55 protein-coding genes and 4 tRNA genes (1 of these 59 only partly in view) are annotated in these 56,397 nt (G+C 71.9%); 40 read left to right on the top strand and 19 right to left on the bottom strand.

The genetic code is table 11. The features are described from left to right. The 8 genes from EUA94_RS14205 to EUA94_RS14170 all read left to right on the top strand — a co-directional run. Positions 1-832: the 3' portion of a long-chain-fatty-acid--CoA ligase gene (locus tag EUA94_RS14205; protein ID WP_129427539.1), read on the top strand. Its footprint begins 731 nt before the window's first position; 832 of the gene's 1,563 nt are visible here — the last part of the coding sequence; the start codon falls outside the window, past its left edge; the stop codon is at positions 830-832. Further along, complete coding sequence (locus EUA94_RS14200; RefSeq protein WP_129427538.1) at positions 832-1,017, top strand: hypothetical protein; 186 nt, start codon at positions 832-834, stop codon at positions 1,015-1,017. The genes EUA94_RS14205 and EUA94_RS14200 overlap by 1 nt, the downstream gene beginning before the upstream one ends. A gap of 164 nt (positions 1,018-1,181) precedes the next feature. Next, on the top strand, positions 1,182-1,514 hold the full coding sequence (locus tag EUA94_RS14195; RefSeq protein WP_129427537.1) for a hypothetical protein: 333 nt from the start codon (positions 1,182-1,184) through the stop codon (positions 1,512-1,514). After that, the gene (locus EUA94_RS14190; protein WP_129427536.1) at positions 1,511-3,268 is read left to right on the top strand and encodes a M91 family zinc metallopeptidase; all 1,758 of its coding nucleotides are present in this window, start codon (positions 1,511-1,513) and stop codon (positions 3,266-3,268) included. Before EUA94_RS14195 ends, EUA94_RS14190 begins: the two co-directional genes overlap by 4 nt. Continuing rightward, positions 3,249-3,944: a hypothetical protein gene (locus EUA94_RS14185; protein ID WP_129427535.1), complete on the top strand. Its 696-nt coding sequence runs from the start codon at positions 3,249-3,251 to the stop codon at positions 3,942-3,944. The genes EUA94_RS14190 and EUA94_RS14185 overlap by 20 nt, the downstream gene beginning before the upstream one ends. Positions 3,945-3,999: 55 nt before the next feature. Then, positions 4,000-4,242: a phosphoribosylformylglycinamidine synthase subunit PurS gene (purS, locus tag EUA94_RS14180; protein ID WP_129427534.1), complete on the top strand. Its 243-nt coding sequence runs from the start codon at positions 4,000-4,002 to the stop codon at positions 4,240-4,242. Continuing rightward, entirely contained in the window at positions 4,239-4,907 is a 669-nt protein-coding gene (gene purQ / locus EUA94_RS14175) for a phosphoribosylformylglycinamidine synthase subunit PurQ (RefSeq protein ID WP_129427533.1), read from the top strand. Before purS ends, purQ begins: the two co-directional genes overlap by 4 nt. After that, positions 4,904-5,365: a DUF3817 domain-containing protein gene (locus EUA94_RS14170; RefSeq protein ID WP_242494874.1), complete on the top strand. Its 462-nt coding sequence runs from the start codon at positions 4,904-4,906 to the stop codon at positions 5,363-5,365. Before purQ ends, EUA94_RS14170 begins: the two co-directional genes overlap by 4 nt. Positions 5,366-5,375: 10 nt before the next feature. Here the strand turns inward: EUA94_RS14170 and EUA94_RS14165 are convergent, their stop codons facing one another. From EUA94_RS14165 to EUA94_RS14155, 3 genes are all read right to left on the bottom strand, one after another. Then, positions 5,376-6,731 (bottom strand): glycoside hydrolase domain-containing protein, encoded by a 1,356-nt coding sequence (locus EUA94_RS14165; RefSeq protein WP_129427532.1) that lies wholly within the window; start codon positions 6,729-6,731, stop codon positions 5,376-5,378. Between the two features lie 115 nt (positions 6,732-6,846). Beyond that, positions 6,847-7,248 (bottom strand): hypothetical protein, encoded by a 402-nt coding sequence (locus tag EUA94_RS14160; RefSeq protein WP_129427531.1) that lies wholly within the window; start codon positions 7,246-7,248, stop codon positions 6,847-6,849. Continuing rightward, positions 7,245-8,339, bottom strand: coding sequence for a hypothetical protein (locus tag EUA94_RS14155; RefSeq protein ID WP_129427530.1), 1,095 nt, complete (start codon positions 8,337-8,339; stop codon positions 7,245-7,247). Before EUA94_RS14155 ends, EUA94_RS14160 begins: the two co-directional genes overlap by 4 nt. A gap of 161 nt (positions 8,340-8,500) precedes the next feature. Here EUA94_RS14155 and EUA94_RS14150 point away from each other — a divergent pair, with 161 nt between their 5' ends. Both EUA94_RS14150 and EUA94_RS14145 read left to right on the top strand, forming a co-directional pair. Then, entirely contained in the window at positions 8,501-8,881 is a 381-nt protein-coding gene (locus EUA94_RS14150) for a hypothetical protein (protein WP_129427529.1), read from the top strand. Between the two features lie 2 nt (positions 8,882-8,883). Continuing rightward, on the top strand, positions 8,884-10,074 hold the full coding sequence (locus EUA94_RS14145) for a hypothetical protein (RefSeq protein WP_129427528.1): 1,191 nt from the start codon (positions 8,884-8,886) through the stop codon (positions 10,072-10,074). Between the two features lie 82 nt (positions 10,075-10,156). Here the strand turns inward: EUA94_RS14145 and EUA94_RS14140 are convergent, their stop codons facing one another. After that, positions 10,157-11,629, bottom strand: coding sequence for an MFS transporter (locus tag EUA94_RS14140; RefSeq protein ID WP_129427527.1), 1,473 nt, complete (start codon positions 11,627-11,629; stop codon positions 10,157-10,159). Between the two features lie 121 nt (positions 11,630-11,750). Between EUA94_RS14140 and EUA94_RS14135 the strand changes: the two genes are divergently transcribed. Together EUA94_RS14135 and purL are read left to right on the top strand one after the other, a co-directional pair. Continuing rightward, positions 11,751-12,299 carry a TetR/AcrR family transcriptional regulator gene (locus tag EUA94_RS14135; protein WP_129427526.1) on the top strand — a complete coding sequence of 183 codons (549 nt, stop codon included), beginning with the start codon at positions 11,751-11,753 and terminating at the stop codon, positions 12,297-12,299. A 29-nt stretch (positions 12,300-12,328) separates the two neighbouring features. Further along, positions 12,329-14,641, top strand: a complete 2,313-nt coding sequence (gene purL / locus EUA94_RS14130) for a phosphoribosylformylglycinamidine synthase subunit PurL (protein ID WP_129427525.1) — start codon at positions 12,329-12,331, stop codon at positions 14,639-14,641. Between the two features lie 112 nt (positions 14,642-14,753). Here the strand turns inward: purL and EUA94_RS14125 are convergent, their stop codons facing one another. Together EUA94_RS14125 and EUA94_RS14120 are read right to left on the bottom strand one after the other, a co-directional pair. Next, positions 14,754-15,503 carry an ABC transporter permease gene (locus tag EUA94_RS14125; RefSeq protein ID WP_129427524.1) on the bottom strand — a complete coding sequence of 250 codons (750 nt, stop codon included), beginning with the start codon at positions 15,501-15,503 and terminating at the stop codon, positions 14,754-14,756. Then, the gene (locus EUA94_RS14120) at positions 15,500-16,543 is read right to left on the bottom strand and encodes an ATP-binding cassette domain-containing protein (protein ID WP_129427523.1); all 1,044 of its coding nucleotides are present in this window, start codon (positions 16,541-16,543) and stop codon (positions 15,500-15,502) included. Before EUA94_RS14120 ends, EUA94_RS14125 begins: the two co-directional genes overlap by 4 nt. Positions 16,544-16,605: 62 nt before the next feature. Here EUA94_RS14120 and EUA94_RS14115 point away from each other — a divergent pair, with 62 nt between their 5' ends. Beyond that, positions 16,606-17,571, top strand: a complete 966-nt coding sequence (locus tag EUA94_RS14115; protein ID WP_207210559.1) for a helix-turn-helix transcriptional regulator — start codon at positions 16,606-16,608, stop codon at positions 17,569-17,571. Here EUA94_RS14115 and EUA94_RS14110 read toward each other — a convergent pair. After that, positions 17,550-18,800 (bottom strand): MFS transporter, encoded by a 1,251-nt coding sequence (locus EUA94_RS14110; protein ID WP_129427522.1) that lies wholly within the window; start codon positions 18,798-18,800, stop codon positions 17,550-17,552. The genes EUA94_RS14115 and EUA94_RS14110 overlap by 22 nt on opposite strands. A gap of 68 nt (positions 18,801-18,868) precedes the next feature. Between EUA94_RS14110 and EUA94_RS14105 the strand changes: the two genes are divergently transcribed. The 12 genes from EUA94_RS14105 (at position 18,869) to EUA94_RS14050 (ending at position 30,681) form a co-directional block, all read left to right on the top strand. Continuing rightward, a complete protein-coding gene (locus EUA94_RS14105) occupies positions 18,869-19,441 on the top strand; it encodes a winged helix-turn-helix domain-containing protein (protein WP_129427521.1) in 573 nt (190 codons plus the stop codon). After that, complete coding sequence (locus EUA94_RS14100) at positions 19,438-20,331, top strand: alpha/beta hydrolase (protein ID WP_242494873.1); 894 nt, start codon at positions 19,438-19,440, stop codon at positions 20,329-20,331. The genes EUA94_RS14105 and EUA94_RS14100 overlap by 4 nt, the downstream gene beginning before the upstream one ends. Before the next feature lie 35 nt (positions 20,332-20,366). Beyond that, positions 20,367-20,696, top strand: coding sequence for a sterol carrier family protein (locus tag EUA94_RS14095; protein WP_207210558.1), 330 nt, complete (start codon positions 20,367-20,369; stop codon positions 20,694-20,696). A 10-nt stretch (positions 20,697-20,706) separates the two neighbouring features. Then, the gene (locus EUA94_RS14090) at positions 20,707-21,513 is read left to right on the top strand and encodes a GNAT family N-acetyltransferase (protein ID WP_129427520.1); all 807 of its coding nucleotides are present in this window, start codon (positions 20,707-20,709) and stop codon (positions 21,511-21,513) included. 24 nt (positions 21,514-21,537) lie between these two features. After that, positions 21,538-22,884 (top strand): dipeptidase, encoded by a 1,347-nt coding sequence (locus EUA94_RS14085; RefSeq protein WP_129427519.1) that lies wholly within the window; start codon positions 21,538-21,540, stop codon positions 22,882-22,884. A gap of 43 nt (positions 22,885-22,927) precedes the next feature. After that, a complete protein-coding gene (locus tag EUA94_RS14080) occupies positions 22,928-23,401 on the top strand; it encodes an SRPBCC family protein (RefSeq protein ID WP_129427518.1) in 474 nt (157 codons plus the stop codon). Between the two features lie 151 nt (positions 23,402-23,552). Continuing rightward, entirely contained in the window at positions 23,553-24,593 is a 1,041-nt protein-coding gene (locus EUA94_RS14075) for an NAD-dependent epimerase/dehydratase family protein (RefSeq protein WP_165356901.1), read from the top strand. A 171-nt stretch (positions 24,594-24,764) separates the two neighbouring features. Then, entirely contained in the window at positions 24,765-27,119 is a 2,355-nt protein-coding gene (locus EUA94_RS14070) for a molybdopterin cofactor-binding domain-containing protein (RefSeq protein ID WP_129427516.1), read from the top strand. An 11-nt stretch (positions 27,120-27,130) separates the two neighbouring features. Continuing rightward, positions 27,131-27,625 (top strand): (2Fe-2S)-binding protein, encoded by a 495-nt coding sequence (locus EUA94_RS14065; RefSeq protein WP_129427515.1) that lies wholly within the window; start codon positions 27,131-27,133, stop codon positions 27,623-27,625. Between the two features lie 48 nt (positions 27,626-27,673). Next, positions 27,674-29,194, top strand: a complete 1,521-nt coding sequence (purF, locus tag EUA94_RS14060) for an amidophosphoribosyltransferase (protein WP_129427592.1) — start codon at positions 27,674-27,676, stop codon at positions 29,192-29,194. A 26-nt stretch (positions 29,195-29,220) separates the two neighbouring features. Continuing rightward, positions 29,221-30,318 (top strand): phosphoribosylformylglycinamidine cyclo-ligase, encoded by a 1,098-nt coding sequence (purM, locus tag EUA94_RS14055; protein ID WP_129427514.1) that lies wholly within the window; start codon positions 29,221-29,223, stop codon positions 30,316-30,318. A gap of 168 nt (positions 30,319-30,486) precedes the next feature. Beyond that, on the top strand, positions 30,487-30,681 hold the full coding sequence (locus EUA94_RS14050) for a DUF3073 domain-containing protein (protein WP_129427513.1): 195 nt from the start codon (positions 30,487-30,489) through the stop codon (positions 30,679-30,681). Positions 30,682-30,756: 75 nt separating this feature from the next. Here the strand turns inward: EUA94_RS14050 and EUA94_RS14045 are convergent, their stop codons facing one another. The 6 genes from EUA94_RS14045 to EUA94_RS14020 form a co-directional block, all read right to left on the bottom strand. After that, positions 30,757-31,845: a Glu/Leu/Phe/Val family dehydrogenase gene (locus EUA94_RS14045; RefSeq protein WP_129427512.1), complete on the bottom strand. Its 1,089-nt coding sequence runs from the start codon at positions 31,843-31,845 to the stop codon at positions 30,757-30,759. Between the two features lie 103 nt (positions 31,846-31,948). Then, entirely contained in the window at positions 31,949-33,292 is a 1,344-nt protein-coding gene (locus EUA94_RS14040) for a hypothetical protein (RefSeq protein ID WP_129427511.1), read from the bottom strand. Between the two features lie 77 nt (positions 33,293-33,369). Then, positions 33,370-33,443 (bottom strand) — tRNA-Phe (locus EUA94_RS14035). Positions 33,444-33,490: 47 nt separating this feature from the next. Further along, positions 33,491-34,837, bottom strand: coding sequence for a sensor histidine kinase (locus EUA94_RS14030; protein WP_129427510.1), 1,347 nt, complete (start codon positions 34,835-34,837; stop codon positions 33,491-33,493). After that, complete coding sequence (locus EUA94_RS22950) at positions 34,834-35,934, bottom strand: cytochrome P450 (RefSeq protein WP_165356900.1); 1,101 nt, start codon at positions 35,932-35,934, stop codon at positions 34,834-34,836. Before EUA94_RS22950 ends, EUA94_RS14030 begins: the two co-directional genes overlap by 4 nt. A gap of 241 nt (positions 35,935-36,175) precedes the next feature. Beyond that, entirely contained in the window at positions 36,176-36,568 is a 393-nt protein-coding gene (locus EUA94_RS14020) for a response regulator (RefSeq protein WP_129427508.1), read from the bottom strand. A gap of 160 nt (positions 36,569-36,728) precedes the next feature. Here EUA94_RS14020 and EUA94_RS14015 point away from each other — a divergent pair. From EUA94_RS14015 to EUA94_RS14005, 3 genes are all read left to right on the top strand, one after another. Further along, positions 36,729-36,801: transfer RNA gene (locus EUA94_RS14015), tRNA-Glu, on the top strand. Between the two features lie 91 nt (positions 36,802-36,892). Further along, a tRNA-Asp gene (locus EUA94_RS14010) sits at positions 36,893-36,969 on the top strand. Positions 36,970-37,059: 90 nt separating this feature from the next. Further along, entirely contained in the window at positions 37,060-37,413 is a 354-nt protein-coding gene (locus tag EUA94_RS14005) for a metallopeptidase family protein (RefSeq protein WP_129427507.1), read from the top strand. Between the two features lie 45 nt (positions 37,414-37,458). Here EUA94_RS14005 and EUA94_RS14000 read toward each other — a convergent pair whose 3' ends face one another. From EUA94_RS14000 to EUA94_RS13990, 3 genes are read right to left on the bottom strand one after another with little or no spacing between them, the layout of a single operon-like run. Further along, positions 37,459-37,794, bottom strand: a complete 336-nt coding sequence (locus EUA94_RS14000) for a fluoride efflux transporter FluC (protein WP_129427506.1) — start codon at positions 37,792-37,794, stop codon at positions 37,459-37,461. Next, entirely contained in the window at positions 37,791-38,192 is a 402-nt protein-coding gene (locus tag EUA94_RS13995; RefSeq protein ID WP_165356899.1) for a FluC/FEX family fluoride channel, read from the bottom strand. The genes EUA94_RS14000 and EUA94_RS13995 overlap by 4 nt, the downstream gene beginning before the upstream one ends. Next, positions 38,189-39,121, bottom strand: a complete 933-nt coding sequence (locus tag EUA94_RS13990) for an ATP-binding protein (RefSeq protein ID WP_129427504.1) — start codon at positions 39,119-39,121, stop codon at positions 38,189-38,191. The genes EUA94_RS13995 and EUA94_RS13990 overlap by 4 nt, the downstream gene beginning before the upstream one ends. A gap of 217 nt (positions 39,122-39,338) precedes the next feature. Between EUA94_RS13990 and EUA94_RS13985 the strand changes: the two genes are divergently transcribed. From EUA94_RS13985 to EUA94_RS13970, 4 genes are all read left to right on the top strand, one after another. After that, positions 39,339-40,808, top strand: a complete 1,470-nt coding sequence (locus EUA94_RS13985; RefSeq protein ID WP_129427503.1) for an NAD(P)/FAD-dependent oxidoreductase — start codon at positions 39,339-39,341, stop codon at positions 40,806-40,808. A gap of 71 nt (positions 40,809-40,879) precedes the next feature. Continuing rightward, positions 40,880-42,238 carry a DUF4832 domain-containing protein gene (locus tag EUA94_RS13980; RefSeq protein ID WP_129427502.1) on the top strand — a complete coding sequence of 453 codons (1,359 nt, stop codon included), beginning with the start codon at positions 40,880-40,882 and terminating at the stop codon, positions 42,236-42,238. A gap of 84 nt (positions 42,239-42,322) precedes the next feature. Then, on the top strand, positions 42,323-43,345 hold the full coding sequence (locus EUA94_RS13975; protein WP_129427501.1) for an NADPH:quinone reductase: 1,023 nt from the start codon (positions 42,323-42,325) through the stop codon (positions 43,343-43,345). 199 nt (positions 43,346-43,544) lie between these two features. Continuing rightward, the gene (locus EUA94_RS13970) at positions 43,545-46,751 is read left to right on the top strand and encodes a DHA2 family efflux MFS transporter permease subunit (RefSeq protein WP_129427500.1); all 3,207 of its coding nucleotides are present in this window, start codon (positions 43,545-43,547) and stop codon (positions 46,749-46,751) included. On the opposite strand, the gene EUA94_RS13965 is transcribed toward EUA94_RS13970, so the two are convergent. Continuing rightward, a tRNA-Lys gene (locus EUA94_RS13965) sits at positions 46,723-46,798 on the bottom strand. The two genes, EUA94_RS13970 and EUA94_RS13965, sit on opposite strands and share 29 nt — an antisense overlap. A gap of 69 nt (positions 46,799-46,867) precedes the next feature. Here EUA94_RS13965 and ddaH point away from each other — a divergent pair. Further along, the gene (gene ddaH / locus EUA94_RS13960; RefSeq protein ID WP_129427499.1) at positions 46,868-47,650 is read left to right on the top strand and encodes a dimethylargininase; all 783 of its coding nucleotides are present in this window, start codon (positions 46,868-46,870) and stop codon (positions 47,648-47,650) included. Positions 47,651-47,666: 16 nt separating this feature from the next. Here ddaH and EUA94_RS13955 read toward each other — a convergent pair whose 3' ends face one another. Then, positions 47,667-49,181, bottom strand: coding sequence for a M81 family metallopeptidase (locus tag EUA94_RS13955; protein WP_129427498.1), 1,515 nt, complete (start codon positions 49,179-49,181; stop codon positions 47,667-47,669). A gap of 271 nt (positions 49,182-49,452) precedes the next feature. Between EUA94_RS13955 and EUA94_RS13950 the strand changes: the two genes are divergently transcribed. Both EUA94_RS13950 and EUA94_RS22160 read left to right on the top strand, forming a co-directional pair. After that, a complete protein-coding gene (locus EUA94_RS13950) occupies positions 49,453-49,656 on the top strand; it encodes a cold-shock protein (RefSeq protein ID WP_056598399.1) in 204 nt (67 codons plus the stop codon). A gap of 197 nt (positions 49,657-49,853) precedes the next feature. Beyond that, complete coding sequence (locus EUA94_RS22160; protein ID WP_165356898.1) at positions 49,854-50,024, top strand: hypothetical protein; 171 nt, start codon at positions 49,854-49,856, stop codon at positions 50,022-50,024. Between the two features lie 24 nt (positions 50,025-50,048). On the opposite strand, the gene EUA94_RS13945 is transcribed toward EUA94_RS22160, so the two are convergent. Beyond that, positions 50,049-51,098 (bottom strand): hypothetical protein, encoded by a 1,050-nt coding sequence (locus EUA94_RS13945; protein ID WP_129427497.1) that lies wholly within the window; start codon positions 51,096-51,098, stop codon positions 50,049-50,051. 45 nt (positions 51,099-51,143) lie between these two features. Here EUA94_RS13945 and EUA94_RS13940 point away from each other — a divergent pair, with 45 nt between their 5' ends. The 5 genes from EUA94_RS13940 (at position 51,144) to pstB (ending at position 56,304) form a co-directional block, all read left to right on the top strand. Then, the gene (locus EUA94_RS13940) at positions 51,144-52,022 is read left to right on the top strand and encodes an NUDIX hydrolase (RefSeq protein WP_129427496.1); all 879 of its coding nucleotides are present in this window, start codon (positions 51,144-51,146) and stop codon (positions 52,020-52,022) included. A gap of 204 nt (positions 52,023-52,226) precedes the next feature. Continuing rightward, complete coding sequence (pstS, locus tag EUA94_RS13935) at positions 52,227-53,348, top strand: phosphate ABC transporter substrate-binding protein PstS (RefSeq protein WP_207210556.1); 1,122 nt, start codon at positions 52,227-52,229, stop codon at positions 53,346-53,348. A 106-nt stretch (positions 53,349-53,454) separates the two neighbouring features. After that, entirely contained in the window at positions 53,455-54,396 is a 942-nt protein-coding gene (gene pstC, locus EUA94_RS13930; RefSeq protein ID WP_242494872.1) for a phosphate ABC transporter permease subunit PstC, read from the top strand. Next, complete coding sequence (gene pstA / locus EUA94_RS13925) at positions 54,393-55,481, top strand: phosphate ABC transporter permease PstA (RefSeq protein WP_129427495.1); 1,089 nt, start codon at positions 54,393-54,395, stop codon at positions 55,479-55,481. Before pstC ends, pstA begins: the two co-directional genes overlap by 4 nt. Before the next feature lie 43 nt (positions 55,482-55,524). Then, complete coding sequence (gene pstB / locus EUA94_RS13920; RefSeq protein ID WP_129427494.1) at positions 55,525-56,304, top strand: phosphate ABC transporter ATP-binding protein PstB; 780 nt, start codon at positions 55,525-55,527, stop codon at positions 56,302-56,304. The last annotated feature ends 93 nt before the right edge of the window (positions 56,305-56,397 follow it).

Raw genomic sequence — 56,397 nt, 5'->3', positions numbered from 1 at the left:
GCCGCGCTTCGAGGCCGGACCGGCGCTGGCACTGATGGACCAGGAGGACGTCACCTTCTTCGCCGGCGTCCCGACGATGTACTGGGGACTGCTCGGCGCCCTCGACGACTCCGGCGTCGACGTGAAGAAGCTCGCCGGGACGCTGCGCGTGGCCGCCGCCGGCGGGTCCGCGCTTCCGGTCGAGGTGCACAAGAACTTCGAGCGCCGCTTCGGCGTGACGATCCTCGAGGGCTACGGCCTGTCCGAGACCTCGCCCGTGTCGAGCTTCTCGGTGTGGGGCGAGCCCGCCCGCGTCGGCTCCATCGGCCGGCCGATCCCGGGCGTCGAGATGAAGCTCATCAACCCCGAGCCCGGCGTACGCGAGGACCTCGAGGGCGACGACGTGGTCGGCGAGATCGCGATCAAGGGCCCCAACATCATGAAGGGCTACTACGGCCGGCCCGACGCCACCGACGAGGCGATCGTCGACGGCTGGTTCCGCTCGGGTGACCTCGGCCGCAAGGACGCCGACGGCTGGTACTACATCGTCGACCGCTCCAAGGACATGATCATCCGCGGCGGCTACAACGTGTACCCGCGCGAGATCGAGGAGGTCCTGCTGACCCACCCCGACGTGTCACTCGCCGCCGTCATCGGCGTGCCGCACGAGAGCCACGGCGAGGAGATCAAGGCCGTCGTCATCCGCAACGACGGTGCCACCGTGACCGAGGACGAGCTGGTCGCGTGGGGCAAGGAGCAGATGGCGGGCTACAAGTACCCCCGCATCGTGCAGTTCGTCGACGCGCTGCCGATGACCGCGACCGGCAAGATCCTCAAGCGCGAGCTCAGCTGATGCGTCCACTGTCGACCGCGCTCGGCGCGGTCATGATCGTGGTGGGCGCGATCTGGACCTTCCAGGGCCTCGGCTACCTCGAGGGCAGCCCGATGACCGACCAGACGCTCTGGGCGATCCTTGGCCCGATCCTCGCCGGGTTCGGCGTCGGGGTCATCGTGGTCGCGGCGCGTCGGCGGGAGTGACGCGTACGCCCTGACCTGACGCGGTGTGGCGGCTGGCCCTTGAGCGGTGGTGGAGCCACATTCGTAGGCGGTGGAACGTGGCTGGACCACCGCTGGGGTGGCGCCGGGTTTCGGCGCGCGTGCCCGGGGGTATCCCCCTCTCACCACGTCGAGAGGACCTGCCGATGTATACCGTGCCCGAACAGCTCTCGGAGCTCGCCGGCACCTGCCTGAGCTCCTCGCAGGCGGTCGCCGATGCCTGGACGGGCGCCCTCGGCGCCTTCGGCTCGGTCGCGGGCGCTGCCGGCAACACCGCCGGCGGGGGCAGCTTCGTCAGCGCCCACACCACCGCGTCGGAGTCGGCCGACCTCGCCTTCGGCCGCTTCATGAGCGTGCTCGAGCAGGACATGGACGACCTCTACGCCGTGGCGTTCGACATGACCACGACCGACGAGTCCACGGCCGCCACCTACGGCGCCGGTACTCCCAGCACCTCGCGCCCCGGCGGCCCGCGATGAGCGGCGCAGGGGTCTGGGACCTCGCGGCGAGGCCCGACGCCCTCGACGCCGCTGCGCACGCCTGGCTGAGCATGGGCGAGCGCGTCGACGAGGCGGCGACCGCGGTCAACAACAAGGCCAGCGGGGTGCTCGGCACGTGGGAGGGCGAGAGCGCGACGTCGTACGACGCCCACCGCCGCAAGCTGGTGACGTCGATCGACGAGGCGACCAACTCCGCGGCGCGGGTGTCGACCGCGCTGCAGCGGGCCGCCGGGTCCGTGCGCAAGGCGCAGGCCGAGCTCGACGCGTCGTGGTCGAGCGTCTCCGACATCCCGTCCTCCGGCGGCGGTGGCGCGGTCACCTTCCAGCCGCGCGACGAGGCGGAGGCGACGCGCGTACGGACGGCCATCGACCGCGCCAACGAGGTGCGCAGCCGGCTCGACGCCGAGCTCGCCCAGGACGCAGCCGACCTCACCACGGCGACCACCTTCTGGAACCAGACCGCCGGCGAGTGGGCATCGATCGCCGACGGCACCACGGACGGGTTCACCGTCCCGGCCGGCGCGACCCAGGTCGGCGTCATCGTCATCGGCGACCAGGTCATCGTGAACGGCACTGACGGCGACGACGACATCTCCGTCTCGGTCGACCCGGCCACCGGCGTCCAGACCGTCACCGTCAACGGCGTCTCCTACACGGTCCCGGCCGGCCAGCACGTCGTGCTCCGCGGCGGCGACGGCAACGACACGATCACCGTTCCGCAGGGCGGCGGCATCGACTTCACGCTGGTCGGCAGCGGCGGCAAGGACAACATCACCGGCGGCGACGGCAACGACACGCTCCTCGGTCTCGACGGTGACGACAACGTCGACGCCGGCACCGGCAACGACCGCGTGTCCGGCGGCGCCGGGCAGGACTACCTCAACGGGCAGGGCGGCGACGACCGCGTCCACGGCGGCGAGGGCCGCGACACCCTCTACGGCCTCAGCGGCGACGACACCCTGAGCGGCGGCGCCGAGCAGGACTACCTCGAGGGCGGCACCGGCAACGACACCCTCGACGGCGGCCACGGCAACGACGTCGTCTCCGGCGGCGACGGCGACGACACCCTCCGGGGCGGCAGCGGCGACGACGTGTCGTACGCCGGGCGCGGCAACGACACGACGTACGGCGGCACGGGCGCCGACACCGCCAACGGCGAGGCCGGCGACACCAACGACGGCGTGGAGTCGACGGTCACCATCGAGATCCCCGACGGCCTGGCCGGCATCACCATCGAGGGCAGCCCGGAGTTCGTCGAGCGCGTGCAGGCCGACCTCCAGATGCTGGCGAGCTCGCCCGAGGGCCAGCAGATGATCGCCAACCTGCAGGGGCACATCGCCGACGGTCCCGACACGCTGACCATCCGCGAGTACAACAACCCCGCCGACCCCGACAACAGCACCGCGTCGACCGACGGCACCAACTCGACGATCAACTACAACACCCGCCTCGATGACTTCCGCGGGGCGTCGCCGGTCGTGGTGCTCTACCACGAGTTCGCGCACGTCTACGACTACATGAACGACACCTTCGACTCGACGCCCTACAGCGGCGACGACACCACCGACCACGGGATCCGGCAGGGCGAGCGGCAGGCGAGCGGCCTGCCGATCGACCACGACCACGACCCGTCCACGCCCGAGGTCATCGACCCGGACCACGACTTCGGGCTCACCGAGAACGGGATCCGCGACGAGATGGGCCTGCCCAACCGTGACCACTACGGTCGCTGACGACGTACGTCGCCGGGTCGCACGCCTCGCGGCCGCGACGCTGGTGGCACTGCTCGCGGTGAGCGGATGCTCGGACACCCAGGAGGAGCCGGTGGAGACCTCGACCGAGGGCGGACCGGCCGCGCCACCCCAGGAGGCGCCGCGCCCCGACGTGGACTTCGACGTCGAGGTGAATCCGGGACCCGACGCGATCTCCGTCTCCTGGTCGCTCACCAACACCGGCGCCGCGCCGCTGCTGGTGGTCGACCGCGTTCCCCGTGCGTCGGGCGCGTCCGTCGCGTACGACCCGGAGGTGACGTACGTCGTGGGCGCGGACGACGGGACCGTGCAGGTCGCACAGCGCCTGTACGACCTCCCCGAGGGCGACCGGATCTCGTACGCGCAGCTGCCGCGGGCCGGCGCCACCGAGCTCGCGCCCGGCGACAGCCTCGAGCGCGACCTCGAGGTCCCGCTCCCGCTCGTCCGCGCGTCGCCGTGGGGCGACGACATCGGCTTCGGCTCGATCGAGCTGCCCGATCCGGTGACCTCGGTGCAGTACTGCCTCGGCGTCGTCGCCGGCGACCCGGAGCCCGCATGGGGCCTGGACCGCACCGACGACGGGATCCTCCTCAACCACGGCGGCGGCGCCGTGGCCGCCCAGCACGTCCTGTGCTCGGACCCGATCCCGCTCGACTGAGCGTGGCTCCCTAGGATGGGTCCTGCATCCGTCCAGCCAAGTGCAGGAGCGCCCCGTGGCTCGTTACGTCGTCGATGTCATGCCCAAGCCCGAGATCCTCGACCCGCAGGGCAAGGCGGTGCACGGCGCCCTGCCGCGGCTCGGCTTCGCGGGCGTGAGCGACGTCCGCCAGGGCAAGCGCTTCGAGATCGAGCTCGAGGGCGAGGCCAGCGACGCCCACCTCGAACAGGTGCGCCAGATGGCGGAGAAGCTGCTCTCCAACCCCGTCATCGAGGACTTCGAGGTGCACGCCCAGTGAAGGTCGGCGTCGTCACCTTCCCCGGCTCGCTCGACGACGCCGACGCCCGCCGTGCCGTACGCATCGGCGGCCACGAGGCCGTTGCGCTCTGGCACGGCGACGACGACCTCAAGGGCGTCGACGCGGTCGTGCTCCCGGGCGGCTTCTCCTACGGCGACTACCTGCGCTGCGGCGCGATCTCGCGCTTCGCCCCGGTGATGACCTCGGTCGTCGAGGCCGCCGGCAAGGGGATGCCCGTGCTCGGCATCTGCAACGGCTTCCAGATCCTGTGCGAGTCGCACCTGCTGCCCGGCGCCCTGATCCGCAACGACCACCGCAAGTTCGTCTGCCGTGACCAGCGGCTGCGCATCGAGCGGGTCGACACCCCGTGGACGTCGGCGTACGCCGCCGGCGCCGAGGTGACGATCGTGCTGAAGAACGGCGAGGGCGGCTTCGTCGCCGACGAGCCCACCCTCGACAGGCTCGAGGGCGAGGGCCTGGTCATCGCGCGCTACCTCGACGACAACCCCAACGGCTCGCTCCGCGACATCGCCGGGATCTCCAACGAGCGCGGCAACGTCGTCGGGCTGATGCCGCACCCCGAGCACGCCGTCGAGGACCTCACCGGTCCCGGCACGGACGGGCTCGGATTCTTCACCTCGCTCGCCGCCACCATTTTCGCATGAGCGTCCGGCTCGGCAACCTGACTCCCCGCAGCCTCTTCCGCGGGCTGGCCGTCGCCGAGGCGATCACCTGGGCGCTGCTGCTGACGGGCATGTTCCTCAAGTACGTCACCGAGACGACCGAGCTCGGCGTCCAGGTCTTCGGGATGGTGCACGGCGTCGTCTTCATCGCCTACTGCCTCGTCACGCTGCTGGTCGCGATCGACCAGAGGTGGTCGCTCGGCCGTCTCGTCATCGGCCTCGTTGCGGCCGTCCCGCCGTTTGCGACGCTGCTCTTCGAGTGGTACGCCGACCGGCGCGGGCTGCTCGGCGACGAGTGGCTCTCGCGCCACGACAGCCCGACGGCGCCCCAGCGCGCGGCGTGCTGGCTGCTGCGTCACCACCGGCTCACGGCCGGTCTGTTCGTGGTCGCCGTTGCCGGGCTGACGGGCGCGGCGCTGCTCGCCGGGCCGCCTGCCTGAGCAATCGGGACTAGAGCCCGCGCTGCAGCTTGTTCCAGGTCTGCGGCGTCGCGACGCCGGAGACGGCGATGCGCAGCCGGGACTGGTAGGCGCGGAGCGCGGCCTCGGTCTTGGCGTCGAAGACCCCGCTGGCCCGGAACCGGCCGGCGCCGGCGGCGTTGAGTGCCCGCTGCAGGCGGTGGACCGACTCGTCCGCCGAGCCGCGCTTGACCGTCGTACGGGCTCCGGCGGAGAGCAGCGCGGTCCAGTGCCGGGTCTCGAAGGTGTCGGTCGGGGTGAACTTCCGGCTCGCCTGCCACGCGCGCGCCGCGGCGACGGTGGCGGCGTCGTAAGTGCCGTTCAGCGGACCGGAGTAGGTGCCCTGCTCGGTGAGGAAGCACTGCAGCACCTTCACCCGCGTCGGCTGCGCGGCGGCGGGGGTGAGCGTCGGGTACTTCCAGTAGCCGAGCCGCGTGCCGGGGCACCTGCCCTCGGGCGCGGCGACGGAGCCGGCGCCGAGGTCGATGTAGTTGCTGTCGATGTTGATCGTGACCCCGCCCCACGTCTCGTTGTGGCCTCCGAGGTACTGCTTCATCCGGCCACCCGGACGCCAGCCGTCCTCGGGGATGTACGTCGTGGAGGTGTTGGCGGCGCCGTCCCAGCGGGCGATCCAGATCCGGTCCGGCAGCGCGAACTGGCCGGGCCGCTGGACGCGCGCGTCGTCGAGCATCTTGATGCCGGAGCTCGCGCTGGAGTAGAAGCCGGCGACGTAGCCGAGCGCCTTGGTGCGCGCCACCCAGTTCGACACGAAGACCAGCGCGGACTCGCGGCAGGCAGTGTTCGTGAGGTCGAAGCCCTCGAGGTCGTACCAGATCGTGCTGCCCGGCCCGATGCCGTACGCCATCGCGTCGGCGGCGTTCTTGTCGGCCTCGGCGGTGCCCTGCGCCGCCGCCTTGGCGTAACCGCCGGTCGGGGAGGGGGAGATCGTGAAGTCGTCCTTGTAGCGCGGGAAGCGCGGCTGGCACGACGCCTGCGGTCCCAGCGCGATCGGCAGCAACCGCCAACCGCGGGAGACCTGGGTGGCGACCCACGTCGTGCTCAGGTTGGGCTGCGAGCGGCACGCGCGCGAGTCGCCGGAGATGTAGATCCCGACGGCCGAGAACGGCGACTTCGTCCACCACGTGTCCATCGCGGACTGGGTAGGAGCCAGGCACTGGTCGAAGCCGTAGCCGGTGAAGTCGCCGGGCGTCGCGAGGGCGATCTGGCGCTGGGAGGCGAGCCGGGGTGTGTTCGTGCTGTCAGCGCTCGCCGGGGCCGACGCCACGGTCGGCGCGACAGTCGCGACAGGCAGGAGCAGCGCGAGGGCAGCGAGGGCGAGGCGACGCATGGGTGACTCCGGCGGGACGCGGGGGAAGGGCAGGCCGACGACAGGTTGCCACACCAGTCACACGCGTCACAGTCGATCGACCGAACTACAGAGGGGTAGTTCGACCGGGCGACGATCAGGGCTCGCTGGTGGGGACCTCGTCGAAGATGAAGTTGCCCTTGGCCTCCTCGGCCTCGATGAGCTCCTCGAAGGCGAGCGCGAGGTCCTCCTTGTGCTCCTCGAACATCTTCGTGAGGTGGCCCTGGAGGAGCGTGGCGTGGGGCGAGTCGCCGGAGAAGACCTGCTCCCAGGTGTCCTCGCCACCCTTGATCTTCTCGACGAGCGTCTTCATGTCCTCACCCAGCTCGCCGGACTCGCCCTGCGCCTCGAGGGCCTCCCGCTCCTCGGGCGTGAGGAGCGGCCGCGCGTTCATCGCGTCGACCGTCTCCTTGAGGTCGGCCAGGCTGGTCGTCAGGTCCTCGCGGGCCTCGGCGATGGCGGCCAGGATCTCGGCCTGGCTGCGGAGGTCGTCACTCATGCCGAGATGGGCGTCGGCGCGATCGGTGCCACCGGTGTCGGGTGCTGGCCGATCGTCGGCGTGGTGATCGAGCCGGGGTCGCGCGTCACGCTGCTCGGCGCGCCGGTCGCGATCGGGGCGGTCGGCGTGGAGACCGGCGCCTTGTCGCCGTCGAAGAAGTTCTTCACCGTCTCGATGAACGACTTGACCTGCTTGAGGATGCTGATCAGCTTCATGATCGCCTTGTAGGCCTTCATCACGGCCTGGAACGCCTGCCACACGGCCTGCACGACGCGGGCCCAGCCGACGCCGGGGATGCTCATCGTGGCCAGGGCGGAGGAGACGGTCTGCACGGCCGACTTCACGCACTGCACGACCGAGAGGGCGGTCTGCCACGCGTCGCGGCAGATCTGGACGACGTTCTGGCCCATCTGCACGAGCTGGCCGGCCTGGGTGTTGAGCGAGCCGACCCACGTGCCGATCTGCGTGATCGCGGCGTCGGAGGCCCCGCCCTGCCAGCTGTTCGCGATAGTCTGGCCACCGCTCTGCAGGTTGCCCGCGACGCCCTTCATCGACTGGCCGAGGGCGCCGAAGGACGAGCCCTGCGAGGAGGCCCCGACCACGTCGCCGCCGATCTTCTCGGCGAGCTCGGCGCGGATGTCGAAGCCGGTGAGCATCCGGACGAGGTCGCACACGGTGTCGTAGGGGAAGCCGAAGCTGATCTGCGGCAGGCTCGTCTCGGTCGCCCCCGCGCGGCGGATCGTAGTGTCGGCGACGTCGAAGAAGCTGCTCGACCCGTCGCGTCCGTCGGTGCCCTGCGCGTTGTGGCGGCGTACGACGCCGTCCTCGGTCAGCGTGAAGTCGCGGGCGGTCGCCTGGAGCGCCTCGGCGTGGTCGCGCATCCCGGTGCCGTTGTCCTCCAGCGACTGGTGCACCGACGGGAGCAGGGCGTTGTACGCGCCCATCATCGTCTCGAGGATCGGCCCGAAGTCGGTCTGGACGAGCGCGTTGCCGCCGTTGCGGGCGATCCCGGTGAGGTCGTCGCTCGCGCGCTGCACCTGGGCGGACCAGGCGTCCAGCTCGGAGAGGTCGACGGTCATCACGGCGTTCATCGCGGCTCCTGGGGGTCCGAGGGGTGCATCCGATGTGGCGGGGTGCTGTGCCCCTCGACGTTCCCCGAACGGCGGCGAGCGAAACCGGCGGTCGCCATTTGTTTACCCACAGCGCACGACGGCGGGTGTTTGGGCCACGCGTGCGCGGGTATCCCGCTCAGGTGACCGAAGGCGGCAAGCGAGCCCTGATGCAGGTCGAGCCCACGCGGCTCGTCGAGCTTGCCGCGTCCTCGGAGAGCATCCTGACCGCGATGGCGCAGGACTGGCAGGCGGCCGTCGACGACCTCGCCGAGGCGTGCACCGCGCTCGGAGACGCCACCGGCATGCTCAACGTCTCGGCGTCGTACGCCGACTCGCTCGCCGACGCCGGCGAGGTCGTGACCGGCCTCGTCCAGGCGCTGGGACTGGGGGTCGCGGGCCTCGTCGACGCTGCGCAGGACGCCGTACGCGCCGACGACAACGTGGCCGGCGAGCTGGCGCGCACCGCCCACCAGATGGCGGAGGGCGGCTTTGGCCGACTGCCCGGGCGCGGAGGTCGCTGACCGTGCCGGCCAACCCGTGGGAGCTGCGCGCCGACGTGCGTCCGCTCGAGGCCGCCGCCGTGCGGTGGACCGAGGTCGCGACCGTGATGGCGCGTCGTGGCGACGAGATCGTCGACGCGGCCCGCCGGGCCACCGAGGGTTGGGACGCCGCTGCTGCCGAGAGCTACGAGCAGCACCGCCGCCAGGTGCTGGTCAACCTCGACCGCTTCACCACTCTCGCCACCCAGGTCGCCGGCTCGCTGCGCGCGATCAGCGCCGTGATCACGTCCTCGCAGGGGGAGCTCGACCGGGCCTGGACGAAGGTCGCGCTGGTGCCGCACGAGTTCGTCGGCGAGTCGCGCTATCTCGTCTTCCGGCCGTCCGAGGACGACGACAAGGGCAAGGTGACCCAGGGTCAGTCGGAGACCGAGGAGATCCGGCGCCAGCTGACGATGTCGCTGGACCAGGAGAGCACCCGGCTGCGCACCGCGCGCGCCGAGTTCGTGATGGTGCGCACCGAGCTGACGACGCTGACCGGCGGCACGTTCGGGGCCGGCGGTGTGCCGGGACTCCGGCTGCCGGGGCTCGGCCCGGGCGGCCAGGAGTCCGGCGTCGGCACGATCATGCCTCCGTCGACCTCGGTGCTCGGCTCGGGGCAGTCGGGCGTGGCGCTGTCGTCGCTGCCGCCCGTGGCGCCGATCTCGGTGTCGATGCCCCACCTGACCGGCCTGTCCGCCGCCGCGCTCGCGCCGTTCGCCGCCACCGCGGCGGGTGGCCTGGCCGGGCGCAGCGGAGCACGACGTACGACGAATGCCGCCGCGCCGCCGATGGGAGGCATGGGGGTCGGGGCGATGGGTGCCCGTGCGGGCACGATGTCGCGCGGCATGGCGAGCGGCCGCTCCGGACCGGCGCGGCTGGCGACCCCCCAGCTCCCCGGCACCTCGGACGAGGAGGCCGCCCGGATCGCACGCGAGAAGCAGGCGGCGAAGGAGGCCAAGCAGGCAGCCCTCGCCGACAAGCGGGCCGAGCGGGCGGCGCGCAAGGCCGAGCGCGAGAAGGACAGGGACAACGACGAGAAGGACGACACGTCCGACGAGACCGCCGAGCCGGACGAGACCGAGGCCCAGGTCGACGGTGTCGACGCCCCGGGCGAGCGACCGGCCGCCATCACGGTCGTCCACTACTCGCCCGGCGAGGCGCCCCGCGAGCGCTGACCGGGCGCTTCCTCACGCTCCAGAGCGCTGACCGGGCACTTCCTCGCGTACGCAGCGCGAGGAAGGGGGGAGGTCAGCTGTGTCAGGCGGCCTCGGCGACGACCGGAGGCTCGATGGCGGCCGGCTCGACCTCGGCCCGCGGCGTACGGAGCACCGTCGCCGTGACCAGCAGCGCCAGCGCCGCGAAGCCGGCGGAGGTGAGCAGGGCGGGCTGGAGGCCGGGCACGAACTGGCCCGGCGCCGCGCCGGCGGCGTACACCGAGACGATCACCGCGACGCCGATCGCGCTGCCCAGCTGCTGCGTGGTCTGGAGCAGGCCCGACGCCGACCCGGCGTGCTCGGGCTCGACGCCCGCGAGGATCGTGACGGTGAGCGGCATGAACGCGAGCCCGGTCGCGAGCCCGGCGATCAGCATCGGACCGAACACGGTGCCGGCGTACGTGCCGTCCGTGCCCGCGCCGCTGAGCCAGGCGTAGCCGACGACGAGGGCGGAGGTGGCGGTCAGCAGCATCGCGCGCGGACCGACCCGGGTGATCAGCCACGGCGTGATGCGTGACATCCCGAAGATGCCGAGGCTGAACGGGAGGAACGCGATCCCGGTGGCGAGCGGGCCGAAGCCGAGCACGAGCTGGATGTACTGCACGACGAGGAAGAACATCGACAGGTTCGCGCCGATGATCAGCGCCATCGCGGCGAGCGCGCCGACCCGGCGGCGGCTTCGCACGAGGTGCGGCTGGACCATCGGGTGGGGGTGCCGGGTCTCGGTGCGGGCGAGCAGGAGCAGCAGTGCCGCTCCGAGGACGAACCCACCGATGGTCGTCGGCGAGCCCCATCCGTGCTCGGGTGCGCCGATGAGCGCCCAGACGAGGGAGACGGCGCCGACCGTCGCGCTCGCCGCGCCGACCAGGTCGAAACGTCCGGTGCGGCGAGGGGTCTCGTCGACGAACCGGCCGACGAGGAGCAGGACGACCAGGCCCAGTGGGACGTTGATGAACAGCGTCCAGCGCCACGACCCGACGTCGGTGAGCAGTCCGCCGAGGATGAGGCCGATGGAGGCACCGCCCGACGAGACGGCGCCGAAGAGGGCGAAGGCGCGGTTGCGGGCGGCCTCGTCGGGGGCGCTCGTGGTGAGCAGCGCCAGGACGCTGGGGGCGGCGAGCGCGGCACCGACGCCCTGGAGGGCGCGGGTGAGGACGAGCTCGCCGGGGGTCTGCGCGAATCCGCCGAGCGCGGAGGCGACGGTGAAGATCGCGAGGCCGACCTGGAAGGCGCGCAGCCGACCGAAGACGTCGCCGAGCCGACCGCCGAGGAGCAGCAGGCCGCCGAACGCGAGCGTGTATGCGTTGAGCACCCACGACAGGGCGGCGGGGCCGAAGGAGAGGTCGGCGTCGATGCGGGGGAGCGCGACGTTCACGACGGTGGCGTCGAGGACGATCATCAGCTGGGCGACCAGCACGATCGCGATGCCGGCGGCGGCGCGGCCGGCGCGTGGGGGGAGCTCGGTGGGGAGCTCGCGGGTGGTTCCCGAGGAGCGGGAGGTGGTGAGGGGTGACATGAGAGTGAGGTCCTGTTCTGGCCTCGTGGGCCGAGGTACAGTAGATCCGGAGGATGGCTCCGCTTCCTCCAGCAACCATACGGAGACAGTCTCCGTTTAGCAAGGCCAGGTGAGAATTTCCGTGCGAGCCGATGCCCAGCGCAACTACGACCGCATCGTCGAAGCAGCGCGGATGGCCTTCCGCGAGCGGGGCTACGACACCTCGCTGGACCAGATCGCCAAGGACGCCGGCGTGGGCCCGGGCACGCTCTACCGGCACTTCGCGACCCGGGACGACCTGATCGATGCGGTGATGAAGAGCTGGGTCGACCACGTCGAGGAGACCGCCGACAAGGTGCTCACGCACGAGGGCGGCCCGCGCGACCTGCTGCTCGCCTGGTTCGAGGAGTACGTCCGGCTGATCAGCGTGCACAAGGGCGGCCCCGCCAAGATCACCGGCGCGATGGGCGACGAGCAGTCGCCGATCCGCACCAAGTGCCAGGTCCTGCAGGCCGCCGGCGGCCGGGTGCTCGACCGGCTGCACGACGAGGACGCCATCCGCGACGACGTCACGCCGATCCAGGTGGCGCGCCTCGTGGGCGGGATCGCCACGGTCGCCGACCAGTCCGGGCTCGACGCGGCGGCCGTACGTCCCATGCTCGAGGTCGTCGCCGACGGACTGCTGACGTAGCCGCGCGCCGGCGCCGGTAGATTGGCGCCGTGCCCGAGACGAGCGTCCACCGGTCCGCATCCACCACCTCAGGCGCCTCCGGCACCCTCGACACGGTCGCGGGTGCCGCGACCGACGCGGAGCGCGAGCAGCCGTGGGCCGAGCTGGGCCTGAAGGCGGACGAGTACGCCCGGATCCGCGAGATCCTCGGCCGCCGCCCGACCAGCTCGGAGCTGGCGATGTACTCGGTGATGTGGAGCGAGCACTGCTCCTACAAGTCGACCAAGGTGCACCTCAAGCAGTTCAGCGAGATCCCGCAGGAGACGCCGATCGGCAAGACGCTGGCCGGCATCGGCGAGAACGCCGGCGTCCTCGACATCGGTCAGGGCTACGCCGTCACGTTCAAGGTCGAGAGCCACAACCACCCGTCGTTCGTCGAGCCCTACCAGGGCGCGGCCACCGGGGTCGGCGGCATCGTCCGCGACATCCTCGCGATGGGCGCCCGGCCAGTGGCGGTGATGGACCCGCTGCGCTTCGGCCCGCTCGATGCCCTGGACACCGCTCGCGTGCTGCCGGGGATCGTGGCCGGCGTCGGCGGCTACGGCAACTGCCTCGGCCTGCCCAACATCGGCGGCGAGGTGGTCTTCGACGAGACCTATGCCGGCAACCCGTTGGTCAACGCGCTGTGCGTCGGCGTGCTGCGTCACGAGGACCTGCACCTCGCCAACGCGACCGGCACCGGCAACCAGGTCGTGCTCTACGGCGCGCGCACCGGTGGCGACGGCATCGGCGGGGTCTCGGTCCTGGCGAGCGAGACCTTCGACGCGGGTGGCCCGGCCAAGCGACCGAGCGTCCAGGTCGGCGACCCCTTCATGGAGAAGCTGCTCATCGAGTGCACGCTCGAGCTGTTCGCGGCGCGCGTGGTCGCCGGCATCCAGGACCTCGGCGGTGCCGGGCTCTCGTGTGCGACCTCCGAGCTCGCCTCGGCCGGCGACGGCGGCATGCACGTCGACCTCGACCGGGTGCCTCTCCGCGACTCCACGCTCCGCCCGGAGGAGATCCTCATGAGCGAGTCGCAGGAGCGGATGATGGCGGTCGTCGAGCCCGCCGACATCGACGCATTCATGGCGATCTGCGAGAAGTGGGACGTCGAGGCGGTCGTCGTCGGCGAGGTCACCGACACCGGGCGGCTGCACATCGACTGGCACGGTGAGCGCGTCGTCGACGTACCCCCGCGCTCCGTGGCGCACGACGGCCCGACCTACCACCGCCCGTACGCCCGACCCGACTGGCAGGACGCGCTCCAGGCCGACGGTGCCGAGGTGCTGCCGCGGCCGGCGTCGGGTCCCGAGCTGCGCGACACCCTGCTGCAGCTCGTCGCCTCGCCGAACCTGTGCGACAAGTCATGGGTCACGGACCAGTACGACCGCTACGTGCAGGGCAACACCGTCCTCGCCCAGCCGGCCGACTCCGGGATGGTGCGCGTCGACGCGGAGACCAACCTCGGCGTCTCGGTCTCGACCGACTGCAACGGCCGCTTCGCCAAGCTCGACCCGTACGCCGGCGCCCAGCTCGCGCTGGCCGAGTCGTTCCGCAACGTCGCCACCGGCGGCGCCCGACCGCTCGCGGTGTCCGACTGCCTCAACTTCGGCTCGCCCGAGGACCCCGACGTGATGTGGCAGTTCGCCGAGGCCTGCCGCGGCCTCAAGGACGCCTGCCTCGAGCTCGGCATCCCGGTCACGGGCGGCAACGTCAGCCTCTACAACCAGACCGGCGAGACCGCGATCCTGCCGACCCCGGTGGTGGCCGTGCTCGGCGTCATCGAGGACGTCACCCGGCGTACGCCGACCGGGTTCGGCGACGAGGGCGAGCGGGTCTTCCTCCTCGGCGAGACCCGCGAGGAGCTGTCCGGGTCGGAGTGGGCGCACGTCGTGCACGGCCACCTCGGCGGACTCCCGCCGAAGGTGGACCTCGCGGCCGAGCAGGCCCTCGCCTCGCTGCTGCAGGACGCCTCCCGCGACGGCGTCGTGACGAGTGCCCACGACCTGTCCGACGGCGGGCTGGCCCAGGCGCTGGCCGAGTCGACCTTCGGCCGCGGCATCGGCGTCTCGGTCTCGCTGGCCTCGGTGGCTGACGACGCCTTCATCGCGCTGTTCTCGGAGTCGACCGCCCGCGCGATCGTGACGGTGACCGACGACCGGGCCGACGCCCTCGTCGCACTCGCCGAGCGCTACGGCGTACCCCTCACCCCGCTCGGCCGCACCGGCGGCGACTCGATCTCCGTCGAGGGCGTCTTCGACCTCCCGGTCGCCGAGGCGAAGGCCGCCTGGCAGGCGACCCTCCCGGCGGTCCTCGGAGCCTGAGCTTGGGCGGTCCGCCCCTCCCTCGTTGCGATCCCCGGGTACCCGGGGAAACTGGAGCCTCCACCCCGAAACTTCGCGGTGGAGGCTCCAGTTTGGCTATGGAAGTCCGGCCTCAGCTCGAGCGGCGCATCGCGCGTACGCCGACCAGGAGCCCGAGCGCGGCGGTGAGGGCCGCGCCGGCGACACTCTGCGCCACGACGTCGGCCGGGTAGGTGCCGGCGAACAGCGCGCGCGTCGCGTCGACGACGTACGTCATCGGGTTGAGCATCGAGACGACCTCGAGCCAGCGGGGCGCGCCGTCCATCGGCAGCAGCACGCCGGCGGTGAGAAGCGCGGGGAACAGCAGCGTCTGCTGGACTGTCCAGAACATCCAGTCCTGGCCCTTCGACGCCAGCGCGAGCGCGAACGACAGCGCACCCACGCCGATGCTGAAGAGCGAGAGCACCAGCGCCGCGGCCAGCACGCCGCCGAGGTGCAGGTCGAAGCTGAACGGCGTCACGACCGCGACGATGATCGCGACCTGCATGAGCATCGGCACGACCTCCTTGAGGGCGCGACCGACCAGCAGCGCGGGCCGGCCCAGCGGCGAGACGAGCTGGCGCTCGTGCGAGCCCGACTGCATCTCCTCCATCAGGTTGGAGCCGGTGAACGACGCGCCCATCAGGGCGGTCATCGCCACGATGCCGGGCACGAACCACTGCAGCGCCGACCCACCCGTCGCCATCTCCGGGAGGAGGGGCGCGAAGAGGCCGAGGAAGACCAGCGGCTGGATCATCGCGAAGATCACGGCCATCGGCTCGCGCCAGACCGGCTTGAGCTCGCGGTTCATCACGTTGACGGTGTCGGAAACGAATGTGCTCATGCTGCGACCTCGCTCTGGGTCTGGTTGGTGGCGGCCTCGGTGTCGGTGGATGCCGTCTGCTGCGTCTCGCGCAGGCTGCGGCCGGTCAGGTCGAGGAAGACGTCGTCGAGGGTCGGCCGGGCGACCTCGATCCGCGCCGGGGGTACGCCGTCCGCGGCCAGGTCGGCGAGCAGCTCGCCGATCATCGCGGAGCCGTCCTTGACCCGCAGGTCGACGGTGTCGTCGGAGACCTCGACGCGGGCGTCGGGCACCCGCTCCAGCCGGGCCGCGGCGCGCGCGAGCGGTGCCGGGTCGTCGTACGACAGCCGCACGAGGTCGCCGAGGCCGCTCTTCAGCCGGGCTGCCGAGTCGTCCGCGATGACGCGGCCGTGGTCGACCACGATCACGCGGCCGGCGAGGGCGTCGGCCTCCTCGAGGTAGTGGGTCGTGAGCACGACCGTGCTGCCGCTCTCGGCGTGCAGCCGCTGGATGAGCTCCTGGAGGTTGATCCGGTTCTGCGGGTCGAGGCCGGTCGACGGCTCGTCGAGGAAGAGCACCCGAGGCAGGTGCACGAGCCCCATCGCGATGTCGAGCCGGCGCCGCTGCCCGCCCGACAGCGAGGAGACCTTGCGGTCGGCCACGGCGCCGAGGTCGAGGTCGTCGATCAGCTCGCCGGCGCGACGGTGGGCATCGGCCCGGGACAGCCCGTGCGCCCGTCCCTGGCTGATCAGCTCGTCGCGGCCGAGCTGGCGGTGCCCGGCGCCGTTGCCCTGGCCGACGAAGCCGATCGCCTGGCGTACGTCGCGCTGGCCGGTCACCACGTCGTGCCCGGCGACGCTCGCCGAGCCGGACGTGGGCGGGATGAGGGTGGTGAGCATGCGCAGCGTGGTCGACTTGCCGGCCCCGTTGGGGCCGAGGAAGGCGACCAGCTCGCCCTGCCCGATCTCGAGGTCGAGGCCCTGGACGGCCTCGACGGTCTGCTTGCGCGAGGTGAAGTGGCGGGTCAGGCCACGGGTCACGATCGCCGGTCCGGTGGTGTTCTGGCGGTGGTTGATGGTCATGACAGCCATGCTAGGAACCCATGCGGTCACTTTCTGACCGCATTGCGAATATTCTTGGAGACATGAGCACGAGCGAGCGGATGCTGCGGCTGCTGTCCCTGCTCCAGACCCACCGCTACTGGCCGGGTCCGGAGCTGTCCGACCGGCTGGACGTCAGCCCGCGCACGCTGCGCCGCGACGTCGACCGGCTGCGCGAGCTCGGCTACACCGTCGACGCGGTGCGCGGCTCCGCCGGCGGCTACCAGCTGCGAGCCGGTGGCTCGCTGCCGCCGATCCTGCTCGAGGACGAGGAGGCGGTCGCGATCGCCGTCGGCCTGCGTACGGCGGCCGCCGGGGCGGTCGCCGGGATGGACGACTGGTCCGTGCGGGCCCTCTCCAAGGTGCTGTCGCTTATGCCGCCGCGGCTGCGCCGGCAGATGGACGCGGTCGCCAGCCAGACCGAGTCGCCCGGGCCGTGGGAGGGCGCGCCGGTCTTCGACGCCGCCGTGCTGACCACGCTCGCCCAGGCCTGCCGCGACAGCGAGCTGCTCCGGTTCGACTACACCGCGCGCGAGGCCGACGTCACTCACCGCCGGGTCGAGCCGCTCCGCCTGGTGAGCCTCGGGCGCCGGTGGTACCTCGTCGCCTGGGACCGCGACCGGATGGACTGGCGCAGCTTCCGCCTCGACCGGATCTCCGCGCCGGAGCCGACCGGCCAGCGGTTCCGGGCCCGCGAGCTGCCCGCCGCCGACGCCCTCGCCTTCGTGCAGCAGGGCATCCGCCGGATGCCCCAGCGCTACGCCGTACGCGCACGGTTGGCGATGGCGGCCGACGACCTCGCCGCCCAGGTCGGCCGGTGGGGGACCGTGACCGCGGACGGCGACGGGTGCGTGCTCGAGATGAACGTCGACGATCTCGACTGGCCGGTGATGGTGCTGGCCGGGTCGGGCGCAGAGTTCGTGGTCGAGTCGCCCCCCGAGCTGGCCGAGCGAGTGGCCGAGGTGGGCGCGCGCTTCGGCCGCGTCGGTCAGGCCGCGAGCGCAGGCTGAGCCGCGTCGTCGAGCACCCACTCCGAGGGCCGCGGCACCGACCGGATCGACCGGCTCGAGGTGAGCAGGACGGCCAGCAGGGCCGTGGCGACGACCAGCACGGAGACTGCGGTGGTCCCGCCCTGGTGCTCGAGGAGGTAGCCGCCGAGAAGCGGCGAGAGCGGCATCACCGACATCGAGACGAACTGGCTGGTCGAGCCGACCCGGCCCTGGAGGTGGTCGGGAGTGACCGCCATCCGGTAGGAGCTGATGCCGGCGTTGCCGACCGGGTTGAGCAGCAGCAGGAAGAACGTGCTCGCGCAGGCGGTCCACACGCTCGACGAGAAGGCGAGCGGCACGAGCGGCAGGCAGCACATCCAGCCGATGAGCACGGTCAGTCGACCGGTCGGCATGCGGTGGATCAGGCTCGGTGCGAGCATCGCGCCGGTGATCCCGCCGACGCCGGCAGCGGTCGAGACGAGACCGATCTGGGCGGCCGGCACGCCCTCCTGCACCATCCGGAGCACCACCACGAAGAAGATCGCGTTGGTCACCAGGTTGGTGAGCGAGGCCCAGAGCAGCAGGGTGCGGAAGAACGGGCGCCCCCACATGAATCGGAACCCCTCGGCGAGCTGGTCGCGCAGCGGTTCGTGCCGCCGCTGCGGGGCGCTGAGGTCGGTGCGCACCCGGCTCACGGTGAGGCAGGCGATCGCGAAGGAGATCGCGTCGACGGCGAACGGCAGCCAGCGCGTGACGGCGTACAACGCACCGCCGAGCGGGCCGCCGAGCAGCGACGCGACGTGCTGGCGGGCCTGGTTCTGGCTCAGCGCGGTCGGCAGGTCCTCGGTCGCCACGACCGAGCGGATCGCTGAGGTCTGCGCAGGGTTGAACGCGCCCGCCGCGACGCCGGCGACCAGCGCCACGCCGACCAGGTGGGGGAGCGTGAGGTGGCCGGTGGCGCCCGCGACGGCCAGCGAGGTGTACGCCGCGCAGCCGGTGGCGCTCGAGACGAGCATGATCCGCTTGCGGTCGACGCGATCGGCGAGCACGCCCGCCGGCAGCAGCGTCGCGCACAGGCCGCCGAGGTACGCCGCCTCGACGACGGCCGCGGTGAGGGCCGAGCCGCTCAGTGCGTAGGCGATCAGCGGGAAGACGAACATCGACAGCGCGCTGCCGAGCTCGCTGACAGTGTCCCCGAGCCAGAGGACGGTGAAGTCGCGGTTGCGGGAGAGCTGGCGGTATCCGGGCATGTCCGCACCATATGTTGCGCACGTAGTGTTGCGCAATAGAACGTGCGCAATTCGGGTACGATGGCGCCATGCCTGAACCGCAACCGCTCAGCGACCCCCGAGTGCTGCGGGCGATCGCGCACCCGGTGCGTACGCGCATCCTCGAGGAGCTGTCCGCGTCGGGCCCGATCCGGGCCGCCGACGTGGCTCGCGAGCTCGGCATCCCGGCCAACCAGGCGAGCTTCCACCTGCGCCAGCTCGCGAAGTACGGCCTGGTCGAGGAGGCGCCCGAGGAGGCGCGCGACAAGCGCGACCGGGTGTGGAAGGCGACGGCGGCGCAGGGCTTCACCGTGAACCTCCGCCAGCTCAAGGACGCACCCGGTGGCCGGGCTGCCGTCGACGTCTTCCGCACCACCCAGCTCGCCCGGCTCCACGAGGTGGTCGACCGCACGTTCGTCCTCGACCGGGCAGAGGGGAGTGGCGTCTTCACCGCGTCCGACCACGCGATCAAGCTGACCGACGACGAGGCCCACCAGCTGCGCCAGGAGATCGACGACCTCGTCGAGGCGTGGTCGGACCGCACGCGCGGCCGCGCCGAGAAGCGCCGCACCTACCACCTCGTCCAGATCCTCCAGCCGCTCCCGGAGGCGGTCGTCGAGTGACGCCGGTCGTGCGCGCCGAGCGATCCGCGGCTCGGCTCCGAACCCCCGTCATGCGCCGTCGTACGCTGCTCGCCCTGCCCGCACTCGGGCTGATGTCGTCCGCCCTGATGAGCGCCTGCTCCGAGGAGTCCGCCGTGCCCGATGCGCCCACCGCCAGCGATCCCGGCGGTGGCGGCGTCGAGCGCATCACCTACGGCGACGACCCGAGCCAGTGGGTCGACCGCCACACCCCCGAGGGCACGAGTCGAGGCCTGGTCGTCGTCATCCACGGCGGCTTCTGGAAGGCGGAGTACGGCGCGGAGTACGGCGCCCCACTGGCCGAGGACCTCGTCGGGCGCGGCTGGACCGCGGCCAACGTGGAGTACCGCCGGGTCGGCAACGGCGGCGGCTTCCCCGAGACCCTCGACGACATCCACGCGGCCATCGGAGCGGTCGCGACCGACGCCACCGGCCCCGTCATCACACTGGGGCACTCGGCGGGCGGCCACCTCGCCACGTGGGCGGGCGCCCGCGCGCGCTTCGACCGCTGGGCCGACGGCCCGGCCCTCACCCACGTGATCAGCCAGGCGGGCGTGCTCGACCTCCAGACTGCCGTCGCGGAGGGCCTCGGCGCCGATGCCGCCAAGGCGTTCCTCGGCGGCGAGGCCCCGGCGGCGTACGAACAGGCAGATCCGCTCGCGCAGGTCCCGCTCGACGTGCCGATGTGGGCGGTGCACGCGACCGACGACGACATCGTCCCGTTCGCGCAGGCCACGGCATACGTCGATGCCGCGACCGCCGCGGGCGCGGAAGCCACCCTCGTCGAGGTCACCGGCGGGCACTTCGGCGTGATCGACCCGACCAGCGAGGCCTGGGCCGCCTGCATCGCCGTCCTCGACGCCATCGCCTGACCGCAGCCGGGGGCACCGCCGGATAGGTTCGAGGGGTGCCGGCCCGCCTCAAGATCCTGAGCCCTGAGGCACTGGCGACCGCCGACACGAAGGCCTTGGTCAAGCACTACCTCGCGGTCCTCGAGGAGCGTGCGCCCGGTCGGTCGGTCGAGGTCCGCGTGCCGCCGTACGCCGCCGTGCAGGTGGTGCCGGGCGTACGCCACACCCGCGGCACGCCGCCCGCGGTGATCGAGACCGACGGCGAGACGTGGCTCGCCGTGGCGACCGGACGGACGACCTGGGCGGAGGCGCTGGCCTCGGGCGCGGTCCTCGCGAGCGGCGAGCGCACCGACCTCTCGGCATACCTCCCGCTCTCGACGGACTAGCCTCCGCACCATGCACGTGAGCTCCCTCGGATTCCGCACCGACCTCGCCCTCCTGACCTCCTCGGGCAGCGTGGTCGAGGATCGCGGCACGCACCTCGTCGTCCGCTCGCCGGACAACCCGTCCTACTTCTGGGGCAACTTCCTGCTCCTCGCCCGGCCGCCGGTGCCCGGAGGTGAGCGCGAGGTCGTCGGCGCGTTCCACACCGAGTTCCCGCTCGCCGAGCACGTCAGCATCGGCATCGACACCGCCGACCTCACCGACGAGGCACGGGCCGCCTTCGAGGCCGCCGGCCTGACCGTCGACGTCGCGACGGTGCTCACGGCGTCGTCACTCGAGCCCGCCCGCGAGGTCGAGGCGGAGGTCCGGGCGCTCGACGGCGACGACGACTGGGAGGCGCGCGCCCGGCTGAGCCAGCAGCTCTACCCGCAGACGTCCGAGGACGCCTTCATGACCTTCGCCCGGCAGAAGAACGCCCAGGAACGCCGCCTCGTCGACGCCGGTCGCGGCACCCGCTTCGGCGCGTACGTCGACGGGACGCTCGTGTCGACGGCCGGGATCTTCGTGACCGAGGAGGGCGTGGCGCGCTACCAGAGCGTCGAGACGCACCCCGACCACCGCCGCCGGGGCCTGGCTGCTGCGGTCGTCCACGCCGCGGGTGAGCACGGCCTCGACCGGCTCGGCGTACGCACCCTCGTGATCGTCGCCGACACCGACGGCGAGGCCATCGGGATCTACCGCAAGCTCGGGTTCGCCGACGTCGAGCGGCAGCTGATGATGGAGCAGCGCAGCGGCGAATGGGCGACGCTCGACGGCTGAGCACGTCGCTCTAGGGTGGGCCGTATGACTGTCGACATCCCCGCTCGTCTCGCCGAGGTCATGCCCGGCATCCGCCGCGACCTGGAGGACCTGGTCCGCATCCAGTCCGTGTCCGCCGACCCCGAGCGCGCCGGCGAGGTCGAGCGCAGCGCCGAGGCGACGCGGGACCTCTTCGCCGCCGAGGGCTTCGAGGCCGAGATCGTCCGGGCGTACGACGGTGCGCCGCCGGCCGTGATCGCGAAGAAGGCCGGCCCCGAGGGCGCGCCGACCGTCCTGCTCTACGCCCACCACGACGTCCAGCCGGAGAACGACCACGCCGACTGGGACTCCCCGCCGTGGGAGCCGACCGAGCGAGGCGACCGGCTCTATGCCCGCGGTGCCGCCGACGACAAGGCCGGCATCGCCGCCCACCTCGGCGCGGTGCGCATCTTCGGCGACGAGCTCCCGGTCAACCTCGTGATGTTCATCGAGGGCGAGGAGGAGGTCGGCTCCGACACCCTCGTCGAGCTGCTCAACACCCACAAGGACCGCCTCGAGGCCGACGTCATCGTCATCGCCGACTCCGGCAACTGGGACATCGGCGAGCCCGCGCTGACCACCAGCCTGCGTGGCCTGGTCCGGATGGACATCGAGGTCCGTACGCTCACGCACGCCGTGCACAGTGGCATGTGGGGCGGCCTGGTGCCCGACTCGATCATGACCCTGAGCCGACTCATCGCGAGCCTCAACGACGACGCCGGCAACGTCGCCGTCGAGGGCCTCCACTCCGGCCCCGCCGCCGACGTCGAGTATCCCGAGGCCCGCCTGCGCGCCGAGTCCGGCGCCGCCGAGGGCATCGAGTGGATCGGCTCCGGGTCGGTCGTCGAGCGCCTCTGGACCAAGCCGTCCGTCAGCATCACCGGCTTCGACGCCCCGAAGGTCGAGGGCGCCTCCAACACGCTGACGCCCGCCGCCCGCTGCCGGATCAGCATGCGCATCGCGCCCGGCGACACGACCGCCAACGCCGTCCAGTGCCTGCAGGCCCACCTCGAGAAGCACGTCGCCTGGGGCGCCACGCTGAGCACCACGGTCGTCGACACCGGCGAAGCCACGCAGATCGACGCGACGGGTCCGGCGTACGACGCCGCGCGCGCCGCGTTCGCCGAGGCCTGGGACGGCACCGAGCCGGTCGACATGGGGGTCGGCGGGTCGATCCCGTTCATCGCCGAGTTCCTCGAGGCCTTCCCGCAGGCGAGCGTCCTGGTCACCGGCGTCGAGGACCCCGACACCCGCGCCCACGGCGCCAACGAGGGCCTGCACCTTGCCGAGTTCGAGAAGGTCGTCAAGGCCGAGGCGTTCCTCCTGCGCAACCTCGGTGAGCTCGCCCGCTGACTCACCCCGATGGTCGTCGGGAACCCGCCGGTAGCCTCGCGGAATGGCAACGTTCCGTGCACGCGACCGGTCCTCCGCGGTCCTCCGCTCACCCCGCAGCGAGGTGTGGGCGGCGCTGACCGATGCCGACCTGATCGCGAAGATCACGCCCTACGTCACCTCGATCACGGTCGACGGCGACCGCTGGGTCTGGCGGCTGGCCACCATCCCCGTGCTCGGCGCCTCGGTGGCGCCCGCGTTCACCGAGGTGATGGAGCTGCACCCCGAGGAGCGGATCGAGTTCACCCACGACCCCGCCCGCACCGACGAGATGACCTCGGTCGAGGGCACGTACCTCCTGGCCGACCACGCCGGCGGCGGCACCGACGTCACCATCGACCTGCAGATCGCCTGCACCCTCCCGCTGCCGGGCCTGGCGCGGCCGGCGGTCGAGCGGGTGATGGCCGGGGTCGTGAAGCACATGGGCAGCGTCTTCTCCCGCAACCTGCTCAAGCACCTCGGTGAAGCTCAGGCATGACTCCCCGCCCCACGGCCTGCTGCGCGGCCCCCGGCACGCACGCTGGCCGCGTTGTCGTCAGTCGCCATGGCTCCGCCATGTCTCCCTCCTCCGCCTTGCCATCGCACGCGCCGGACGCCGCTCGCGACGGCCTGGGACGAGGAGGCATGCCGTGAGGATCCTCGTCCTCGGCGCGACCGGCTACGTCGGCTCCCGCCTCGTCCCGCACCTGCTCGACCGCGGCCATGACGTGGTGGCCGCGTCGTCGTCGGTGCCCGACCCCGACCGCTTCGGCTGGGACGAGCGCGTCGAGGCGATCCGCTGCGACGTGACCGACGAGGCGTCGGTCGACGCGGCGGTGTCGGACGTCGACGCCGTGGTCTACCTCGTCCACTCGCTGCAGCGCAGCGACTTCACCGACCGCGACCGGCTCGGGGCCGAGCACGTCGCGGCGGCTGCCCGTCACCACCGCGTACGCCGCCTCGTCTACCTCTCCGGCCTGGTGCCCGACGTGGCCGAGGACGAGCTGTCGGCCCACATCGCCTCGCGGCTCGAGGTCGAGCGGATCCTGCTGGGCGCCAGCGACGACGCGGCGGCCCTGCGCGCGGGTGTCGTCATCGGGGCCGGGTCGACCTCGTTCGAGATCATCCGCCAGATCGCGACGCTCTTCGTCGTCCAGCCGGTGCCGACGTGGATGAACCGCAACGTGCAGCCGATCGCCGTCTCCGACGTGCTCCGCGCCATCGGCGAGGCCCTCGAGGACGACGGGCCGCGCGGTGCCGTCGACATTGGCGGACCGGACGTCATCACCTACCCGCGGCTGATGCGCGCCTGCTCCCGCGGCGCCGGCCTGTCCCGCCTGCGGCTGCCCGCACCACTCGTCCCGACCAGCCTCGTCGGCCTCGGAGCCGCCCTCGCCACGACGGCCCCCTTCCACACCGTCACCTCGCTCATCGAGTCGCTCCATCACGACATGGTCTGCCGGCCGGGCCACACCTGGGTGCCGCGCGACGGGGGCCACCTGCTCGGGCTCGGCGAGGCGATCGAGCTCGCCACCGACCCGACGTACGCCGGCCCCGAGGCGTCGCTGCCCTCGGACCCCGACTGGGCCCGGCCGCACCGGCTGCTCGACGCGCTGCCCCTCCCGGCCACCACCCGCGCCGCCGCGCGCCTGGCCCTCCACCGGGTCCGCACCGTCCTCACCGATACCTGAGGACACCACGTACGTCGGTCGGCTCCGGACCCGATTACCACGTCCTCAGGTATCGGTCGCTGGACCTCGCCTTGAACTGTGACAGCGTCACTGTCACAGTGGACGGGCGGTTCCTGGGGAGGGACCTCTGCCCGGGAGGATCCCGGGCCGACCAGATCGGGTGATTCTCGGATGCCCAACTCGAGCGACCCCCACGACCCTGCGCCCGACCAAGATCTCGGGGCCCCCGCGGCGCCGTACGCCCTCGACCGGCGCCGCTTCGTCGGCTACGTCCTCGGTGGCGCGACCCTCGTGGCCGCCGCCGACCTGGTGCTCGTCGAGGCGCCGCCCGCCAGCGCCGAGATCCCGACCGCGCCGCAGGTCCCCGAGCTCTACGACCTCAACGACATGCTGACCGACGCCGCGCGGCCGACGGCCAACCTGATCACCGTCACGATCAACGCCGACGGCACGGCCAGCTTCGAGCTTCCTCGCGCGGAGGTCGGCCAGGGCATCACCACGTCCACGGCGATGCTGATCGCCGAGGAGCTCGACCTGCCGCTGGAGAAGGTCACCGTCACCCTCGCCCCGGCCCGCCCGGAGCTGCTCTTCAACCAGCTGACCGGTGGGTCCAACACCACCATCTCGACGTACACCCCGATCCGGGTCGCCGCCGCCGTCGCCCGACTCGCCCTGCTCGAGGCCGCCGCGATCGTGCTCGGCGACACGGTGGGCGGCCTCGTCGCCAAGGGCGGCGTCATCACCGCGGGCGACGGCAGCTCGGTCACCTACGGCGAGCTGGCCGCGAAGGCCGCCGTCTCGGGGGACCGCGCCGTCGAGGTCGAGCTCAAGAGCGAGGCCGACTTCACCCTGGTCGGCCGGCCCACGAACCGCGTCGACGCCGTGGCTGCCGTGACCGGCGCCAAGGACTTCACCACCGACCTCGACGTGGCCGGTGCGCTGCCGACGATGGTCTGCCGGGCGCCCACGCTCAACGGCACGCCCGTGTCCGTACGCAACGAGGCCGCGGTCGAGGCGATGCCCGGCGTCACCCACGTCTCGCAGGTCAGCACCGGCGTCGCCGTCCGTGCCGAGACCTTCGGCCAGTGCATCGACGCCGTTCGCGCGCTCGACGTCGCGTGGAAGGCGGGCCCGGTCGCGGGGGAGAGCGACGCGACGATCCTGCGCAAGCTGCGCGCGGCCCAGCTGCCGATGCCCGCGCTGCCCAGCACCCCGCTCACACAGACGGTGTCCGGCGACTTCACCTTCTACTTCCGCAGCAACTCCGCGATGGACACCAACAGCGCCATTGCCGACGTACGTCCCGACGGGGCCACCATCTGGGCGGGCCTCAAGTCGCCCATCGTGGCGCAGCAGCAGATCGCCCTCCGGCTCGGCATGGCGCCCGACAAGGTGAAGGTCAACGTCGTCACCGCCGGAGGCTCCTTCGGTCGACGGCTGTTCTTCGACGCCGCCCTCGAGGCCGCCGAGATCTCCCAGAAGATGGCCGCGCCGGTCAAGCTGATGTGGCACCGCGCCGACGACGCCCGGGTCGGCCGCGGCCACCCGATGGGCACCTGCCGGGTCCAGGCGACGGTCCTCGGCAACGAGGTGCTCGCGTTCAACCAGTCGCTCACCTGCGTCGAGACCGACTTCCGCCATGGCCTCGGCGAGATCATCACGGCTGCCGGCGCCGACCTCCCGGCCGGCGTCGGGAACCTCGGCTTCGCCGAGACGATCTTCGCGCTCACCCAGGAGGTGCCCTACGACTTCGGCGCCGTCGTGCAGACCCTCGTCGAGACCGACGACCGCTTCAACACCGGCTCGATGCGCAACATCTACTCACCCGACGTACGCGTGGCGGGCGAGCTCGTCGTGGACAAGCTCGCCGCCAAGATGCGGATGGACCCCTACCAGTTCCGCCGGAAGTTCCAGCGCAACCCGAGGCTCCTCGCGGTCCTCGACACGGTCGCGCAGGCGGGGGAGTGGGGCAGGTCGATGCCGGCCGGCACCGCGCAGGGCATCGCCATCCACAAGGAGTACAAGGGCGTCTCGGCCTGCCTCGTGGAGATCGACACCCGACCCGCGACCACGGGTCGCCAGATCCGCAACGCGGTCACCGGTCCGCGCGTCACCCGGGTCACCTTCGCGATCGACGTCGGTCTGGCGGTCAACCCGCGCGGGCTCGAAGCGCAGATGCAGGGCGGGATCAACGACGGCATCGCCCTCGCGCTGACGTCGAGCCTCCACCTGCGCGACGGCCACTTCCTCGAGGCGAGCTGGGACAACTATTTCTACACGCGCCAGTGGAACACCCCGCCCGACGTCCGGGTGATCGTGATGCCGTCGGAGGAGACGGTGCCCGGTGGGGCCGGCGAGGCAGGCGTCGCCGCCACGTTCGCCGCCGTGGCCTGCGCGTACGCCCGCGCCACCGGGACCATGCCCACCACGTTCCCGATCAACCACGGCCAGCTGTCCTTCGAGCCCAAGCCCTTCACGCCGCCCATCCCGCAGTCGCCGACCGACGGCCTCGAGCTCACCTCCTGAGGAGCATCCCCATGCCAGAGCAGACTTTCATCGTGAACGGCAATCGGGTCACGGTCGACGTCGAGGACGACGTACGCCTCCTGTGGGTGCTGCGCGACCGCCTCGGGATCACCGGGCCGAAGTACGGCTGCGGGATCAACGTGTGCAAGGCGTGCACGTCCCACATCAACGGCAAGGCGTTCAATCCGTGCGCCGTCCCGGTGGGCCAGCTGGGCGCCGACGACGAGGTCACCACCATCGAGGGCCTGCCCGACCAGGTCGAGCCCGCACAGCGCGGCGACCACGGCCTGCACCCGATGCAGGAGGCGTGGCTGGACCGCGACGTGGCCCAGTGCGGCTACTGCCAACCCGGCCAGATCATGGCCGCCGTGGCGCTCGTCAACAGGGTGAGCGCCGAGGGCGGGACCATCACCGACGCCGACCTCGACACGATCCGCAACATCTGCCGGTGCGGCACCTACACCCGGATCCGCGAGGCCATCCGGGACGGCGCCGAACGGATGTGACGCCGCGCCCGTAGACTGCGAGCCGTGCCCCAGCCGACGAGCAGACGGATGGGCGGCGACGGCCGTCTGACCATGGCCCTCGACCCCCAGGACCAGGGCCCGCAGGACGCCTGTGGCGTCTTCGGCGTGTGGGCGCCGGGCGAGGACGTCGCCAAGCTGACCTACTTCGGGCTGTACGCGCTGCAGCACCGCGGGCAGGAGTCGGCCGGCATCGCGGTGAGCAACGGTCGCCAGATCCTGGTCTACAAGGACATGGGCCTGGTCTCGCAGGTCTTCGACGAGTCGACCCTCGAGTCGCTCAAGGGCCACCTCGCGATCGGCCACTCGCGCTACTCCACCACCGGCGCCTCCACCTGGCAGAACGCGCAGCCGACCTTCCGCCCCACCGTCGACGGCTCCATCGCGCTCGGCCACAACGGCAACCTGATCAACACCCACGAGCTCGCCCAGATGGTCCGCGACCTGCCCGACCCCGACGGCGAGCTGCCGCTGCACACCCGCGACATCGAGACCTCGACCAACGACACCGGCCTGGTCACCGCGCTCATGGCGCACCACCCCGACACCTCGCTCGAGCAGCGCGCGCTCGAGGTCCTGCCCCTGCTGCGCGGCGCCTTCTGCTTCGTCTGGATGAACGAGGGCACGCTGTACGCCGCCCGCGACCCGCAGGGCATCCGCCCCCTCGTGCTCGGTCGCCTCGACCGCGGCTGGGTGGTCGCCAGCGAGGACGCCGCGCTCGCCACGATCGGCGCCAGCCGGGTCCGCGAGGTCGAGCCCGGCGAGATGGTCGTGATCGACGAGAACGGGCTCCGCTCCCACACGTTCGCCCAGCCCGACCGCAAGGGCTGCGTGTTCGAGTACGTCTACCTCGCCCGGCCCGACGCCACGATCGGTGGGCGCAGCGTCCACGAGTCGCGCGTCGAGATGGGCCGACAGCTCGCGCGTGAGTTCCCGGTCGAGGCCGACCTCGTGATCCCCGTGCCCGAGTCGGGCACCCCGGCAGCGGCGGGCTACGCCGAGGAGTCCGGCATTCCCTTCGGCCAGGGGTTCGTCAAGAACGCGTACGTCGGGCGCACCTTCATCCAGCCCAGCCAGACGCTGCGCCAGCTCGGCATCCGGCTCAAGCTCAACGCGCTCGAGCACATGATCCGCGGCAAGCGGATCGTGGTCGTCGACGACTCGATCGTGCGCGGCAACACCCAGCGCGCGCAGGTGCGGATGCTCCGCGAGGCGGGCGCGCTCGAGGTGCACGTCCGCATCTCCAGCCCGCCGGTCAAGTGGCCCTGCTTCTACGGCATCGACTTCGCCACCCGGGCCGAGCTCATCGCCAACGGCCTGACCCCTGAGGAGATCGCCGCCAGTGTCGGGGCCGACACCCTCGGCTACATCTCGCTCGACGGGATGATCGACTCGACCAAGCAGCAGCGCGACTCGCTCTGCACGGCCTGCTTCACCGGCACCTATCCCATCGAGCTGCCCGACGAGAGCCTGCTCGGCAAGCACCTGCTCGAGTCGACGCTGCAGTCGCCGACGCTGGGCCGGGCACTGCCGGTCCTCAACAACCCCTGACCCGTCGTACGCCCCAGGAGCCTTGCGTGACCGACCAGCCCACTGAGTCCTCTCCCGGGGCCTACGCCGCAGCCGGGGTCTCGATCGAGGCGGCCGACCGCGCGATCGACCTGATGAAGGGCTGGGTCGAGAAGTCCCGTCGGCCCGAGGTGATCGGCGGCCTCGGCGGCTTCGCCGGGCTCTTCGACGCGTCCGCGCTGACCCGCTACGAGCGGCCGCTGCTGGCCACCTCGACCGACGGCGTCGGCACCAAGGTCGCCATCGCCCAGCTGATGGACGTGCACGACACGATCGGCTTCGACCTCGTCGGCATGGTGGTCGACGACCTCGTCGTCTGCGGCGCCGAGCCGCTCTTCATGACCGACTACATCGCCTGCGGCCGCGTCGTCCCGGAGCGCATCGCGGCCATCGTCAAGGGCATCGCGGAGGCGTGCGTAGTCGCCGGCTGCGCCCTCATCGGCGGCGAGACCGCCGAGCACCCCGGCCTGCTCGACCCCGACGACTACGACGTCGCGGGCGCCACCACCGGTGTGGTCGAGGCCAGCAAGCTGCTCGGCCCGGGCCGCGTCCGTCCTGGCGACGTGGTGATCGCGATGGAGGCCAGCGGCCTGCACTCCAACGGCTACTCGCTCGTGCGCCACGTGCTGCTGGGTTCGACCGACTCCGGCGGAGCCGGCTGGACCGTCGACCGGCAGGTCGACGACTTCGGCCGTACGCTCGGCGAGGAGCTGCTCGAGCCGACCCGCATCTACGCCAAGGCCTGCCTCGACCTCGCCGACCGCACCGAGACCCACGCCATGTCCCACGTGACCGGCGGCGGGCTCGCCGCCAACCTCGAGCGGGTGCTCCCCGCCGAGGTGTCGGTCCGCCTCGACCGCTCCACGTGGACGCCGCAGCCGGTCTTCGACGTCGTACGCCGCGTCGGTGCCGTGTCGCAGGCCGACCTCGAGGCGACGCTCAACTGCGGCGTCGGCATGGTGTCGCTCACCGCGCCCGAGTCGGTCGACACCGCGATTGCCGTCCTGGCCGGCCACGGCATCAAGGCGTGGGTCGCCGGCGACGTACGCCTCGACAGCGACCACGGCGGACGCGTGCTCATGGAGGGCCAGCACCCCGGCTGGTGAGCCCGAAATCTGTGGTCGTCGGCGAAATGCCGGGCCTTGGTGTGCGGGAACAGCCACCGCTCAGGTAGCGTTGTGCCCACGATATGTGACCGATCAGACCGGGCGCGTCGGGGAACTGCACAAGTTCCCTCTGGCGGCCCCGGCCAAGTGTGCGAGGGGGTCGACCCTATGGGGCGCGGCCGAGCGAAGGCGAAGCAGACCAAGGTCGCACGCGACCTGAAGTACCGGACTCACGAGACCGACTTCGGGGCGCTGGCGAATGAGCTGCACGGAAACGACAATTCCCATCCCAGGCCGACTGAGGTCGAGCCGGATGAGGACGAGTGGTCGGACTATGCCGACCGCAGTCGTCGTGCCGACTGACTGATCACACCTGATCGCCGTCCGGGCCACCGGGCGCCGAGGCGTACGACCGCGCCCCGACGCTGCCCGGTCACCTCAGAGGTGGATGCCGCGCAGGCGGCCGACCTCGCGCATCCGGCGCTCGGCGAGGCGGTCGGCGGCCTCGGCGGTGGTGACGCCGTCGGCGGCGGCGAGCTCGAACACGCGGCGGGTGGTGTCGAAGATGCCGCTCGCGCGCTGCTGCGCGCGCTCGAAGGAGAAGCCCTCGAGCTCGTCGGCGACCTGGATCACGCCACCGGAGTTCACGCAGTAGTCGGGGGCGTACAGGATGCCGCGCTCCGCGATCTGCTTCTCGATGCCGGGGTGCGCGAGCTGGTTGTTCGCCGCGCCGCAGATGATCGAGGCGCGCAGCACTTCGAGCACCTCGTCGCTGATGGCGCCGCCCATCGCGCAGGGCGCGTACACGTCGAGCTCGGAGGCGACCAGCTCGTCGGTCGAGCCGACGGCCTGCACCTGCGGGTACTCCGCGCGGACGGCCTCGACCGACGGGGCGTGCACGTCGGTGACGACGACGGTGGCGCCGTCCTCGATGAGGTGGCGGACGAGGTGGCGGCCGACCTTGCCGACGCCGGCGACACCGACGGTGCGCCCGGCCAGCGTGGGCTCGCCCCACAGCTGCTCGGCGGCGGCCCGCATGCCCTGGAAGGTGCCGTACGCCGTCAGCACCGAGCTGTCGCCCGCGCCGCCGTGGGCGACGGTGCGGCCGGTGACGAAGTCGCACTCGCGGGCGATGTGGTCCATGTCGACGCTGAAGGTGCCGACGTCGCAGGCGGTGAAGTAGCGGCCGTTGAGCGACTGCACGAACCGGCCGTACGCCCGCAGCAGGGCCTCGGTCTTGAGCTCGGCCGGATCACCGATGATGACGGCCTTGCCGCCGCCCAGGTCGGGGCCGGCGAGCGCGTTCTTGTACGACATCCCGCGCGAGAGGTTGAGCACGTCGACGATCGCGTCGTCGGTGCTGGCGTAGGGATAGAACCGCGTCCCACCGAGGGCCGGGCCCAGTGCGGTGGAGTGGATCGCGACGATGGCCCGGAGGCCGCTGGCGGGGTCGTTGCAGAACACGACCTGCTCGTGCTCGCTGCCGAGGTCGAAGACGTCGACGCCGGACGGGGCGGCTCCAGACATGCTGTGGATCCTTTTCTGGTGAGGGCGGCCGCGGGGTGTGCGGACCTGGTCGGAGCGGTCGAGGGGTGGTGACCGCCGTCACGCCCAGCGTATCGCCGCGCGATCAGGTCGGACGCATCAGCACCAGGTCGCCGTGGGTGCCGTAGCCGAGCAGCGTGCCGCCGGCGGGACTGCCGTTGAACGTCGCCATCAGCCAGCCGTCGTCGACCCGGGCGAGGGCGGGCCACGGCAGGTTGGTCGGGTAGGGCGCGTCGAGCATGCCGGTCTCGCCCATCGCGAGGTCGAAGACGGGGAACCGTGCCCGCATGCCGCGCGGCGAGTCGCGGCCGTCGCTCGCCAGCACGATCAGGTCCCCGTCGACCTCCACGAGCGTGGTTCCCTCGGTGGCGGTCCGGTCGGTCGCGGCGCCCAGCAGCCGCAGGACGTCGAGGGCAGGCCCGCCGGCCAGCGCGGGATGGAAGTCGAAGAAGCGTCGGGCGCTCACGAAGCCCACCAGCCACTGACCGTCGCGCCGCACGAGGTGCGGGTCCCAGGTCGCGATCGAGGCGAGCCCGTCGGTCGGCAGCGGCAGCTCGCGGGTGTCGAGGACGTGGGTGCCGCGCAACAGGTCGGCGTCGGACTCGGCGAGGGTCACCCGCAACCCCGACGGCGTACGACGGCCGGCGCGCGTCGTCGGGGTTTCGAAGTCGCCCCAGGTGCTGGTCGCCACGAGCCACCCGCCGGACGAGCGGACGAGGTGGGTGGCGTGGTCGCCGAAGACCCCCGGCCGGTCGGGCCGCCGGAAGAACAGGTCGCCCGCGTGCGCCAGGTCGAGGCTCGTCGGGTCCAGGCGCCACACGCTCGTGTGCGCGGTGTCGAAGAAGCCGGGGCCGGCGGAGGTCGCGGTGAGCCAGAGCACCTCGTCGTCGCGTACGGGCCGGCCGTCCTCGTCGGTCACGAACCGGACGTCGCGCAGCCCGAGCTGGCCGAAGGCGCCGGCCGTGCCGCCGCCGTCGGGAAGCTCGACCCGCAGGTCCGCCAGCGCCACCTCGTCCCGCGTGTCGAGGGCACGACCGGTCCCGTCGTCGTCGCGCAGGTCGTGGCGCGCCCGGGCGACCCAGCGGTCGTCCTCCCGCGTCCACCCCGTCACGTGCGTCCCGGTCAGCGTCAGGGCGATGCCGAGGGGGTCCTCGGCCCGGTGGAACCGTCGGCTCCGCAACACCTGCGTCTCGTCGCCGGAGGTCACCCGGAGCGACACTGAGCCGTCCTCCAGCGAGGCGGCGAGCCGGCGGCCGCCCAGCCCGAACGCAAGGACCGCCCCTTCCACCGCGGTGGTCGTCGCGGCGACGTACGGCGCGACGGCCGGCAGCGCGACGATGCCGCCGGTGGTCGTGTCGAACTGCACGGAGCCCGGCGCGACGAGGTCGACCGGACGCAGTCGTCGTACGACCTCGAGGCGGGGGAGCACGCAGACATCCTCGCGGGTCCGGCGCGGAGTCGCAGAAGGGCCCCGATCGGGACGTGATCGGGGCCCTTCTGTGCTTGTGGGCAGGGGCGGGGTCGAACCGCCGACCTATCACTTTTCAGGCGATCGCTCGTACCAACTGAGCTACCTGCCCAAGCGGGGACGAGGATACATGAGCCCGTGGGTGCGGACGGAATCGGCTCAGGTGGCCGGGCCGGGGGCCGCGACGGTCTGCTGGGCGGGGAGCTCGAGCCAGAACGACGACCCCGTACCGACCGTGGAGATGCCGCGCACCGCACCTCCGTCGCGCTCGGCGATGGTGCGGCAGATGGAGAGCCCGAGGCCGGTGCCCTGGGTGCCGCGCGTCGCGAAACGTACGAACGGGTCGAAGGCGTGGGCGAGCTGGTCGGCATCGAGTCCCGGTCCGTCGTCGCGGACGATGATCCTCACCATCGGCTGGCCGCTCTCGCCGAGGAGACCACTCGCGGAGAGCCGGACCGTCCCGCCGTCGGCGCGGTGGTGGGTGATGGCGTTGCCGAGGAGGTTGGCGAGCACCTGGCGTACGCCGGACGCGTGCGCCCAGACGGTCAGCTCCGGGTCGACGTCGACGAAGATCTCCACGTGCGCGGCGAGTGCGGTCGCCCGGTGCCAGTGGACGACGTCCGCGAGCGCGTCGGCCACCCCCACGTCCTGGCGGGTGTCGTCGCTGGCCAGGGCGCGTCCCGCCCCGAGCAGGCTGTCGACCACGGCCACGAGCTGCTCGCTCGCGCGCAGGATCACCGGCCCGTCGCGCAGCAGCGCCTCCGCGACCGGTCCGTCAGGTGCCTGGGCCGCATCGTCGAGCAGGACCTCGGTGTAGCCCGTGATCGCGGCGAGGGGCGTACGCAGCTCGTGCCCGACTGCCGCGAAGAACTGCTGGTAGCCCTCCTGCGCCTCGGCGCCGGCGTCGATCGCCTCGGCGAGCGCGCGCCGGGACTGCTCGAGGGCGAGCCGCGCGGTGACGGCGGAGGTGAGCAGCCGGAGGTCGTCGACGAGCGTCTGCGGCCAGAGGCCGGCGCCGATGCTGGCCGCCGACAGGCTCCCGAACATCTCGCCACGAGCGCTGAACGAGGTGGCGGCCACGCTCCGGATGCCCACCGCGCCCAGCTCGGACCGGTCCTGGTCCGCCTCGGGCGGAAGCAGCTCACGGTCGACCAGCACGACGGTGCCCCTGCGACCGAACTGCGAGAGCCAGGGCATGCTCTGCGCGGCCTCTGCGCCCGCCCCGGGCGGGGGCAGCAGCGAGGTCGTGGACCACGGGCGCGACCACTCACGCACCCACGCTCGCCCGCCGAGGCGACGCCAGCCATCCTCGTCCTCGGGGCCGACCCGGGTCAGCGCCGCGACCACGATCTCCACGCGGCTGTCCGCCAGCAGGTGCGCCGCCATGTCACCGATGGCCTCGCCGACGCCGACCTCGCCTTGCATGATCCGTGCGGCCAAGGCGGCGGCCTCGCCGGAGACGGGGCCTCCCGCCGAGACGTCCTGCAGTGCAGGGTGCTCGATCACGGTGCCTCCCTCCTGCCAGCGACCGTGAAGCGGCACGGCTGCGGTGCGATGCCCCGACTCTGGTCGATGGAGACGTGTTCGCTCAAGGTGATTTGGTGTGCATTCACCCACGCGGCGAGCCGGGTGAGCTGGGCCAGCCCGAGGTTCCGGCCCGGGCAGGCGTGTGGACCCGCGCCGAAGGGCAGCCAGGCACCCGGCCGTTTCGTCGGGTCGCGCCACCGCTGGGGGTCGAAGTCCGCGAGCCCGTCGGGGTCCCCGGGCACCAGGTCGGGGCAGCGGCCGAGCAGCAGCGGGCTGACGAGCACGACCGCCCCCGCGGGCAGCGACTCGGCGCCGAGCGCGACCTCGCGGGTCGTCACCCGGGCGGTGACCCAGGTCGGCGGCGTCAGCCGGAGGGTCTCCCAGACCGCGTGGACGGGGTCGGCGACCGAGGTCGGGTGGACGGCGAGGAAGGCGAGCAGCCAGGCACCGGCGGCGATGGGGACCTGGATCCCGGCGGCGAGCATGGTGGCCACCTCGGCCGGGGTCGCAGCCAGGTCGTTGGTGGCCGCGAGGGCGTCCTCGAGGGCGAACCTCGCGTCGCGCTCCGAGCGGCGCACCCTGCTCCAGCGGCGCGGGGGTCGCGCCGCGGCAATCACGGGGGCCAGGGAGTCGATCCAGGCCAGCGACCGGTCGGCGAGGTCGTCGCGGCGCGCGACGGACAGCCCGGGGAGCACGGCGGCCACTGTCGACCTGGCCACGGGGCGTCGCAACAGCACCATGGCGTCGTACGCCTCGGCCGGGGCGCTGCGTACGTGGTCGGCGAGTGCGGCCCGCCACTCGTCGTCGAACACCGTGGTGCCGGTCGACACCTGGGCAGGCGTCAGCGCCGCGAAGGTGAGGTGACCGGACCGGGTGTCACCCGTGCTCCCGGACAGGTCGCCGCTCCGGCTGACGTCGCCCGGGAAGTCGTACGACCCGGGATCGGTCAGCACGCTGCGTGCGAGCGCCGGCGAGGCGGCCAGCCACGGCCCGTGCCGACCCAGGGGTACGGCGCCCGAGCGGGGCGCTGAGAGGACAGCGCCGAGCCGGCCGTCGGCCGACTCGACGCTGTCCATGTGCATCACGGTGGATGCCTCACGTCAGGTGAGTCATCCAGCCGGTGTCAGCGACGACCGGGCGCGGGACGCCACAGGTAGACGGCCTGCAGCTGGGTGCTCGTGCGCTTGGCCTCGATGCGGGTGCGGATGCGGTTCATCATGATTCTTCTCCAGGGGTTGGGTGTGAAGCACGCCCGGCTGGGCGCGCCACGACACCGCCCAGAGGCCGAACCCCCGAAAAAGCTGTCAGGGTCGGGAGTCAGGACTCCTGATCAGGCAGCGTCTCCGCAATCAGATCAGTCAATTGCTGGATGCGCAGCGGCTTCTGCATCACGGTTTCGACTCCGAGCTCCTGGAGGTCGGCCCTGTGCTCACCGGCCCACGCGCTGATGACGACGACCCGCATCGTGGCACCTACTTTGGGGTGGTCGCGCATCCACCGGACGACCTCCACGCCGTTCATCCGCGGCATCGTGAGGTCGAGGAGCATCACGTCGAAGGTCTCCTGCTGGAGCGCCTCGACCGCCTCGACACCGTCGTTGGCAGTCGTCACGAGGTGCCCTGCACGCTCCACGAGGCGGCGGAAGACGTCCCGGATGTCCTCGTTGTCATCGACAACGAGGAAGTGCAGCTGACGCGCCCCCGTAGTCACTGGCCAAGCCTAGTCAGCGCCACCCACACCCGGAGGCCTATCCCGCGATGCGTCCGGCGACGACCAGCCACACGGCCTGCATGCAGCGCGTTGGTTGGGAGCGCGACGGCCCCTGGCCCTATGCTGGTCGACGCTTGAGTGGGCCTGCCCAGGCAAGCTGGCCCCCATCGTCTAGCGGCCCAGGACCCCGCCCTTTCACGGCGGTAGCGCCGGTTCGAATCCGGTTGGGGGTACGACCGGGTCAGGGGCCGACGCCGATTGGTGGCGGCCGTTGACCATGGGTTAGAGTTCCACCCGCTTCACCAGTACGACCAGTTCCAACCTGGCCCCGTAGCGCAGTTGGTTAGCGCGCCGCCCTGTCACGGCGGAGGCCGCGGGTTCGAGTCCCGTCGGGGTCGCCAACGCATGCCGAACGGGGTGAGCCTCAGCTCACCCCGTTCGGCTTTTCTCATCTCCGGCCGGATTTCTTCCCTCTCCCTACGCTGGGTGCCATGCCGATCGACCTGGACCCGGCCGCGTTCGACGCGATGGTCGGGCGCGCCCTCGACGGCCTCCCCGACGACCTGGCGCGCCTGGTCGACAACGTGGTGGTCCTCGTCGAGGCGGAGGCGCCGGCGGACGACCCCGACCTGCTGGGGCTCTACGACGGGCTCGCCCTGACCGAGCGCCCGGCCAACCACAGCGGCATGCTGCCCGACCGGATCCTGCTCTTCCGGGGGCCGCTGCTCGACATGGCCGACACCGTGGACGACCTCGAGGAGGAGGTCCGGATCACCGTGGTCCACGAGGTCGCGCACCACTTCGGGCTCGACGACGCTCGGCTCCACGAGCTCGGCTGGGGCTAGCGCCGGACGTCGTGACGACTGTCAAGAATTTTGCCGACGGCTGGCCTAGCCCACGGCGCTGACGAGGCCCCAGCCCACGGCGCAGGCACCGACGGAGAGCACGGCCGTCGCCACGACGTACGCCGTCGCGGTGCGAGCGGGGCGCTCGACGGCCTGGACGGCGAACGACGAGAACGACGTGAAGGCACCGCAGAACCCGGTGCCGAGCAGCGCCCACCCGGCGTCGCCGAGCGCCATCGCCGCGAACGCGCCGAAGAGTCCGGAGCCCACGACGTTGACGAGCAGCATCCCGGTCGGGAAACGGCCGTCGAGGGCGCGAGCGATGACGTAGCGCAGCGGTGCCCCCACAACCGCTCCGAGGGCGACGAGGACGGCGGTCACGTCTGCGACTCCGGCGGGGCCGCCCCACGCGCGAGGTGCTGGCCGAGTGCCGCCGCGACGAGTCCGGCAGCCAGGGTGGCGACGAGGCAGAGCCCGGCCAGTCCCGTGTGGCCGTCGTCCGCGAGCGCCCGGACCTGGCCGGCCCACGCCGACACCGTGGTGAAGCCGCCCAGCACGCCGGGGCCGAGGGCGAGCGCCACCTGGGGCGAGCGGCGTACGACGGTGAGCGCGGGCAGCAGCCCCAGCGCGAAGGCGCCGACGACGTTGATGCCCAGCGTCGGCCACGGGAAGAGCGAGTCGGGCGCAGCGGTGTCGACCGCCAGGCGGAGCAGGGCGCCGAGGGCGCCGCCCGCCGCCACGACGAGGAGGTCGGTGGCGCGCAGCGGGCGCGCGGTCACCCGACCTGGCTGGCGGAGGACGCGCTGGCGCCGGACGGACCTGACCACGGCTGGGCCGTGGCCCCGCCGAGCTGGTGGACCAGCTCGCCGAGGAGCCAGTTCTGCAGGGAGCGCTGTGCGGGCGTGCGCGCGAGCGACAGCAGGCGCTCGGCGCGGCAGAAGGCGTCGGCGACGTCGAACATCTCGGTCATCGTCACGAAGATCGGGCTGGCCTCGGGCATCATCGAGAAGGTCAGGTCGACCCGCCGCAGCCCACCGGTCTCGGCCGCGCGCACCTGGTCGCCGAACGTCGCGGGGAACTGCCGCTCGAAGTTGGCGAACATCGAGGTGAGGTCGCCGGCCAGCGGGTAGTCGGACTGGTGGGACAGCGAGAGCAGCCGGAGCTCACGACGGAGCTCGTGGTACTGCCGGGCCAGGGAGGAGTAGAGCGGCACCTCGAGGGCGAGGAGGCGCACCTCGACGGCGTCGTCGTTGATGGGCTCGGGGCCGGGCTGGTCGTGGGAGTCGATCACCCACTCGGCGCCACCCTCGTCGCTCATCTGTGCGGCCGGCTCGAACCAGACGATCTTGCTGTCGGCCTCGATCGTCGCGCCCCAGGCGACCGCGCACTGGGCCACCATGGCGAGACCGCGCCCGAAGGTCAGGAGGAGGTCGAGGTTGTCACCGACGAGCGGCGCCGGTGGCACGGGCGGGCTGGTCGAGCCGTCGATGACCTCGATGCGCGGGTGGCTCGCGGTGCCGCGGACCCGCACCCGGAAGGGCGCGCTCGCGTGCAGGACGGCGTTGGCCACCAGCTCGGACACGCCCAGCTCGGCGCACTCGACGAGGTCGGGTCGCTCGAGCCGGTGGCAGACGTCGCTGACCCAGCGCCGGGCATCGGCCGCGGCGCGCGGCGATGACGCCAGGGTCAACTCGGAGCTCAGCGGCACTGGGACTCATTTCGAGGGGGTGGGCAGTCCAGTGGGGCGATGGTTACCCGCGATCGGGGCGGTTCAAACCTCGACATCACCCTAGTTTCTCGCGACTCCGGGTAGCGGATGTGAGCAACCAGACGCGCCCGGCGTTTCGTCCTCCCGGTCGGCGCGGGAGGACAATGTTTCTACAGCGCCACCACGAGCACTCGCACCTCGACTCCAGGAGCTATCGATGACCACGACGCAGACGCCGCGACACAAGGTCGTCGTGATCGGTTCAGGCTTCGGCGGGCTCTTCGGCACCAAGGCCCTGCGCCGTGCCGACGTCGACGTGACAGTGATCGCGAAGACCACCCATCACCTCTTCCAGCCGCTGCTCTACCAGGTCGCGACGGGCATCCTGTCGGAGGGCGAGATCGCCCCGCCGACCCGCGAGATCCTCAGCAGCCAGGACAACGCCCGGGTGATCCTCGGCGAGGTCAACGCCATCGACCTCACCGCCAAGACGGTCACCTCGCAGGTGCTGGGCCGCGACACCGTGACGTCGTACGACTCGCTGCTGGTTGCCGCCGGCGCGAGCCAGTCCTACTTCGGCAACGACCACTTCGCCGAGTTCGCGCCGGGCATGAAGAGCATCGACGACGCCCTCGAGCTGCGCGGCCGGATCTTCGGCGCCTTCGAGATGGCCGAGCTGGGGGCGACCCGCGGCGACGACGTCGACCACCACTTGACGTTCGTGGTGGTGGGCGCCGGCCCGACCGGTGTCGAGATGGCCGGCCAGATCGCGGAGCTCGCGCACCGCACCCTCAACAAGGACTTCCGGGCTATCAACACCCGTACGGCGCGGGTGTTGCTGATCGACGCCGCCGCCCAGGTGCTGCCGCCCTTCGGTGCCAAGCTCGGCGAGAAGACCAAGTCCGAGCTCGAGAAGCTCGGGGTCGAGGTCATGCTCGGCGCGATGGTCACCGACGTCGACGAGCGCGGCCTCGAGGTGAAGTTCAAGGACGGTCGGTCCGAGCGGATCTCCTCGGTCACCAAGATCTGGGCCGCAGGCGTGCAGGCGAACCCGCTCGGCAAGACGCTGTCGGAGCAGACCGGTGCCCCGCTCGACCGGGCCGGCCGCATCGCGGTGAACCCCGACCTCACGCTGCCCGGCCACCCCGAGGTCTTCGTCGTCGGCGACATGATCGCCCTCGACAACCTCCCGGGCGTCGCGCAGGTCGCCATCCAGGGCGCGAAGTACGCCGCCAAGGAGATCAGGAACCGGCTCGAGGACAAGCAGCCGCAGGAGCCGTTCAAGTACTTCGACAAGGGCTCGATGGCGATCATCAGCCGGTTCCGCGCGGTCGCGATGGTCGGCAGGTTCCGGCTCACCGGCATCGTCGCGTGGCTGATGTGGCTCGGCGTGCACCTCGTCTACCTCACCGGGTTCAAGAATCAGGTGTCGGCCCTGATGCGGTGGGCGATCACGTTCATCAGCAACAACCGCTCCGAGCGCACCACGACCGAGCAGCAGATCTTCGCCCGCGCCGCGCTCGCCCGGCTGCGCCGCGGTGCCGCCGACCTGGTGTCCGACCCCGGCATCTACGACGCCACGCGGGCGATGATGCAGGAGACCCGCCGGCAGGAGCTCGAGGCGGTCGCCGAGCGCGAGGCCGAGCTCACCGACTCCGGTGCGCGCGGCGTACCCGAGCGCGCCTGACCGTACGCTCGGCTTGACGGATCCTTCGGTAATCCTGCGGGGATCCTGGGGTCTCGCGCACACTGGCGGGCGTGCGAGCACGAGGCCTGGGACGGACGACCTCGCTGACGCGCGCCGTCGTGGCCCTCGTCGGGATCGCGGGCCTCACCGCGGCGCTCGTCGCGACGCCGTCGACCGCGCAGACAGGCCCGGGCAAGCGGTCCGAGCGCACGTACGCCCTCGCCGCGCTGCCCGCGGGCGCCGACCTCCCGAACCCGCTGCGCGGGCAGTACCGCTGGCTCGGAGCCGAGCCCACGCCGTCGACGGTGACCTCGAACGACGTCTACTACCGCGACCAGGTCTACTGGGGCCGGATCGAGCCGGCCGACGGCCAGTGGGACTTCACCTGGCTCGACGCGGGGCTCGCCGAGGCCGGTGAGCGCGGCGGCAAGTTCGGCTTCCGCGTCATGGCCTACTGCCCCGGCTGCTGGATGAACTACCGGGCCGACCGCCCGGCGGTGACGCCGCCGTTCGTCCCACGCCAGCCGGGCACCGACATCCCTGACTGGAACTCCACCGGGTTCCAGGGCCAGTGGCGCGAGCTGATGGCCGAGCTCGGTCGGCGCTACGGCGACGACCCGCGGCTGGGCTACGTCGACGTCGGCGGCTACGGCAGCTACGGCGAGTGGCACGTCGACGCCGGTGAGCGGGTCTCCGACGCCAACGGGCTCGCCATCGTCGATGCCGTCGCCTCGGCCTTCCCGAACAAGCACCTCCTGATCAACACCATGACCCCGGTGGAGTTCACCCTGAAGGCGCTCGCCGCCCACCCCCAGCTCGGTATGCGCACCGACGGCCTCGGCTGCCCCGACATGTACTCCATGCTCGCGGTCGACGAGAGGCTCCAGTCGTTCTGGCGCACCCGGCCGTTCTTCTCGGAGTGGTGTACGCAGGCCGATCCCGTCCTCGGGGCGAAGCAGGTCCGCCAGTTCCACGTGTCCACGCTGTCGTCCGGCAACATGCCGTGGACGCACGACGCGCTGACGCCACATCAGCGCTCGGCGTACGCCACGGCGCTCGCCACCGCCGGGTACCGGATCCGGCTCCGGTCGCTGACCCTGCCCCGCTCGATCGCCGCGGGCGACCGCATCACCGTGCGGACGGCGTGGGTCAACCAGGGCAGTGCGCCGACGTACGACCGCTGGGACGTGCGGCTCACGTTCGCGCGGTCGGGCAGGACGGTCAGCGCGGCGCTCGGCCAGCAGCTCGACGGGCTCGTCGCCTCCTCGCGGCGCACCACGAAGGTCTCCGTCCCGCGGCTGTCGCCGGGGAGGTACGACGTCCTCGTCAGCGTCGTCGACCCGACCGGCTACTCGCAGCCGATGCACCTCGCCAATGCCGGACGCACGGCGTCGGGCGCCTACCGCGTCGGGTCGGTCAGGGTCCGCTGACCGGTCGGGTCGCCCCCGGTCCGGCATAGTCGGGCGCCTCCGTGTGTTGACGTCGGCACACGATCCCCGACGGAAGAAGACGTGATGCGTGCAGTGGTCTACACCGAGAGCGGCGACTCCTCGGTCCTCGAGCTGGTCGAGCGGGACGCGGCCGAGCCCGGTCCGGGCGAGGTCCGCGTGCGGATCGTCCGCGCGGGGGTCAACCCGACGGACTGGAAGTTCCGCGCCGGCGGGATGGGCGAGCTCGCCTTCCCCGAGATTGTGCCCGGCCAGGACGGCTCCGGGGTCGTCGACGCCGTCGGGCCCGACGTCGCCGGTCTCGCGGTCGGCGACCGGGTCTGGACGATGCTGGCGCAGCACACCCGCCCCGGCGGCACCGCGCAGGAGCTCGTCGTCCTGCCGCTGGCCAACGTCGCCGCGCTGCCCGACGCGGCGTCGTACGACGTCGGCGCCTCCCTCGGCGTGCCCGCCGTCACCGCGCACCGGGCCCTGACCACCTCCGAGGACGGCCCGGACCGGCTCGCTCCCGGAGCCCTGTCCGACATGACGGTGCTCGTCGCCGGCGGGGCCGGCGCAGTGGGCAACGCCGCCATCCAGCTTGCCCGCTGGGCCGGCGCCACAGTGATCACCACGGTGAGCGGACCCGAGAAGGGCGAGCTCGCGCGGGCCGCCGGCGCGCACCACGTCGTGAACTATCGCGAGGTGGACGCAGCCACCGCCATCCGCGACCTCGCCCCGGACGGGGTCGACCTCGTCGTCGAGGTGGCACCCGCGCAGAACCTGCGGCTCGACGTCGGGGTCATCAAGCCCCGCGGGACGATCGCGATCTATGCCAACAACGGTGGCGACGAGCTGACCCTCAGCGTCCGCGAGACCTTCTCCACCAACGCGCGCTTCCAGTGGGTGCTGCTCTACACCGTCGGGCACGCGGCGCTGCGCGCGGCGGCCGAGGACATCACGACGGCGGTCGCCGACGGCGGGTTCGGGGTCGGCGACGAGCACGGCCTGCCGCTCCACCACTACCCGCTCGAGCGGACCGCCGACGCGCACGCCGCGGTCGAGAGCGGTGCCGTCGGCAAGGTGCTCCTCGAGGTCGCCGACGCCTGAGGCCCTTGCTCCTCCGACTGCTCCTCCGACGCCACGGGCCGGGCGGGGAGTGGTTGAAAGGTCGTCCACATTCGCAGTCCGTGTCGGTGCAGGTCAAGGAACTGCTGACGCGGACTAGCCACGCGTCCGACCTCCGTTGTGCGGCATCGGCACCCAGGTCCAGACTGCCCGGGCGGCATCGGAGCAGTGGAGGGTGAACATGTCATCGGACGGTGGCGCGCGGGTGCCCGCATCGAGGGTGCTGCTCGTTGCGTCGTCGGGCGCCTTCCTGGCCTTCCTCGACGCGACGATCGTCAACGTCGCCTTCCCCTCGATCATCGAGTCGTTCCCCGGGACCTCCATCGGTGGGCTGTCGTGGGTCCTCAACGCCTACAACATCGTCTTCGCGGCGTTCCTCATCGTCTGCGGGCGACTGACCGACCTGCTCGGCCGGCGGCGCGCGTTCGTGGGCGGCGTGGTGCTCTTCACCGCCGCCTCGGTCCTGTGCGGCGCCGCTCCGTCCGTCGAGCTGCTGATCGCCGCGCGCGTGCTCCAGGCGCTGGGCGCCGCCCTGGTCGTGCCGTCCTCGCTCGCCCTGGTGGTGGAGGCGTTCCCCGAGGACCGTCGCGCCCACGCGATCGGGCTGTGGGGCGCGGCCGCCGCCGTCGCCGCCGGACTCGGCCCGCCGCTGGGCGGCGCGCTCGTCGAGCTGGGCGGCTGGCGCTGGGCCTTCTGGGTGAACCTGCCCTTCGGGGTCGCGGCCGTCTGGGCCGCCCGGCGCCTGCTCGTCGAGAGCCGCGCGCCCGGCCGACGTACGCTCCCGGACCTGCGTGGTGCGGCGCTGCTGGTCGCCTGCCTCGGCGCGCTCAACCTCGCCATCGTCAAGGGCAGCGACTGGGGATGGGCCAGCGGCGGAGTCGTCGGCGCCTTCGGTGCGACCGCGTTGCTCCTGGCCCTGTTCGTGGTCAGCTCGCGCGCGCACCGCTCGCCACTCCTCGACCCCGCACTGCTGCGGATCCCGTCCTTCAGCATCGCCTCCGCCGCGACGATCCTGGCGGGCTTCGGGTTCTACGCCTACCTGCTGACCAACATCCTGTGGCTGCAGTACGTCTGGGGCTACGACGTCCTCCGCGCGGGCCTCGCGCTCGTGCCCGGCGCCCTCGTGGCCGCCGTCGTCGCCGCGCGGCTGGGTCCGCTCGCGGACCGCCTCGGCTACCGCGTGATCGTGGTCCCGGGTGCCCTCGTGTGGGCGGGCGCCTACCTCTGGTACCACCAGCAGGTCGGGCTCGAGCCGGCGTTCTGGACGCAGTGGTTCCCCGGCCAGGTGCTCAGCGGCATCGGCGTGGGAGCGACGCTGCCGCTGCTGGGCAGCGCCGCGCTGGCCGCAGTGCCGGGCGGTCGGTACGCCACCGCCTCGGCCGTGGTCTCGAGCGCCCGCCAGCTGGGCGGGGTGCTCGGCATCGCGGTGCTGGTCGTCGTGCTCGGCGACCCCACGCCCGCCACGGCGGTCGAGGCGTTCCACGACGGCTGGGCACTCTCGATCGCCGCCTTCGTGCTGGTCGCCCTGGTCGCCGTGCCGCTGGGACGGCTGGCGAAGGTGGTCGAGACCGACGCCGGGGACGACGGCTCCCCGGCGCGCGTGCTGCCGCCGGTGCCTGTCTCCGGAGGCGCGGTGGTGCCCGCAGGTGCGAGCCACGACGCGGCCGACCTCTCCGACGTACCCATGCTGTCGGCGCTGTCCGTCGAGGCACGCCGCCGCCTCGAGGCGGCGTCCCGGCTGGTCAAGGTGCCGGCCGGCAGCTGGTTGATGCAGGCGGGCGACCCGCCCGGCGCGGCGTACGTCGTCCGCACCGGTCGGCTGGAGGTGGAGATCGACGGGCGACTGGTGCGCGAGCTCGGCCCGAGCGACGTGCTGGGCGAGATGGCGCTGCTCACCGGCGAGGCGCGATCGGCGTCAGTGCGCGCCCGTCGCGACACCACGGTCCTGGAGCTGCCCCGGGCCGCCTTCGACGAGCTGCTCGGCAAGGACCCCGTGGCGTCGCGCGTCGTGCTCACCCAGGTCGCCCAGCGGCTGCGCACCGTCGGTGCCTCCGCGGGACGCCCGCGACCGGTCCAGCCGACGGTCGTCGCCATCGTCGGGCTGCACCCCGGCGTGGGCCTGGACGAGCTCGCCGCCGCCCTGGTGCGACGGCTGTCGCTGCACTGCTCGGTGGCGGCACCCGGACAGGTCGGCGCCGAGGCCCTCGACCGGGCCGAGCGGACCCACGACCGGGTCGTGCTCGTGGCCGGCGCCGACGACGGCCCGGCGGGTGCCGAGTGGCGCGACTTCTGCCTGCGCCAGGCCGACGCCGTCGTCCTCGTGGGAAGCGGGGACCTGCCTGTGCCCGAGGCGCCGATCGTCCCGGCGCCGCTGCGCCAGCCGGACGTCGTGCTCCGCGGGTCGGCTGTCCCGCCCCAAGCAAGAGCGGCGTGGTCGGCCGCGACCGACGCCTGGCAGGTCACCGTGGTGGGCGCGGACCTGGACGGCGACGTACGCGCCCTGGCCGACCGGCTGGCCGGGCGATCCCTCGGCCTCGTGCTCGCGGGAGGCGGCGCCCGGGCCTTCGCCCACGTGGGCGTGCTGCGCGAGCTGGAGGACGCGGGCCTGCACGTCGACCGGGTCGCCGGCAGCAGCGTGGGCGCGATCCTCGCCGCCCTCCATGCGAGCGGGCTGGACGGCGAGGCGCTCGAGGAGCTCTGCTACGCCGAGTTCGTACGCCGTCGCCCGTTCAGCGACTGGCGGCTGCCCACCCACTCGATGGCCAGGGGCCGCCGGATGGAGGACGCCATGGACCGGGCCTTCGGCGACGAGGTGCTGGAGGGCCTGCCGCGCCAGCTCCACGCCGCCAGCACCGACATGGTCACCCGCACCCGCTACGTCCACCGGCGCGGCAGTGTGGCGGCCGCGATCCGGGCGTCTGCCGGGCTGCCGGTCCTGTTCGCCCCGGTCCCCGACGACGAGGGTCGGTTGCTCATCGACGGTGGGGTCCTCGACAACCTCCCCGTGGACCTGCTGACCGAGCGCGACGAGGGACCGGTCGTCGCGGTCAACATCTCGATGGGTGGCAGCGGAGGTGGCGGCTCGGCACGACCCACCCGCCCGCGCGTCCCCGCGCTGGGCGAGACGCTGCTGCGCACCATGATGATCGGCAGCGGAGGCGCCGTCGCGGCCGCTCGGGCGGAAGGTGCGTGGGTCGTCACGCCGGCCACGCTGGGCGTCGGGCTGCTCGAGTTCCACCAGTTCGACCGGATGGTCAGCGCCGGCCGCGCCGCCGCCCGGGCACTCCTCGACGAGGCGGACGGTGCGCTCGACCTGACGCGGCCTGCCACGGCCTCGCCGGTTGTCGGCGAACCGACGCTGGTAGGCCTCCAGGGACTCGAACCCTGAACGAACAGATTAAAAGTCTGCTGCTCTGCCAATTGAGCTAGAGGCCCGCCCGGCGCGGGGTTCCACGCCGGTGGCGATCATCTCAGACGGGGTGCGTCCTCTTGTACGTTCGCCCCATGGACACCCGTCACGCCCTGGTCCGACCGCCGTCCTCACGGATGGGCGAGGGCCTCGTCACGCACATCGAGCGCAGCGACGACGTGGACTACGGCCTGGCCGTGCGCCAGTGGCAGGCGTACGTCGACGCGCTGCACGCGGCGGGGTGGACGACCACTGAGGTCGAGGCCGCCGACGAGCTGCCCGACTCGGTCTTCGTCGAGGACGCGATGGTGGTCTACGGCGACCTCGCCGTCATCGCCCGCCCCGGCGCCGACGAGCGGCGTGCCGAGACCGAGGCGGCCGAGGTCGCTGTGCGGGCTCGCGGCTACCGCATCGCCCACATCGAGGCGCCCGGCACGCTCGACGGCGGCGACGTGCTCAAGCACGACGGTCGGGTCTGGGTCGGCCTGGGCGGCCGGACCAACGAGGCGGGCGTCGAGCAGCTGCGTGCGCACCTCGCGCCCCTCGGCGCCGACGTGATCGGCGTACCGGTCCGCAAGGTGCTGCACCTCAAGTCCGCCGTCACCGCACTGCCGGACGGGACCGTGGTCGGGCACGGGCCGCTCGTGGACGACCCCGACGTCTGGGCGGGTCACTTCCTCGACGTGCCGGAGGAGTCGGGCGCGCACGTCGTGGTGCTCGACGCCGGCACCGTCCTGATGGCGTCGTCGGCACCGGCGTCCGCCGCGCTCTTCCGCGAGCGAGGGCTCGACGTGGTCACGGTCGACATCTCCGAGTTCGAGAAGATGGAGGGCTGCGTGACCTGCCTGTCCGTACGCCTCCGGGGCGTCCCGAGGTGATGGCCTCGCCGACCGCTCAGCCCGCGGTGTCACCGGGGAACAGCACCGCGCCCGCGACCGGGTCGACCGACGTGACGTCGTCGAGCGGGAACATCGGCCGCTGGATGCGGGTGTGGCCGAGGCGCGCGAGGTCCTGGTCCACGCCGCCCGGCGTCAGCGCCAGCATCCAGTCGGCGGCGAGGCCGAACAGCTCCGGCTCGAGGTAGCCGATCTTCACGACCACGATGTCGGCGCGACGCGGGTCCAGCCCGAGCCGGGTGAAGTCCGCCTCGAGGTGGTACGGCCGGCGGCGCCGGGTCAGCACCACGTCCACCGTCGGCGTGCGTACGACGACCTCGAGGTTGTCCTCGCTCGGGACCACCGCCACGATCGAGCCCGACACCTCCACGGGCGGAGCGTGCCGGTCGTCGACGCGCGCCCCCAGCTGCAGGCGTACGTCGGCTCCGACGCCCGCCTCGGCCGCGGCCAGCGCGCCCATCGCGTCGGGGATCGAGGCGTAGATCGCGCGCTTCCCGCTCGCGGCCAGCTCGTCGCTCGCCAGCAGCCGGGCGAGGGTCCAGGTGACGTCGCCAGCACCGCCCGCCGTCGGGTTGTCCCCGGAGTCGGAGATGACGTACGGCGCCACCGGCGAGGCGACCGCAGCGGCGAGCACCTCGTCGAACGTCCCGGTCGGCGCGACGAACCCGAACTCCGCGCGCCGCTCCCACAGCTCGCCGGCCAGCGTCGTCGCCGACGACATCGCGAGGTCGGCGTCGTCGCCCACGACCATCACGACCGCGCAGCTGCGCGGCTCGTCGGCCCACGGGTAGCCGATCCAGATGCCCGCGTCGAGGATCCCGTCGAGCGCCTCGATCTCGGGCACCCGGGCGTACAGGCTGCTCGCGGGCTCCTGCCGCGTGCTGGTCATCTCGCCGGGGAGCAGGATCGGGACCGGCACCCACGCCTTCGCCGGTCGTCGCCGACCCGGCGGCAGGGCCAGTCGATCCACGAGGTTGCGGGCGGCCCGCTCCTTGGTCTCGCGCCAGTCCACGTGGGGTGCGGTGCGGTAGGTGGTCAGCAGGTCGACCGTCTCGGCGAGCGTCCGCGACACGTTGCCGTGCAGGTCCATGCCGCTGCTGATGAGGCAGCCTGCGCCGACCACCGCTCGTACGGCGACGGCGAGGTCACCCTCCATGTCGTCGAGGCCGAACACGCCCGCGGCGCCGTGGATGTCGAGGACCAGCCCGTCGAGCGGGGCCTCGGCGACGTGCGCGACGAGTCCCGCGAGGATCTCCGCCTTGAGCTGGCCGTAGTCCTCGGCGGGGATGGCGCCGCCCGCGATGCTGCGCGCCTGCAGCACGCCGATCCACTCGGCCCGGTCGGCCAGCGAGCCGCCCTCGCTCCAGAAGTCCCAGGCGTCGAGGACCTCGCGGCCGCGGCGGGGCGCCAGCATCGCGGCCGTCGTGAGGGCCGGCGAGAAGGTGGAGGCCTCCAGGCTGATGCCGCAGACGGCCACGCGCGGACGTGTCGGCCGGGGTGAGGAGGAGGTCACCGGACGATCGTGTCAGGGCGCCGTCGGCGGGACCATTCGTGCGCTGTTCATGAACAGGTGGTGCTCGGACGATGACGTCACGCCATTTCTTGGTAGAGTTCGACGTGCAACAGGTGCAAGTTCCAGCAGGTAGACGCCCGCGGAGTTTGTGATCCAACGGCGTTTCTTCTTCGGGCCTTCCAGCTTGTGAGTCGGGACGACGTGTCACCGCACTTGGTGCGGAGCCGTCGCAGTGATGGCTTCTCGTTCCGATAACAGGAGTACCGAGCACATGGCTCAAGGCACCGTGAAGTGGTTCAACGCCGAGAAGGGTTTCGGCTTCATTGCGCAGGAGGACGGCGGCGACGACGTCTTCGTGCACTACTCGGCCATCCAGTCCAACGGCTACAAGTCGCTGGATGAGAACCAGAAGGTCGAGTTCGACGTCACCCAGGGCCCCAAGGGCCCGCAGGCGGAGAACGTCCGTCCGCTCTGATCTGCTGACGCTGGACCTGTTCCAGATCTGATCACGACCCGGCTCCATCCCCCTCGGGGGGTGGGGCCGGTGTCGTTCCACCGTGACACTTGACTCGTTCGGGCCATGTTCGACGGCCCGCCCGGTCGGAGAGAATGGCACCCAACACTTGGATCCGGCGCCTAGAGTCGGATGATCCACGCAGGAGGGAGGGCGACGTGCACGACCAGTTCGACGTGACCCTCGAGGACGGTGACCTGCTCAACGAGGTCGAGCTCACGACCACGCTCATCATCGCGGCGAGCGAGTCGGAGGAGCATCTCTCCCAGGAGGAGATCGACACGCTGCTCGGGGTCGTCCCGAAGCCGCCCGAGCCGCGCCGCGCCTGAACCGCGCCCAGCCGCACCCGTCGCTCAGCAGGTCGCGAAGAGCACCGGACCGCTCGTCAGGTCCGAGAGGACGTACGTCCCCTCCTCGGGTCGCAGCTCGAGGGTGATCTCGCGACCCCGCGAGCCGGCGCCCTCCACCGAGAACCGGTCGCCGAAGTCGCCGCCCTGGCCGGGAGCCGGACCGGCCGCGAGCTGGGCACGCGCGTCGGCGTCGCCCGGGGCGTTGTCGGCGTCCTCCACCTGCAGGAGCGCCCGCAGGTCGCCGCCGGCCAGCCTGCCCATCGCGAACCCGGTGAGCGGGTGCACCCCGCCGGCGGCCGTCACGAGCTGGTCGGCCTCGGCGCGCGCGTCGTCGTCGGCCTGGGCCATCGCGAGGTGCTCGCACGCGTACGCGCCGTCGTACACCGCTGCCGCGAGCGGCTCCACGAGTCCCGCGGACAGGTCGGCCAGGTCGTCGGCGGCGTCGTCCCCACCGTCGACGACCTCCATGACCTGCTCGAGGTAGGGCGCCTGGTCGGAGGTGAGGACGAGGTGGCGGTCGGGCAGCAGGACGAAGTGCTGGAGCTCCGGCGTCAGCGCCGAGCCGACCCCGGTCAGGACGTCCGGCCCGCCGACCCAGATCCCGTCCTCCTCGTCCGGCTCGGCCCAGCCCAGCGCGGCGAGCCGCTCGGCGAGGTCGTCGTAGGACAGGTCGTCGGCGACGCCGAACACCTCGACCGCGCCGTCGCCCGACTGGGCCAGCAGCTCCCAGCGCAGCGTCGCGGGGGAGAGCCCGAGCTGCTCCTGCATGGTCCCGGCGGAGGTGCCGAGGGCCGACATCGCGGACAGGTCGGCAGCGAATGCCTCGGCCATGAACGTGTCCACCTCCTCGGCGGACGAGTCCGCGTCGACTCCTGCGTCGAGCTCGCGGCGTACGCCCTCCCAGTCGGTCCACGAGGCCCGGCTCGTCTCCGCCGGCACGAGGGACAGGGCGCCGGCGAGCTCCGGCTCGGGTGACAGCAGTCGCCACGTCACCAGCCCGGCGGCGAGCACCGCGACGACTGCCGCGAGGGCGATGACGGCACGACGCGGCACGGACGGTCTCCTTGCAGACAGGCGAGTGGATGTGAGACTACGTCCATGCCCAACGGGGACCTCCGCGACGTGCGTGCTGCCGGTGCCGTGGTGACGCGCAAGGGCGGCCGCAAGGAGTGGGAGGTGCTGCTCGTGCACCGGCCCAAGTACGACGACTGGTCCTTCCCGAAGGGCAAGCTCGACCCCGGTGAGCACGAGGTCACGGCCGCGGTGCGCGAGGTGGCGGAGGAGACCGGACTCGACGTCCGTCTCGGGCCGGCGCTCGCCCCGCAGCGCTACCGGATGTCCAGCGGCCGCTGGAAGCACGTCGACTACTGGACCGCCAAGGTGGTGGGCAGCGACGACATCAGCGGCTACCGGCCCAACGAGGAGATCGACGTCGTCGAGTGGCTGCCGTGGGAGGCGGCGATGACGCGACTGACCTATCCCCACGACCGCGACACCCTCGCCGAGGCGCGCCCGCTGCGACGACGTACGCACGCCCTCCTCGTGCTCCGGCACGGCAGGGCGCGCTCGCGCGGCGCCTGGCGCAAGGACGACCGGCTGCGGCCACTGCTGCGGCTCGGCGAGGTCCAGGCCGAACGGTTGGTCCCGCTCCTGGCTGCGTTCGACGTGACGTCGGCGCACACCTCCTCCAGCGTGCGGTGCCTGCAGACCGTGCGGCCCTACGTCGACACGACCGGTTGGCCGACCAGGGTGTACGACGAGCTGAGCGAGGAGCACGCGACGGCCGAGGGGGTCGTCGAAATCGTCGACGCCCTGCTCCACGGCACCGCGAGCGCCCTCCTGTGCACGCACCGCCCCGTGCTGGCGACCGTGGTCGACGCGCTCGGACTGCCCGACGTCGAGCTCGAGCCGGGCGCGATGCTCGTGGTGCACCACCGCAAGGGCCGCATCGTGGCCACCGAGGTACGACGACCCTGACGGCACGCTCCTAGGCCCGCGACCGACTCCGCGTCAAGGGCGACAAGGTGATTTCATGTGATCGTCGTCTCACGCACCGCGGGGCGACGCCATCCGGTCCGGTCGAGTTCATCCCTCGTTCACCGACGGCGCCGTGCTCGTTCTCCTGACGTGCCTAGCGTCCGTGATGTCAGCAATCACCAGACTTCATCAGGAGCAACCGAAGTGAATCGCACTTCTTCCCGCAAGCTGCTCGCCCCCAGCGTGGCGATGCTTGCCCTCTCGATCTCCCTCACCGCCTGTGGCGCCGGCAACGAGACCGCCGCCGACAGTGGCGACGACAGCTCCAGCGAGACCTCGGGCCTGTCCGGCGACCTCAACGGCGCCGGCGCCTCCTCGCAGGAGAAGGCCCAGGGCGCCTGGGCGACCGGCTTCCAGGGCATGAACGACGGCAACGTGACCGTCAACTACGACCCCGTCGGTTCCGGCGACGGTCGCACCAACTTCATCGAGGGCGGCGTGAGCTTCGCCGGCTCCGACTCCTACCTCAACGACGACGAGGGCGAGCTCAGCGCGGCCAAGGAGCGGTGCAACGGCGAGGACCCGATCGAGGTCCCCGCCTACGTCTCGCCCATCGCGGTGGCCTTCAACCTCGAGGGTGTCGACTCGCTCAACATGTCGGCCGACACGATCGCGCAGATCTTCGACGGCAAGATCACCACGTGGGACGACCCGGCCATCGCCGAGGAGAACCCCGACGCCGACCTCCCCGACACGGCCATCACGCCGGTCCACCGCTCGGACGACTCGGGCACGACCAAGAACTTCACCGACTACCTCGGCAAGGCCAGCGGTTCCTGGTCCTACGAGGCAGAGGACGCCTTCCCGGTCAAGGGTGGCGAGGCTGCCGAGGGCACCTCGGGCGTCATCTCCGCCGTCTCCGGTGGCGACGGCACGATCGGCTACGCCGACGAGAGCCAGGTCGGCGACCTCTCCGTCGTCTCGGTCAAGGTCGGCGAGGAGTACGTCGCCCCGTCCGCCGAGGGCGCTGCCGTGGTCGTCGAGACCTCGCCGGCCGCCGAGGGTCGCGCCGACGTCGACATGGCTGTCGACATCGACCGCACCAGCACCGAGGCCGGCGCCTACCCGGTCGTCCTGCTGAGCTACCTCATCGCCTGCCAGACCTACGAGGACCAGGCCGAGGCCGACCTCGTGAAGGGCTACCTCTCCTACATCGTGTCCGACGAGGGCCAGCAGGCCGCCTCGGAGGAGGCCGGCTCCGCGCCGCTCTCGGCCACGGTCGCCGAGAAGGCCCAGGGCATCGTCGACATGATCTCGGCCGGCTGATCCACTAGGTCCGGGGCATGCTTCCCCGACCGTCCAGCACCGCGTGCGGCGGACCGAGAACTCGGTCCGCCGCACCGGCGCATGAACCGACTGAATGAGGTAGCACGTGGCAACCACTGTCGTTGCTGAGGAGACCGCCCGGGCGAAGCCCCGGGTGGGTGACCTGGTCTTCTCCCGGCTCGCGATGGGAGCCGGGATCGCGATCCTGGCGGCGCTCGCGGCCGTCTTCATCTTCCTGGCGATCGAGGGCGTGCCCGGCCTCGCCAAGCCTGCCGAGTTCTACGGGGACGCGAGCAACTTCTGGGGCTACGTCGCGCCGCTCCTGTTCGGCACCATCCTGGCTGCGGTCATCGCCCTGATCGTTGCCGTGCCGCTCGCGTGGGGGATCGCGCTCGTGGTCAGCCACTACGCACCCAAGCGCGTCGCCACCCCGATCGCGTACGTCATCGACCTGCTCGCCGCGGTGCCGTCGGTGGTCTTCGGGCTCTGGGGCATCACGGTCCTCGCGCGCCAGCTGCAGCCGGGCTACGTCTGGCTCGACGAGAACATGGGCTGGCTGCCCTTCTTCGCGGGGCCTGCGTCGGGCACCGGCCGCACCATCCTCACTGCAGGACTCGTGCTCGCCATCATGATCCTCCCGATCATCACCGCGATCTCGCGCGAGGTGTTCTCGCAGACACCACGGCTGCACGAGGAGGCCGCACTCGCCCTCGGCGCCACGCGCTGGGAGATGATCCGGATGGCCGTCTTCCCGTACGCCCGCTCCGGCATGGTGTCCGCGGTGATGCTCGGTCTGGGTCGCGCGCTCGGCGAGACGATGGCGGTCGCCATGGTCCTCTCGGCCGGCGGCGGGATCTCGCTCAACCTGATCTCGAGCAGCAACCCCGCTTCGATCGCGTCCAACATCGCCTCCAACTACAAGGAGGGCACGCCCGGCAAGATCCAGGTGCTCATCGCCACCGGGCTCGTCCTGTTCCTGGTCACCTTCCTGGTCAACTTTGCCGCCCGCTGGATCGTCCAGCGCGGCGAGAGGAGGCTCGCGCGATGAGCACCGTCACTCCGACGCGACCCGTCACCGGGTCGCTGTCGCTCACCGCGGCCAAGCTCCCGCGCTTCGCGCCCGTCCTGGTGGCGGTCGTTGCCGCTGCCGCTGCCGCCCTGCCGGTGCTGTTCCTCGGCTGGGGTCCGATCGCCTGGGCGATCCTCGCCGGCCTCGTCTTCCTCGTCGCGCTGCCCCTGTGGGCGCGTGTCGTCGAGGGCTCGCGCGGTGCGACAGACCGCATGGTCACCGGGCTCGTCTGGGCCGCCTGCGCGATTGCGATCGTCCCGCTGCTCTCGCTGCTCTGGACGGTCGTCGACCGCGGGCTGCCCGCGATCAACACGACGTTCCTCACGTTCTCCATGTACCGCACCGACCTCGACCAGGAGGTCGGGATCTACCACGCCCTGATCGGCACCCTGCTGATCACGCTGTTCGCGGCGATCATCTCGGTGCCGATCGGCATCATGGCCGCGATCTACCTCATCGAGTACGGGAAGGGCAGCCGCCTGGCACGGTGGATCACCTTCCTCGTCGACGTGATGACCGGCATCCCCTCGATCGTCGCCGGCCTGTTCGCGTTCGCGCTCTTCATCCTCGTCTTCGGGCCCTCGACCCGCGTCGGGATCGGCGGCTCGGTGGCGCTGGCGCTGCTGATGATCCCGATCGTGGTGCGCTCGACCGAGGAGATGCTGCGGCTCGTGCCCGACGAGCTGCGGGAGGCATCGTACGCCCTCGGGGTGCCGAAGTGGCGCACGATCGTCAAGGTCGTGCTGCCGACCGCACTCGGCGGCATCGTCACCGGCGTCACGCTCGCGGTCGCGCGCGTGGTCGGCGAGACCGCGCCGCTGCTGCTGATCGCCGGTCTGACCTCGCGGACGAACTTCAACGTCTTCGACGGTCGCATGACGACGCTGCCGGTACTGATCTTCACCCAGAACGCCAACCCCGGCATCGCCGAGACCCCCGGTGGCACGCCGCCCGGCATCGAGATCGCGTGGGGCGGAGCGCTGGTGCTGATCGTCATCGTGATGCTGCTCAACCTCGTGGCGCGCACCATCGGTGCGATCTTCGCCCCCAAGACCGGTCACTGAGCCCGACCCCCGAAGTCCCGGAAGACAAGAGAGACTCACCCCCATGGCCAAGAGCATCACCGTCGACGACCTCGACATCTACTACGGCGACTTCAAGGCCGTCGAAGGCGTCAGCATGACCGTCAAGGCGCGGTCGGTCACCGCCTTCATCGGTCCGTCCGGCTGCGGCAAGTCCACCTTCCTGCGCTCCCTCAACCGCATGCACGAGGTCATCCCCGGTGCCCGCGTGGAGGGCAAGGTGATGGTCGACGGGCAGTCGCTGTATGACAGCGCCGTCGACCCCGTCGCCGTCCGCCGCCAGATCGGCATGGTCTTCCAGCGGCCGAACCCGTTCCCGACGATGTCGATCTACGACAACGTCCTGGCCGGCAACAAGCTCAACGCCAAGAAGATGAAGAAGGCCGAGGCCGACGAGATCGTCGAGCGCTCCCTGAAGGGCGCCAACCTGTGGACCGAGGTCAAGGACCGCCTCGGCAAGCCCGGCATGGGTCTCTCCGGCGGCCAGCAGCAGCGCCTCTGCATCGCCCGCGCGATCGCCGTCGAGCCCCAGGTCCTGCTGATGGACGAGCCCTGCTCGGCCCTCGACCCGATCTCGACCTCGGCGATCGAGGACCTCATCCACGAGCTGAAGTCCGAGTACACGATCGTCATCGTCACCCACAACATGCAGCAGGCCGCCCGCGTCTCCGACGAGACCGGCTTCTTCAACCTCAAGGCCGCCGGCGAGCCCGGCCACCTCGTCGAGTTCAACTCGACCCAGAAGATGTTCGCCAACCCCGACAACGAGGCCACCGAGGCCTACATCTCCGGCCGCTTCGGCTGAGTCCTGCTGTCGCCCTGGGACTGTGGATTTAACGGTGTTTCCGGCCTGACGCGCTGACGAGTGTCAGCGGGGAAGGTGCCGTGATGACCACGA

The sequence above is a fragment of the Nocardioides zhouii genome, from assembly GCF_004137345.1.
GTDB lineage: Bacteria > Actinomycetota > Actinomycetes > Propionibacteriales > Nocardioidaceae > Nocardioides > Nocardioides zhouii.
Note: the sequence above shows the minus strand (reverse complement) of the source record. Positions and strands in the feature narration are given on the sequence as shown.

Bases quoted from the DNA above. Each gene is read 5' to 3' on its own strand.
- EUA94_RS13985 (WP_129427503.1), top strand. From the start codon at position 39,339: ATGACCACGACGCAGACGCCGCGACACAAGGTCGTCGTGATCGGTTCA.
- EUA94_RS13970 (WP_129427500.1), top strand. From the start codon at position 43,545: ATGTCATCGGACGGTGGCGCGCGGGTGCCCGCATCGAGGGTGCTGCTC.
- EUA94_RS14110 (WP_129427522.1), bottom strand. From the start codon at position 18,800: ATGCCCGGATACCGCCAGCTCTCCCGCAACCGCGACTTCACCGTCCTC.
- EUA94_RS14155 (WP_129427530.1), bottom strand. From the start codon at position 8,339: ATGAACGCCGTGATGACCGTCGACCTCTCCGAGCTGGACGCCTGGTCC.
- EUA94_RS13975 (WP_129427501.1), top strand. From the start codon at position 42,323: ATGCGTGCAGTGGTCTACACCGAGAGCGGCGACTCCTCGGTCCTCGAG.
- EUA94_RS14190 (WP_129427536.1), top strand. From the start codon at position 1,511: ATGAGCGGCGCAGGGGTCTGGGACCTCGCGGCGAGGCCCGACGCCCTC.
- EUA94_RS14045 (WP_129427512.1), bottom strand. From the start codon at position 31,845: ATGTCTGGAGCCGCCCCGTCCGGCGTCGACGTCTTCGACCTCGGCAGC.
- EUA94_RS13950 (WP_056598399.1), top strand. From the start codon at position 49,453: ATGGCTCAAGGCACCGTGAAGTGGTTCAACGCCGAGAAGGGTTTCGGC.
- EUA94_RS14115 (WP_207210559.1), top strand. From the start codon at position 16,606: ATGAGCACGAGCGAGCGGATGCTGCGGCTGCTGTCCCTGCTCCAGACC.
- EUA94_RS14090 (WP_129427520.1), top strand. From the start codon at position 20,707: ATGCACGTGAGCTCCCTCGGATTCCGCACCGACCTCGCCCTCCTGACC.
- pstB (WP_129427494.1), top strand. From the start codon at position 55,525: ATGGCCAAGAGCATCACCGTCGACGACCTCGACATCTACTACGGCGAC.
- purF (WP_129427592.1), top strand. From the start codon at position 27,674: ATGGGCGGCGACGGCCGTCTGACCATGGCCCTCGACCCCCAGGACCAG.
- EUA94_RS14085 (WP_129427519.1), top strand. From the start codon at position 21,538: ATGACTGTCGACATCCCCGCTCGTCTCGCCGAGGTCATGCCCGGCATC.
- EUA94_RS14120 (WP_129427523.1), bottom strand. From the start codon at position 16,543: ATGACCATCAACCACCGCCAGAACACCACCGGACCGGCGATCGTGACC.
- EUA94_RS14170 (WP_242494874.1), top strand. From the start codon at position 4,904: ATGAGCGTCCGGCTCGGCAACCTGACTCCCCGCAGCCTCTTCCGCGGG.
- EUA94_RS14065 (WP_129427515.1), top strand. From the start codon at position 27,131: ATGCCAGAGCAGACTTTCATCGTGAACGGCAATCGGGTCACGGTCGAC.
- EUA94_RS14165 (WP_129427532.1), bottom strand. From the start codon at position 6,731: ATGCGTCGCCTCGCCCTCGCTGCCCTCGCGCTGCTCCTGCCTGTCGCG.
- EUA94_RS14140 (WP_129427527.1), bottom strand. From the start codon at position 11,629: ATGTCACCCCTCACCACCTCCCGCTCCTCGGGAACCACCCGCGAGCTC.
- EUA94_RS14050 (WP_129427513.1), top strand. From the start codon at position 30,487: ATGGGGCGCGGCCGAGCGAAGGCGAAGCAGACCAAGGTCGCACGCGAC.
- EUA94_RS14105 (WP_129427521.1), top strand. From the start codon at position 18,869: ATGCCTGAACCGCAACCGCTCAGCGACCCCCGAGTGCTGCGGGCGATC.
- pstA (WP_129427495.1), top strand. From the start codon at position 54,393: ATGAGCACCGTCACTCCGACGCGACCCGTCACCGGGTCGCTGTCGCTC.
- EUA94_RS14080 (WP_129427518.1), top strand. From the start codon at position 22,928: ATGGCAACGTTCCGTGCACGCGACCGGTCCTCCGCGGTCCTCCGCTCA.
- ddaH (WP_129427499.1), top strand. From the start codon at position 46,868: ATGGACACCCGTCACGCCCTGGTCCGACCGCCGTCCTCACGGATGGGC.
- EUA94_RS14195 (WP_129427537.1), top strand. From the start codon at position 1,182: ATGTATACCGTGCCCGAACAGCTCTCGGAGCTCGCCGGCACCTGCCTG.
- EUA94_RS22950 (WP_165356900.1), bottom strand. From the start codon at position 35,934: ATGGACAGCGTCGAGTCGGCCGACGGCCGGCTCGGCGCTGTCCTCTCA.
- EUA94_RS14070 (WP_129427516.1), top strand. From the start codon at position 24,765: ATGCCCAACTCGAGCGACCCCCACGACCCTGCGCCCGACCAAGATCTC.
- EUA94_RS13940 (WP_129427496.1), top strand. From the start codon at position 51,144: ATGCCCAACGGGGACCTCCGCGACGTGCGTGCTGCCGGTGCCGTGGTG.
- EUA94_RS14125 (WP_129427524.1), bottom strand. From the start codon at position 15,503: ATGAGCACATTCGTTTCCGACACCGTCAACGTGATGAACCGCGAGCTC.
- EUA94_RS14200 (WP_129427538.1), top strand. From the start codon at position 832: ATGCGTCCACTGTCGACCGCGCTCGGCGCGGTCATGATCGTGGTGGGC.
- EUA94_RS14160 (WP_129427531.1), bottom strand. From the start codon at position 7,248: ATGAGTGACGACCTCCGCAGCCAGGCCGAGATCCTGGCCGCCATCGCC.
- EUA94_RS14005 (WP_129427507.1), top strand. From the start codon at position 37,060: ATGCCGATCGACCTGGACCCGGCCGCGTTCGACGCGATGGTCGGGCGC.